The 50607-nt window shown below is 70.7% G+C and carries 39 protein-coding genes and 8 tRNA genes (1 of these 47 only partly in view); 25 read left to right on the plus strand and 22 right to left on the minus strand.

Going from position 1 to position 50607, the window contains the following annotated elements:
- Positions 1–537, minus strand: partial view of a class F sortase gene (locus ACFXJ5_RS04475; protein ID WP_384626734.1) — the 5' portion only. Its footprint begins 111 nt before the window's first position; the window shows 537 of its 648 coding nt (coding positions 1–537); it begins with the start codon at positions 535–537; its stop codon lies beyond the left edge, outside the window.
- A gap of 740 nt (positions 538–1277) precedes the next feature.
- On the opposite strand from ACFXJ5_RS04475, the gene ACFXJ5_RS04480 reads away from it, so the two are divergent.
- Positions 1278–4289 (plus strand): protease pro-enzyme activation domain-containing protein, encoded by a 3012-nt coding sequence (locus ACFXJ5_RS04480; RefSeq protein ID WP_384626736.1) that lies wholly within the window; start codon positions 1278–1280, stop codon positions 4287–4289.
- A gap of 93 nt (positions 4290–4382) precedes the next feature.
- On the opposite strand, the gene ACFXJ5_RS04485 is transcribed toward ACFXJ5_RS04480, so the two are convergent.
- Positions 4383–4455, minus strand: a tRNA-Lys gene (locus ACFXJ5_RS04485).
- A gap of 83 nt (positions 4456–4538) precedes the next feature.
- The gene (locus tag ACFXJ5_RS04490) at positions 4539–4994 is read right to left on the minus strand and encodes a MarR family winged helix-turn-helix transcriptional regulator (RefSeq protein ID WP_384626739.1); all 456 of its coding nucleotides are present in this window, start codon (positions 4992–4994) and stop codon (positions 4539–4541) included.
- A 110-nt stretch (positions 4995–5104) separates the two neighbouring features.
- Between ACFXJ5_RS04490 and ACFXJ5_RS04495 the strand changes: the two genes are divergently transcribed.
- Together ACFXJ5_RS04495 and ACFXJ5_RS04500 are read left to right on the plus strand one after the other, a co-directional pair.
- A complete protein-coding gene (locus ACFXJ5_RS04495; RefSeq protein WP_384626740.1) occupies positions 5105–5626 on the plus strand; it encodes a phenolic acid decarboxylase in 522 nt (173 codons plus the stop codon).
- Positions 5627–5655: 29 nt separating this feature from the next.
- Complete coding sequence (locus ACFXJ5_RS04500) at positions 5656–6393, plus strand: SDR family NAD(P)-dependent oxidoreductase (protein WP_384626743.1); 738 nt, start codon at positions 5656–5658, stop codon at positions 6391–6393.
- On the opposite strand, the gene ACFXJ5_RS04505 is transcribed toward ACFXJ5_RS04500, so the two are convergent.
- The 5 genes from ACFXJ5_RS04505 to ACFXJ5_RS04525 all read right to left on the minus strand — a co-directional run bounded on the left by ACFXJ5_RS04505 (position 6380) and on the right by ACFXJ5_RS04525 (position 15929).
- Positions 6380–7900, minus strand: coding sequence for an amino acid permease (locus ACFXJ5_RS04505; RefSeq protein ID WP_384626745.1), 1521 nt, complete (start codon positions 7898–7900; stop codon positions 6380–6382). The genes ACFXJ5_RS04500 and ACFXJ5_RS04505 overlap by 14 nt on opposite strands.
- A gap of 60 nt (positions 7901–7960) precedes the next feature.
- Positions 7961–9877: a hypothetical protein gene (locus ACFXJ5_RS04510; RefSeq protein WP_384626748.1), complete on the minus strand. Its 1917-nt coding sequence runs from the start codon at positions 9875–9877 to the stop codon at positions 7961–7963.
- A gap of 52 nt (positions 9878–9929) precedes the next feature.
- Positions 9930–13025, minus strand: coding sequence for an FG-GAP-like repeat-containing protein (locus ACFXJ5_RS04515; protein WP_384626750.1), 3096 nt, complete (start codon positions 13023–13025; stop codon positions 9930–9932).
- 149 nt (positions 13026–13174) lie between these two features.
- Positions 13175–15238, minus strand: coding sequence for a DEAD/DEAH box helicase (locus ACFXJ5_RS04520; RefSeq protein WP_384626754.1), 2064 nt, complete (start codon positions 15236–15238; stop codon positions 13175–13177).
- A 202-nt stretch (positions 15239–15440) separates the two neighbouring features.
- The gene (locus tag ACFXJ5_RS04525; protein ID WP_384626756.1) at positions 15441–15929 is read right to left on the minus strand and encodes a hypothetical protein; all 489 of its coding nucleotides are present in this window, start codon (positions 15927–15929) and stop codon (positions 15441–15443) included.
- Between the two features lie 95 nt (positions 15930–16024).
- Here ACFXJ5_RS04525 and crcB (ACFXJ5_RS04530) point away from each other — a divergent pair, with 95 nt between their 5' ends.
- The 8 genes from crcB (ACFXJ5_RS04530) (at position 16025) to ACFXJ5_RS04565 (ending at position 20794) form a co-directional block, all read left to right on the plus strand.
- The gene (gene crcB, locus ACFXJ5_RS04530) at positions 16025–16498 is read left to right on the plus strand and encodes a fluoride efflux transporter CrcB (protein WP_384626759.1); all 474 of its coding nucleotides are present in this window, start codon (positions 16025–16027) and stop codon (positions 16496–16498) included.
- Positions 16495–16839 (plus strand): DUF190 domain-containing protein, encoded by a 345-nt coding sequence (locus tag ACFXJ5_RS04535; protein WP_384626761.1) that lies wholly within the window; start codon positions 16495–16497, stop codon positions 16837–16839. The genes crcB (ACFXJ5_RS04530) and ACFXJ5_RS04535 overlap by 4 nt, the downstream gene beginning before the upstream one ends.
- Entirely contained in the window at positions 16836–17195 is a 360-nt protein-coding gene (gene crcB / locus ACFXJ5_RS04540) for a fluoride efflux transporter CrcB (protein WP_384626764.1), read from the plus strand. Before ACFXJ5_RS04535 ends, crcB (ACFXJ5_RS04540) begins: the two co-directional genes overlap by 4 nt.
- 46 nt (positions 17196–17241) lie before the next feature.
- Positions 17242–17601, plus strand: a complete 360-nt coding sequence (locus tag ACFXJ5_RS04545; RefSeq protein ID WP_384626766.1) for a metallopeptidase family protein — start codon at positions 17242–17244, stop codon at positions 17599–17601.
- Positions 17602–17742: 141 nt separating this feature from the next.
- Positions 17743–19284 (plus strand): metallophosphoesterase, encoded by a 1542-nt coding sequence (locus ACFXJ5_RS04550; protein WP_384626769.1) that lies wholly within the window; start codon positions 17743–17745, stop codon positions 19282–19284.
- Between the two features lie 49 nt (positions 19285–19333).
- Positions 19334–19409 (plus strand) — tRNA-Glu (locus ACFXJ5_RS04555).
- A 49-nt stretch (positions 19410–19458) separates the two neighbouring features.
- On the plus strand, positions 19459–20223 hold the full coding sequence (locus ACFXJ5_RS04560) for a hypothetical protein (protein ID WP_384626772.1): 765 nt from the start codon (positions 19459–19461) through the stop codon (positions 20221–20223).
- On the plus strand, positions 20195–20794 hold the full coding sequence (locus ACFXJ5_RS04565) for a DNA-3-methyladenine glycosylase I (RefSeq protein ID WP_384626774.1): 600 nt from the start codon (positions 20195–20197) through the stop codon (positions 20792–20794). Before ACFXJ5_RS04560 ends, ACFXJ5_RS04565 begins: the two co-directional genes overlap by 29 nt.
- A gap of 316 nt (positions 20795–21110) precedes the next feature.
- On the opposite strand, the gene ACFXJ5_RS04570 is transcribed toward ACFXJ5_RS04565, so the two are convergent.
- A complete protein-coding gene (locus ACFXJ5_RS04570) occupies positions 21111–23165 on the minus strand; it encodes an ArnT family glycosyltransferase (protein WP_384626777.1) in 2055 nt (684 codons plus the stop codon).
- Between the two features lie 285 nt (positions 23166–23450).
- Between ACFXJ5_RS04570 and ACFXJ5_RS04575 the strand changes: the two genes are divergently transcribed.
- The 3 genes from ACFXJ5_RS04575 (at position 23451) to ACFXJ5_RS04585 (ending at position 27560) form a co-directional block, all read left to right on the plus strand.
- Positions 23451–25910, plus strand: a complete 2460-nt coding sequence (locus tag ACFXJ5_RS04575; protein ID WP_384626780.1) for a SpoIIE family protein phosphatase — start codon at positions 23451–23453, stop codon at positions 25908–25910.
- Between the two features lie 121 nt (positions 25911–26031).
- On the plus strand, positions 26032–26727 hold the full coding sequence (locus ACFXJ5_RS04580; RefSeq protein ID WP_384626783.1) for an MFS transporter: 696 nt from the start codon (positions 26032–26034) through the stop codon (positions 26725–26727).
- Positions 26724–27560 carry an SDR family oxidoreductase gene (locus tag ACFXJ5_RS04585; protein WP_384626786.1) on the plus strand — a complete coding sequence of 279 codons (837 nt, stop codon included), beginning with the start codon at positions 26724–26726 and terminating at the stop codon, positions 27558–27560. Before ACFXJ5_RS04580 ends, ACFXJ5_RS04585 begins: the two co-directional genes overlap by 4 nt.
- Before the next feature lie 10 nt (positions 27561–27570).
- Here ACFXJ5_RS04585 and ACFXJ5_RS04590 read toward each other — a convergent pair whose 3' ends face one another.
- The gene (locus tag ACFXJ5_RS04590) at positions 27571–28746 is read right to left on the minus strand and encodes an ROK family protein (protein WP_384626789.1); all 1176 of its coding nucleotides are present in this window, start codon (positions 28744–28746) and stop codon (positions 27571–27573) included.
- A gap of 374 nt (positions 28747–29120) precedes the next feature.
- On the opposite strand from ACFXJ5_RS04590, the gene ACFXJ5_RS04595 reads away from it, so the two are divergent.
- The 4 genes from ACFXJ5_RS04595 (at position 29121) to ACFXJ5_RS04610 (ending at position 33480) form a co-directional block, all read left to right on the plus strand.
- Positions 29121–29195, plus strand: a tRNA-Asp gene (locus ACFXJ5_RS04595).
- Between the two features lie 4 nt (positions 29196–29199).
- Positions 29200–29273 (plus strand) — tRNA-Phe (locus ACFXJ5_RS04600).
- 103 nt (positions 29274–29376) lie between these two features.
- Positions 29377–33321 carry an ATP-dependent RNA helicase HrpA gene (hrpA, locus tag ACFXJ5_RS04605; protein ID WP_384626791.1) on the plus strand — a complete coding sequence of 1315 codons (3945 nt, stop codon included), beginning with the start codon at positions 29377–29379 and terminating at the stop codon, positions 33319–33321.
- An 84-nt stretch (positions 33322–33405) separates the two neighbouring features.
- Positions 33406–33480 (plus strand) — tRNA-Asp (locus ACFXJ5_RS04610).
- 473 nt (positions 33481–33953) lie between these two features.
- On the opposite strand, the gene bldC is transcribed toward ACFXJ5_RS04610, so the two are convergent.
- Both bldC and ACFXJ5_RS04620 read right to left on the minus strand, forming a co-directional pair.
- On the minus strand, positions 33954–34160 hold the full coding sequence (bldC, locus tag ACFXJ5_RS04615; RefSeq protein WP_027749187.1) for a developmental transcriptional regulator BldC: 207 nt from the start codon (positions 34158–34160) through the stop codon (positions 33954–33956).
- 453 nt (positions 34161–34613) lie between these two features.
- The gene (locus tag ACFXJ5_RS04620; protein WP_384626793.1) at positions 34614–35459 is read right to left on the minus strand and encodes a hypothetical protein; all 846 of its coding nucleotides are present in this window, start codon (positions 35457–35459) and stop codon (positions 34614–34616) included.
- A 183-nt stretch (positions 35460–35642) separates the two neighbouring features.
- On the opposite strand from ACFXJ5_RS04620, the gene ACFXJ5_RS04625 reads away from it, so the two are divergent.
- Together ACFXJ5_RS04625 and ACFXJ5_RS04630 are read left to right on the plus strand one after the other, a co-directional pair.
- The gene (locus ACFXJ5_RS04625; protein WP_384626796.1) at positions 35643–36773 is read left to right on the plus strand and encodes a Leu/Phe/Val dehydrogenase; all 1131 of its coding nucleotides are present in this window, start codon (positions 35643–35645) and stop codon (positions 36771–36773) included.
- Positions 36774–37196: 423 nt separating this feature from the next.
- A complete protein-coding gene (locus tag ACFXJ5_RS04630) occupies positions 37197–37457 on the plus strand; it encodes a DUF3073 domain-containing protein (protein WP_127357892.1) in 261 nt (86 codons plus the stop codon).
- A 78-nt stretch (positions 37458–37535) separates the two neighbouring features.
- On the opposite strand, the gene purM is transcribed toward ACFXJ5_RS04630, so the two are convergent.
- From purM to ACFXJ5_RS04655, 5 genes are all read right to left on the minus strand, one after another.
- Complete coding sequence (purM, locus tag ACFXJ5_RS04635) at positions 37536–38603, minus strand: phosphoribosylformylglycinamidine cyclo-ligase (RefSeq protein ID WP_384626798.1); 1068 nt, start codon at positions 38601–38603, stop codon at positions 37536–37538.
- A 29-nt stretch (positions 38604–38632) separates the two neighbouring features.
- Positions 38633–40150, minus strand: a complete 1518-nt coding sequence (gene purF, locus ACFXJ5_RS04640; protein ID WP_384626801.1) for an amidophosphoribosyltransferase — start codon at positions 40148–40150, stop codon at positions 38633–38635.
- 110 nt (positions 40151–40260) lie between these two features.
- Positions 40261–41979, minus strand: a complete 1719-nt coding sequence (locus tag ACFXJ5_RS04645; RefSeq protein WP_384626803.1) for a hypothetical protein — start codon at positions 41977–41979, stop codon at positions 40261–40263.
- Positions 41980–42015: 36 nt separating this feature from the next.
- Entirely contained in the window at positions 42016–42813 is a 798-nt protein-coding gene (locus ACFXJ5_RS04650) for a sterol carrier family protein (protein ID WP_384626806.1), read from the minus strand.
- Between the two features lie 593 nt (positions 42814–43406).
- Positions 43407–43613, minus strand: coding sequence for a DUF4177 domain-containing protein (locus ACFXJ5_RS04655; protein WP_127357887.1), 207 nt, complete (start codon positions 43611–43613; stop codon positions 43407–43409).
- A gap of 231 nt (positions 43614–43844) precedes the next feature.
- On the opposite strand from ACFXJ5_RS04655, the gene ACFXJ5_RS04660 reads away from it, so the two are divergent.
- Complete coding sequence (locus ACFXJ5_RS04660; RefSeq protein ID WP_384626809.1) at positions 43845–44249, plus strand: hypothetical protein; 405 nt, start codon at positions 43845–43847, stop codon at positions 44247–44249.
- Here the strand turns inward: ACFXJ5_RS04660 and ACFXJ5_RS04665 are convergent.
- The 4 genes from ACFXJ5_RS04665 to purS form a co-directional block, all read right to left on the minus strand.
- A complete protein-coding gene (locus tag ACFXJ5_RS04665; RefSeq protein ID WP_384626811.1) occupies positions 44178–45032 on the minus strand; it encodes a hypothetical protein in 855 nt (284 codons plus the stop codon). The two genes, ACFXJ5_RS04660 and ACFXJ5_RS04665, sit on opposite strands and share 72 nt — an antisense overlap.
- Positions 45033–45283: 251 nt before the next feature.
- A complete protein-coding gene (gene purL / locus ACFXJ5_RS04670; protein WP_384626814.1) occupies positions 45284–47533 on the minus strand; it encodes a phosphoribosylformylglycinamidine synthase subunit PurL in 2250 nt (749 codons plus the stop codon).
- The gene (purQ, locus tag ACFXJ5_RS04675) at positions 47530–48213 is read right to left on the minus strand and encodes a phosphoribosylformylglycinamidine synthase subunit PurQ (RefSeq protein WP_384626816.1); all 684 of its coding nucleotides are present in this window, start codon (positions 48211–48213) and stop codon (positions 47530–47532) included. Before purQ ends, purL begins: the two co-directional genes overlap by 4 nt.
- Positions 48210–48455, minus strand: coding sequence for a phosphoribosylformylglycinamidine synthase subunit PurS (gene purS, locus ACFXJ5_RS04680; protein WP_384626819.1), 246 nt, complete (start codon positions 48453–48455; stop codon positions 48210–48212). The genes purQ and purS overlap by 4 nt, the downstream gene beginning before the upstream one ends.
- Before the next feature lie 266 nt (positions 48456–48721).
- On the opposite strand from purS, the gene ACFXJ5_RS04685 reads away from it, so the two are divergent.
- The 4 genes from ACFXJ5_RS04685 to ACFXJ5_RS04700 all read left to right on the plus strand — a co-directional run bounded on the left by ACFXJ5_RS04685 (position 48722) and on the right by ACFXJ5_RS04700 (position 49538).
- On the plus strand, positions 48722–49039 hold the full coding sequence (locus ACFXJ5_RS04685) for a histone-like nucleoid-structuring protein Lsr2 (protein ID WP_127356946.1): 318 nt from the start codon (positions 48722–48724) through the stop codon (positions 49037–49039).
- 86 nt (positions 49040–49125) lie between these two features.
- A tRNA-Gly gene (locus ACFXJ5_RS04690) sits at positions 49126–49197 on the plus strand.
- Between the two features lie 46 nt (positions 49198–49243).
- A tRNA-Gly gene (locus ACFXJ5_RS04695) sits at positions 49244–49316 on the plus strand.
- A 149-nt stretch (positions 49317–49465) separates the two neighbouring features.
- Positions 49466–49538 (plus strand) — tRNA-Gly (locus ACFXJ5_RS04700).
- A gap of 60 nt (positions 49539–49598) precedes the next feature.
- Here ACFXJ5_RS04700 and ACFXJ5_RS04705 read toward each other — a convergent pair.
- Positions 49599–50498: a phosphoribosylaminoimidazolesuccinocarboxamide synthase gene (locus tag ACFXJ5_RS04705; protein ID WP_384626822.1), complete on the minus strand. Its 900-nt coding sequence runs from the start codon at positions 50496–50498 to the stop codon at positions 49599–49601.
- Positions 50499–50607 lie beyond the last annotated feature (109 nt).

Consider the following 50607-nt stretch of genomic DNA (forward strand, 5'->3'; position numbering starts at 1 on the left):
CGGGTGGCTGACGTTCCCGTACACGGCGTCGGTCGGGAAGTTCGACTTGGCAACCGTCTGCACCCGGTCCACGGTGAACTCCGCCGACGCCCCGTCCTGGAGCCGCGCGACGATCCGGTCCCCCGGCTTCAGCCGCCCGAGGTGCAGGAACACCCCGTCCCCGTACTGACCGACGGTCACATGCGCCAGGATCACCGACGGGCCGACCTGGCCCGGCGTCGGCGAGCCCTGGTACCAGCCCGCCGGCGCGTTCTTCTCGATCGGCGGCACCTCCACGGTGCCGTCCGCCGCCAGGCCGAGCCGTATGACGGGCGTGTCGACCCCGATGCCCGGAATCTCCAGCCGCACCGGTACCGACCGCGCGAGCGCACGGGGCGTGGCCGTTCCGCCGCTCGTCGACGGCCCGGACGGCCCGGACGCGCCGGCCGGGGCCGGTCCGTTCTCGACCCGGACTCCGCCCCCCGAGGCGCACCCGGCCAGCACGACTGCGGCCACCAGTACGGTCAGCAGCCGCCCGGCGCCCTCGCTTCCCCGCAAGAGTCAGCCCCGGACCTTGGACCTACGGCGCATCACAACCACCCCGGCCCACCCCAGAACCGCGGCCCCCGCCGCCAACTCACCCGCGACCACTGCCCCGTTGCTCCCGCCGGCCGTCAGCGGCACACCCGTGTCCGGCGCCCCCGCCGGCACCGAGCTCACCTGCCGCCCGGGCCTCGTCGCCGTCGGAGCCGGAGACGGCCGACCGGACTGGCTCGGCCGTGACGTACTCGTGGCACTCGGCACAGCCGAGGGCGCCGCACTGGCTCGCGTGGCAGTCGGCGTCGGCGACGACCCGTCAGCTAGCGCGGGTCCCGCGCCGAGTACCAAAGCGGCACAGGCCAGGCCAAACGGAAGCAAGGGATTCTTGCGCATGTACGGCTTCTCTCTCGCCTGCCCGCCGCCACAGCTGACGGCGGGCTCTGTTGTGATCGTGCGGAGAGACGAACCGCCCCCGGCCCGGGTTGTAAAGGAATGGCAAACTCCAACTGGCCGTCGGCCACGGGCCGGAACGTGCCGCGGCCCCACCGGATCACCGCGTGGCGTAAAGATCACCCCACGGTTCCGACGGACCGACGACAACATCTGTCTGTTCCTGATAAGAAATGCGCACACTTCTGGTTAAGGGGGATAGCTCCTGCCTGCGCACACGCTTGCGCAGACGCGCCCGCCGCCAGAGTGAGGCTTCGACCACCGATCCACCCATGGATGACGGTGCGTCAGTTTCTAGGAGATTCTGCATGGCCAAGAAGGTCCACGCCGCGCCGGGACGTCCCGGACCCGCGGTGGGCAAGACCGGCACGCGCGCCAGAGTTGTCGCGGCGGCAACCACCGCCGCCGTCGCTCTCACCGTCGTCGCCGCCACCACCGCCGGCGCCGCGGCCACCGAGGGGGGCGAGACCGGATCGCACGCGCCCAAGCGAATAGGCACGGCCCCCCGCGTGCCGGCCGGCGCGACCGCGGCCGGCACGACCGCTTCGGGCACCGCGCTGCACCTCAGCGTGAACCTCGCCCCGCGTGACCCGCAGGCGCTGGCCGACTTCATCACCGCGGTGTCCACCCCGGGCAACTCCCAGTACCACCACTACCTGGCCAAAGGGCAGTTCGCGTCGGTCTTCGGCCCGACCCCGGCCACCGTCGCCGAGGTCTCCCAGGCGCTGAAGGCGGCCGGCCTCACCCCCGGCAACGCCAGCACGGACGGCCTGTCCATCCCGGTCACCGCCACCGTCGCGAAGGCGTCCCACGCCTTCGGCACCGGCTTCCGGAACGTCCGGCTCAAGGACGGCACCACCGACTACCTGAACACCTCGGCTCCCTCACTGCCCGCGAACATAGCGGCGTCGGTGACCGGGATCGTCGGCCTGAGCGACATCAACACCATCACCAGCCACCACTCCGCCGTCCGTCACGCGAGCAAGGCCGGCTCGGTCGCCGGACGCGCCTCGCGCGCTGTGACCCCCAACGCGTACAGCCCGGGGCTCTGCACCGACTTCACCAGCAGCGGCTACACCGACGGCACCGACTACTACAGCCCCGGCAAACTGGCCGGCGCCTACGGGATGACCAGCTCCGCCACGGTCGGTGCGGGGCAGACCGTGGCCGTGTTCGAGCTGGAGAACGTCGACGCCAGCAGCATCGCCGCGTACCAGTCCTGCGTCGGCACCAGCACCTCGGTCTCCCACGTGTACGTCGATACGACGGAGGGGGCCGGCGCCCCGGCAAACGACGGAAGTGTCGGCGTGGAGTCGGCGCTCGACATCGAGGACCTGATCGGTCTGGTGCCGGGGGCGAACATCGTCGACTACCAGGGCGTGGACGCCACGTCCGCGACCGACCAGAACGTGCTCGACGTCTACCAGCAGATGGTCACCGACGACCAGGCGCAGGTGATCTCCAGCAGTTGGGGCGAGTGCGAGACGGTCGAGAGCAGCGCGACCGCGAACGCCGAGAACACCATCTTCGCGGAGGCCGCCACGCAGGGCCAGAGCGTGGTCGCCGCCTCGGGTGACGACGGCTCCAGCGACTGCTACCGCGCGACCGGCTCCACGGCGAAGGCCGTCGACGACCCCGCGAGCCAGCCCTACGTCACGGGCGTCGGCGGTACGACGATGACCACCTCGGGCAGCACCACGACCCAGAAGACGTGGAACAACGCAAGCGTCGGCGGTGGCGGCACCGGTGGCGGCGCCTCCTCGCGCTGGGCTCCCGTCATCTACCAGGGCGGTATCGCCACCACGACCAAGCGTGCCGTCCCGGACGTCTCCGCCCTGGCGGACCCGTACACCGGCTACCCGATCTACTACCTGGACGAGGCCTATTCCACCAGCCCCGTCCCCGGCATCATCGGCGGCACCAGCGGCGCGGCCCCGACCTGGGCCGCCGCCATCGTCCAGGCCAACGCCGGCACGGCCTGCCAGGCCAACGGCCAGGTCGGCTTCCTCAACAACGCCCTCTACAAGGCCGCACGGAGCAGCTACCCGACGAACTTCTGGGACGTCACCAGCGGCAACAACTCCGTGTACGCCACCGGCTTCACAGCGGCGGCCGGCTACGACGAGGTCACCGGCCTGGGCTCGCCCAAGGAGGCCGGCCTGACCACCGCGCTCTGCGCGGCCAAGGGCACGGCGGCCACCGGCGCCTCCACCTTCCACCCGCTCAGCAGCCCCAAGCGCCTGCTGGACACCCGCAACGGCACCGGCTGGGGCCTCAGCTCCATCCCGTCCACCAAACCCCTGGTCGCGGGCGGCACCGCCCCGGTCAAGGTCGAGGGCGTCGGGGGGATCCCCAGCAGCGGCGTGACCGGTGTCGTGCTCAACCTCACGGCCACCGGCACCACCGGCGCGGGTTCGGTGATCGCCTGGGCCGACGGCACCAGTAAGCCGTCGACCAGCAACCTCAACTGGACCGGCGCGAGCCAGACCATCGCCGCCTCGGCGACCGTCAAGGTGGCCGGCGACGGCGTGGTGGACCTCTACACGAGCAGCACCACCAACCTGATCGCCGATGTCCAGGGCTACTACACCAGCGATACCACCGGGTCCAAGTACACGGCGCTGACCCCGGCCCGCCTGCTGGACACCCGCTCCAAGGTCGGCATCCCCACCAACACCAAGATCTCCAACGCGGCGATCAGCCTCAAGGTCCGCGGCCACGGCGGCGTGCCGAGCGGCGCCACCTCCGTGGTGCTCAACCTGACGGCGACCCAGACCGTCGGCGGGGGCTACCTGGAGGCCTACCCCGAGGGCGCCACCCGCCCGACCGCCTCCAACGTCAACTGGTCGGCCACCGGGACCACCATCCCCAACCTGGTGGTCGTGCCGATCGGCAGCGACGGCAACGTCAGCATCTTCGTGCGCAGCACCAGCCACGTGATCGCCGACGTCTCCGGCTACTTCTCCACCAGTGGCTCGTCCTTCCAGACGGTCACCCCGCTGCGCCTGCTGGACACCCGTAAGACGACGGCGCTGGGCTCGGGCAAGACGCTGGCCCTGCAGATCGCCGGTGCCGACGCCATCCCGACCGGCGTCAAGGCCGTCGTGCTCACCGTCACCGTCACCGGCACCACCGGCACCGGCTACCTCACCGCCTGGGCCGACGGACATAGCCGTCCGACGGCCTCCAACCTGAACTGGGTGAAGGGCAAGACGATCGCCAACCAGGTGATCGTGCCGGTCGGCTCCGACGGCAAGGTGGACTTCTACACCAACAGCACCACCAACGTGCTCGCGGACGTGGCCGGCTACATCAGCTGACCACCGACGCCACTACAGCCGCGGCCCCACCGGAGTTAACCGGTGGGGCCGCGTTCACGCAGGACAGCGGTGGCGAGACCAGCCGCCTGCGGGTAGGCCGTGTGGGACTCGAACCCACAACCAATGGATTAAAAGTCCACTGCTCTGCCAATTGAGCTAACGGCCCGCACACCGCAGCATAGCCGGACGCCGGCGCCGGCTCCGAGCGCATTGGTGGTCGGCGGGGATCAAGGGTGGGTCAAGGTGGGGTCAGGGGTGGTGTTCGAGCTCGGCGACGAGGCGGGCGAGGACGGGGAGGGTGGCGTGGAGTCGGTCGCGGTCGGGGGCGGGGAGGCGATCGAGGGCGGCGGTGAGGGTGGCGGCGCCTGCGTGGTCGTAGCGGGAGAGGAGGTCGAGGGCGCGGGGGGAGGGGGCCAGGAGGACGGTGCGGTTGTTGCCGGGGACGGGGTGGCGTTCGACGAGGCCGGAGGCGGTCATGGCGCGGACGAGGTTGCTGACGGTGGAGGGGGCGACCTTGAGGCGGGTGGCGGCGGCACGGGGGCTGATGCCGTCGCCGTTGGAGGCTGAGGCCAGGACGCGGAGGAGTTCGATCTGGGCCTCGGGGAGGTCGGGCAGGTCTTCGGCGCTGCGTACGGAGCGGAGTACGGCGCGTCGCAGGGGGCCGAGGAGGTGGTTGAGCTCGGCGGCGGTGTCCATGGACCTCATGGGGACAGTTTGCGGCATGGCGTGAGGATGATCAGTTTTGTAGCAAAATAATTTTGTGGCACGCTTGAACCACGGCGGGGGTGACCACACACGCAAGGAGCCGCACAAACATGACCACCAGCGTCCAGAACCCGGTCCCGGAGCAGGACCTGTCCGAATTCGTCGGCGCCCACCTCATCTACACGTACGCCAATGGCTGGCAGTACGAGATGTACGTCAAGAACGCGACGACCATGGACTACCGGATCCACTCCGGCATGGTCGGCGGCCGCTGGGTCAAGGACCAGGCCATCGACCTGGTCCGGCTGGACGCGGACAGCTACAAGGTGTCGTGGACCGAGCCGACCGGCACGTCCGTCGCGGTGAACGTCATGCCGGGAAAGCGGCGGCTGCACGGCGTGATCTTCTTCCCGCACTGGGTGGAGGAGCACCCGCAGCGGACCGTGTGCTTCCAGAACGAGCACCTGGACGAGATGCGCCGGTTCAGGGACGAGGGGCCGACCTACCCCGTCTATGTGGTGCCGGAGTTCGCGTACATCACCTTCTTCGAGCAGTGCGCGCCCGACGACGAGAGCGTCGTCGACCGCGCGCCCGGCGAGCTGCCCGGGGGTTACGCGTCCCGGACGAACTGACCGACGGGCGCCGTGGCAGGATCGCGGACATGGCGAAAGATCAGCACCCCGTGGCCCTGGTGACGGGATCGACGTCGGGGATCGGCGAGGCGGTCGTGCGGCGGCTGGCGGCGGACGGGATGCGGGTGGTCGTGCACTCGGGCCGCAGCCGGGAGCGGGGTGAGCGGATCGCGGCGGAGGTGGGCGGGAGCTACGTGCAGGCGGATCTGGCCGACGAGGGAGAGGCGCGGGCGCTGGTGGAGACCGTGCTCGCCCGGCACGGGGGACGGCTCGATGTGCTGGTGAACAACGCCGGGATCAGCCGGCCGATCCCGCACGCGGATCTGGCCGCCGCGCCGCCCGAGGTCTGGCGCGAGCTGCTGGAGGTCAATCTCATCGCGCCCTGGGTGTTGTGCACGGCGGCGTTGCCGGCGTTGCGCGAGGCGCCCGGCGGTGGGGCGATCGTCAACATCACGAGCCATGCGGGGGTTCGGCCGAAGGGGTCGTCGATCCCCTACGCGGCGGGGAAGGCCGCGCTGAACCACGTCACCCGGCTGCTCGCCGCCGCGCTGGGTCCGGCCGTTCGGGTGAACGCGATCGCGCCGGGGCTGGTGGACACGCCGATGACGCGGGACTGGGCCGACGCCCACGAGCTGTGGAACGAGCGGTCGCCGATGCGCCGCCCGGCGCAGCCCGAGGACGTGGCGGACCTGGTCGCGTCCGTGATCGGGAGTACGTATCTGACCGGCGAGGTGATCGTCCTCGACGGCGGCCTCAATCTTCGGTAGACGAAACGGGCGCGGCCTTCATGAACCAGTGGCGGGCCGAGACGAACCACCACATCGCCGCGAAGCCCAGCACCACCGCCACCGCGACCGGGGCGTAGTTGAAGCTGTTGACGGTGACCGGGCTGAGCTGCGGCAGCATGAACAGCACGGTGATCAGGACGACCCAGATCACCGCCAGCACGCCGATGGGGCGGGACCAGCGGCCGAGGTGCCAGGGGCCGCGTTCGAAGGCGTCGCCCTTGCCGAGGCGCAGCAGGGTCGGTATGACGTACGCGATGTACAGACCGATGACGGCGATCGAGGTCACGGCGGCGTAGGCGGTCGCGTTGATCAGATACGGCAGGCCGAGGACGAGGGCGCCCAGGGCGGCCAGCCAGACGGCGTTCGTCGGGGTCTTCGTACGCGGGTTGATGTGCCGCCAGACGCGGGAGAAGGGCAGCGCGCCGTCCCGCGAGAAGGCGTAGATCATGCGGGAGTTGGCGGTTACGGACGCCATGCCGCAGAAGAGCTGCGCCCCGATCACGACGAGCAGGAGCAGCTTGCCCGCGGTCGCGCCCAGCCCGTCGATGAGGATCTGCGCCGGGGGCACGCCGGTCGGGCTCTTGAGGGTTTCGTCGTAGCCCTGGATCGCGTACGTGAAGCCGAGCAGCAGCACGAAACCGGCGATCCAGGAGATCCAGATGGACCGTACGATGCCGCGCGGCCCGGCGGTGGCGGCGTCGTGGGTCTCCTCGGTCATGTGGGCGGAGGCGTCGTAGCCGGTGAAGGTGTACTGGGCCATCAGCAGGCCGAGCAGGACGACGTAGAAGCTGCTGCCCCACCCGGTGTTGTTGACGAAGTGGGTGAAGACGAAGGACGTCGACTGGTGCTTGCCGGGCACGAAGGTGAGCGCGCCGACGATGAGCACGACGCCGATGACGTGCCACCACACACTGATGTCGTTCAGTACGGCGACGATCCGCACCCCGAAGGTGTTCAGGCCGCCGTGCAGGACGAGGATCGCGGCGAAGAGCAGGATCGTGTGCCCGGGGGTCGCCGTGAGGCCGAACTGCAGGTCCAGGTAGGCGTTGAGGAAGAAGGCCGCCCCGAAGTCGATGCCGGCGGTGACCGCCACCTGCCCGAGCACGTTGAACCAGCCCGCGAACCACGCCCACGCCGCCGCGCTGCGCGGGGGCGCCAGCTTGTGCGCCCAGTAGTAGAGGCCGGCGGAGGTCGGGTAGGCCGAACAGATCTCGGCCATCGCCAGGCCGACGATGAGCGTCATCAGGCCGACGCCGACCCAGCCCCAGGTGATGACGGCGGGGCCGCCGGTGTTCATGCCGAAGAGGTAGAGCGTCAGGCAGCCGGAGAGCACCGAGATGATGGTGAACGAGACGGCGAAGTTGGAGAACGCGGACATGCGGCGGGCCAGCACCTGGGTGTAGCCGAGCTGGCGGAGGCGCTCCTCGTCGGAGAGGGGCTGGGGCGCTTCGGACGCGGGTGAGGCATCGGATTTGGGTGCTGTCATGCCCCCAGCAATTCCCTTGCCGGGGGCGTGACATGCGTCACGTTTCGGTACAGCCGCCGACTACCCCTTCGGCGTGACCGACTTGCTGGTCGCCTTGCCGCTGGCGTAGCCGGTGCGCTTCGCCGTGACCGTCACCGTGATCTTCTTGCCCTTGTCGGCCTTCACCAGCTTGTACGTGGACTTGGTGGCCCCGCTGATGGCCTTGCCGGCGCGCTTCCAGACGTAGCTGTACGACGTCGCCGCCGGGCTCCAGGTGCCGGGCTTCGCCGTCAGCTTCTGCCCGACCTTCGCGGTGCCCTTGATCGACGGCTTGGTGGTCGCCGTCAGCTCCGGCCCGACCGCGACCGTCTTCGCGGCCGAGGTCGCCGTGGCCGTGCCGCCCTCGTTGGCGGCGGAGGCCCGGCAGGCGATCTTGTGGCTGTAGTCGGAGCCGGTCAGCTTGCGCTTGGCGGCGGTGGCCCCGGCGATGGCCTTGCCGTCGCGCAGCCAGGCGTACGAGGTCGGGGACGTGGCCCCGCTCCAGCTCACCTTGCAGGTGAGGGTGGAGGCGGTGCGGGCGGTGCCGGAGAGGGTCGGGCCGGTCGCCACGGGGAGCGTGGTGGCGACGGAGAGCTGCCAGTTGGTGTCGATGCCGTCGTCGTCCACCGTGGTGTCGAGGACGGCCGTCGCCCGGCCGTCGGGCGCGACGGCGACCTGGCCGTAGACGGACTCCGCCGAAGCCGCGCTGACCGTCGTCAGCCCGCCCCACGTCCCGTCGGCGGCCCGGGTGGCCGAGACGAGCACGCGCTCGGCCTCGTCCGCGTCGCTGACGTTCTGCGTCCACACCGCGCGCACCGTGCCGTCGGCGGCGATCGCCGCGTCGAACTGCTCGGGCACGTAATGCGTCGACAGCGTCCTGACGGCGGACCACGTGCCGGTGGCGGCCGACCGGGTGGCGGTACGGGTGCCGAAGGAGCCGGTGTAGTCGACCCACACGAGCGTGACGTCACCGTTCGGGCCGGTCAGCGGGACCGGGGTCTCGGACAGGTCGGCGGTGGCGGTCACCGTCCCGACGGCACCCCAGGCCGCGCTCCCGGCCGGCCGGGTGGCCGACACCAGCGTCGCGTCCTCGGTGGACAGGTCACGGGCCACCCACACCACGGTGACGGCACCGTCCGCGCCGGCGGCGATCCTCGGCGAGTTGGACGAGGTGCCGGCGTCGGACACCAGGACCGGGTCGCCCCACGCGGTGGCGGACGCCGCCCTGGTGACCGTATGCACCGTCGAGCCGGCCTCGGTCTCCACGCCGTACGCGACCGTCGCCGTACCGTCGGCGGCCACCGCCAGCTGCGGTTCCCCCAGGTACTCCCCGGTGCCCGTGGCCGACGCCAGCTGTACCGGAGCCGTCCAGGCCGCGCCCGGTTCCGCGCGGTCCGCCGACTCCACGGCGGACTTGGTGGAGCCGTTCATCCACACAGCCGTCACCACGCCGGCCGCGTCCTCGCCCAGGTGGACGAACGCCAGCGTGCTCGCCGACGTCACCTCCACCGGGTCCGACCACGAGGAGCCGTCCTTCGCCAGTACGGCCGTCAGCAGCCGGTCCTCGGAGCCGTTCTCCACCCAGGCCGCCGTCACCGTGCCGTCCGCCGACGCCAGCAGCGTCCCGTAACCGCTCTCGGTCGAGATGTCGGCCAGCGTGTGAGCCGCTCCCCAACTGCTGCTGCCCGCCGCCCGCCGGGCCACCTGCAGCTCGTACACGGACCCCGCGACCGGCCTGCGGGACCACATCCCGACGGCCGAGCCGTCCGCCGCGACCACGACATCCGTCAGGCTGATCGCGTCCGCCGTACCCGTCAGCTGCGTCGGCTTGCCCCACGCCGCCGCTGTGGTGGCCGCCGCGGCGACCGTCGGAACAGTCACGGCCGTCACGCCCGACCCGATGACCGCCGCAGCGACCAGGGCGGCCGATATGCGGGCTCGTCTGTGAGCCTTTGTCACGCTTCTCCCCAGGGAAAGTGTTGGTGATGGAGGAACCCGAAGGACACACGGCCTAGAACAGGCCCTTGTAGCCCTTCCAGCCCGTCGCGATCTTCTTACGGGCCCCGAAGGACCCCTTGCCGTCGCCGGCGTAGCGGTACAGATTCCCGGACGTGTCGCGGGCCACCAGATCCGCCCTGCCGTCCCCGGTGATGTCGCCGACCCCGACCACGGCGTTGTACGACGACCCCCAGCCGGAGGCGATCTTCACCCGGCCCTTGAAGCCGCCCTTGCCGTTGCCGCTGTAGCGCCACAGCCGGTTGGACTTGTCCTGGGCCAGCAGATCGCCGTACCCGTCGCCGTTCAGGTCACCGACACCGACGACCTTCTTGTAGCCCGACCAGTCGGAGGCGACCTTCACCCGGCTCTTGAGCTTGCCACCGCTTGTCGCCGCGTAGAGGTAGACCGCGCCGTTCGAGGACTTCCGCGCGATCAGGTCTGCGCGGCCGTCACCGGTGATGTCCCCCGGCGAGGTCAGGACGTTGTACTGATTGAAGCCGGTGCCGAGCTTCACGCGCCCGCTTTCGACGATGTCGTACTTCCCGCAAGTGCCCGCGTAGCGCCAGAGGTTGCCGGAGGAACGGCGAACCAGCAGGTCGTTGCAGCCGTCCTTGGTCAGGTCTCCCACCGGGACGACCTTCGCCGAACCCTCCCAGACAGGGCCGACGTTCCCGGCCTTGGAGAGGGTGCCGGTGCCGGTGCCCTTGGCAGTCTTGAGCCGGCCGCTGGAGGTGACGGCGAAGAGGTCGCCGAAGCCGTCGTCGCCGTCGTCGGAGAAGTCCCGCCAGACGGCTTCGCCGCCGATGACATGGACGGTGCCGCTGTCGGTGATGGCCGAGTTGTCGCCGTCGGCGGATCGTACGGTCAGGGACCAGGTGTAGGCGCCGTTCGGGAGAGGGTTCTCCTCGGCGGTCCAGCCCTCCCAGGCGACCTCCAGCCGGCCGCGCGTCGCACTGCCGGTCAGCGTATCGACGGTCTTCCCGGTCGCCTTGCGCTTGATGACGGCGGTCCAGGAGGCGGCGGGCTTTGACAGCACGTACGAGGAGATGACCGACCAGGTGCCGGCGTCCACGGTCGTGCCGGTCTTGTCCGTGTGCAGGGACGTGATGGCCTGCGCCGGAATGCCCGTGTCCACCACGTGCACCTGCTCGGAGGAGTCCGCGTACGCCACCCGCGACCCGAACTTGTCGACGTCCCAGCGCAGATGGCGCTGGTCCGTGCCGTCGTCCGGGAGGTCACCGAGCGTGCTGGTCACCGCTGTGCCCGAGTGGACGTCGGTGAGGACGAGTTCGCCGGCCGACTTGTCGTGGCTGACCACGTAACCGTCGCCCAGCAGCGCCTGGCCGGACGGCACGCTCACGGAACTCTTCGTCGTACGGTCGTAGACCCCGGCGGTGCCGGACGAGCCGGTGCAGGACCAGTAGATCCAACGGCCGAGCGCCTGCAGTTCGGACGGCACGCAGCCGGAGCCGGTGTCGACGGTCTCCTTGGTCTCCGTCGTCTCGAGGTCGAGCGCGGTGACCGTTCCGGCGGTGGTGCCGGGCGTCCAGAGCGTGCCCGCCCAGAGGGCAGCAGAGGTGGCGGTGAGCTGCAACGGAGTGGCGCTGCCTACACGGACTACGTACTGCGTGTGCGTATCGGCCAGGGTGTAGACGATGTAGTCGAGGTTGGCGTCCGTGATCTTCCCGCCCAGGGGGACGGAGTTCTCGGCCCAGTCGTACGCACCGGGGCCGTCGCTGTAGATGGTGTTCGTGTTGCCCGACTTCCCGACCACCCGGGCGAAGCGCCCGTCGCCGAGTCCGTGGAGCGCCCGGCAGCCCTCGTCGCCCTCGTCACAGTCGAACACCGGGTACTCGAAGTCGGTCAGCCGGGTGCGGGCCCCGTAGGTGAGCGGGCCCTGGGCGCTCAGGGTGCGTACGTAGTCCCAGCGGCTGCCGGCGGCGGAGTCGGTGGTGACCAGCGCGCCCTGGGCCACGGCCAACCCCTGCACCGTCGCGGGGACGGGCGGCAGCTTCTTCGCCGTGGTGACCACCGGCGTCCCGTCGGCGCCCTCGACGATGCGGCGGATACCCCAGTCGGTCACGCCGGTGCCGCCGATGGCGACGGCTGTGCCGTCGGAGGCTGCCGAGACCTGGTAGGTGCTCTGGGCCAGCAGGGTGACAGCGGTTCCGCCGGTCAACGGCACGGCCTTGATCGCGGAGCCGGATGCCGTCTGATAGACCAGCGAGTCCCCGACGATCGCCAGGTCGTAGCCCCCTTCCCGGGAAGCCGCTGTGGACCCGGCGACCTCCGTCGGCTGCGCGCCCGGGTCGGATCGCGGAACGACGGTCACCGAACCGCTGCTCGTGTACCAGCCCAGGTAGTCCGGGGTCAGCAGGACGTACCGGTCCGTGCTCGCCACTGCGATCGGGGCGGTGTACGAGGTCACCGCCGCCGTGGCGGGGTCCACCAGGAGGTACCGGCGCTGCCCGTCCGCGGTGACCGCCGTGAAGACGACCGACGTCTCGTCACCGCCGACCGATGCGCCGAGCCTGGAGCCGTCGGGCGGGCCGGTGACGATCTGATCCCGCGTGCCGCCGTCTCCGGCGGGAGTGAGGAGGTGCCAGACGTAGGAGATCGTGCCGTCCTCGGCCGTCACCCTCACATATGCGGTGACGGTTGAGCCGAACGTACGGTAAAAGGTGAGCCCGTCCGGGATGGTCACCGTGCTCGCGGTGTCCGTGGCCATGTCACGCAGCTCGACCTGCCGCGACGCGGCGCTGTAGTAGGCGAGCGCGTCGGTACCGGTACCGGTGGTCGACGTGACGTCGGCGAGGCCGGACGCGGTGACCGGAAAGCTCTGCCCGTCCGAATAGCGCGTCCACTGCGCGCCGTCGAGCCCCTCCTCGGTGTGGAAGACCCCGGCGGCACCCGCACCGTCGCTCTGGTAGCCGTTGTTCCCCGCGTACAGCAGCTTGGCGCCCCGGACCGTGCTCCGGTCCGTTGCCGGAATGACCACTTCGGACGTGGTGCCCGCGACGGCGTTCGTACTGAACGAGACTGCCCCGACGGCGAGTCCCATGGATATGAGCGCGGCGATGCTCCCGCGCACGAGGGCATGACGAGCCACTCGATCCCTCCCCCTGGAGGGCCCCGCCCCCCGTACACGTGAGCGGATCTTAGCAGGGGCAAAGGAAAGGCAAAGAGCGGGCCGGGACGATTCACAGAATCGTCCCGGCCCGCTCTTTTGCCTTCGCGGTGTCAGCCGTTCAGCCGAGGTCAGCCGTTGCGCTTCCAGCGCGGCTTGTCGTCACGGCGGCCGAAGGAGCCGGTGGCGGTACCGGAGCCCGAGCCGGTGCCGGTGCTGGGGCGGTGGTCGTCACGACGGCCGTAGGGACGGCGGTCGTTGGTGTCGCGGTCGCGGTTGAAGGACGAGGGGCGGTCGTCGCGGCGGTCGCGGTTGAAGGGGCGGTCGTAGGAACGGCCGGCGGGACGCTCGGCGGGACGGTCGTCCCGGCGGTCACGGGTGTTGTAGGCCGGGCGGTCGTCGCGGCGGCCGTACGAGGGGCGCTCGTCGCGGCGGTCGAAGGAACGGCCCGCGGGACGCTCGGTCGGACGGTCGTCACGGCGGTCGAAGGAACGGCCGGCGGGACGCTCGTCGCGGCGGTTGTCCCGGTTGTACGCGGGGCGCTCGTCACGACGGTTGTCCCGGTTGTACGCGGGACGCTCGTCACGGCGGCCGTACGAGGGACGCTCGTCGCGGCGGCGGTCGTAGTTGCCCCGGTCGTCGCGGCGCTGGAAGGAACGCTCCTGGCGCTCCTCGCGGGGCTCCTCGACGCGCTTGGGCTGCTCGGGGATGGCGGCGAGGGCTGCGGCGGCCTCGGCCTGGGCGGTGGCGACGGCCTCGTCCGGGTCGTCGCCCCGATCGCGGGCGGCGCGGGCGGTGAGGCGGTCGGCCTCCTCGCGGAGCTCCGTGGCGCGGCGCTGGAGGCGCTCGAGCTCACGGGTGAGCTCGACGACCTCGCGCTCGGCCTGCTGGGCGGCGTTGCCGGCCGCGTCGGCCTGGACGTCGGTGAGGGAACGGGCGCCGGTGATCTTGGCGACGTCCTCGTCGAAGGCACCGCCGCCGCCGATGATGTGGCGCGAGGCGTCGACGCCCGCGTCCTCCATCAGGCGGAAGATCTGCTTGCGCTGGTGCGGCAGGGCCAGGGAGACGACCGTGCCGGACTCACCGGCGCGGGCGGTACGGCCCGAGCGGTGCAGGTAGTCCTTGTGGTCGGCGGCCGGGTCGACGTTCAGGACCAGGCCGATGCCGTCGACGTGGATGCCGCGGGCGGCGACGTCGGTGGCGACGAGCACGTTGACGTAACCCGACTTGAAGTCCTCAAGGGTGCGGGTGCGCGCGCCCTGGGTCATGCCGCCGTGCAGGGCGTCCGACTTCACGCCGGCCTCGCGCAGCTGCTCGGCGACGCGGTCGGCGCCCATCTGGGTGCGGACGAAGATGATGGTGCGGCCCTTGCGGGCGGCGATGGCGGCGGTGACCGGCGCCTTGTCCTTGGGCTTCACGACCAGGACGTGGTGGGACATCGTGGTGACGGCGCCCTGGGCGGCGTCGACCTCGTGCACGACCGGGTCCTTGAGGTAGCGCTTGACCAGGGTGTCGATCTCGTTCTCCAGCGTGGCGGAGAACAGCAGACGCTGGCCGCCCTGCGGGATCTGGTCGAGGATCTCGGTGACCTCGGGCAGGAAGCCCATGTCGGCCATCTGGTCGGCCTCGTCGAGGACGGCGATCTGGATCTGGTCGAGCTTGCAGGCGCCACGGTCGATCAGGTCGCGCAGGCGGCCCGGGGTGGCGACGAGGATGTCGACGCCGCGCTCGAGGGCGTAGATCTGGTTCGACATCGAGGTGCCGCCGCAGACGACCTTCATCTTCAGGCCGAGCACGTCACCGTACGGCTGGAGCGCGTCCGCGACCTGCATCGCGAGCTCGCGGGTCGGGGTGAGGATGACGCCGCGCGGGCGCTTCTTGTCGGTGTGGCCGCCGGAGAGCTGCGTGAGCAGCGGCAGACCGAAGGAGAGGGTCTTGCCGGAGCCGGTGCGGCCGCGGCCGAGGATGTCCTTGCCGGCCAGGGCGTCCGGGATGGTCGCGGCCTGGATCGGGAAGGGGGTGGTGACACCGTTCTGCGCCAGCTTGCGCACGATCGCGTCGGCGAGGCCGAGGTCGGCGAAGGTGACGGTGGGGGTGGTGTCGGTCGCGGCGTCGGCCGTGGTGTCGGCGGCGGCCGCGGTGTCGATCGACTCGTCGATGGGCATGACGGAACGGTCGGCAGTGTCAATAGACATGCTGAAGCTAAACCTCTCGGAGACTCGGCACGCGCCAGCTCCGCAGGTTGCTTACAACCGCCTCGATGCGGTCAGCCACAGGAGAAAAGGAACGCGCCAACGTGGCGCGTTTCCTCTCTTGCTGATCAAGAGAGTGCAGTGGCGCCGGGCAATGGGATCAAACGATCTACCAGCATACGCATGATGGGTCGCTTTGGCCAATTCAGTCGATCGGCCCCACCGGGGGCTGCTCCTCCGCCCCCGCCACGGACGGCGCGCTGGAGGGCGACGGGGTCGCGGAGTCCCCCGGCGAGGTCGGCGACGGGTCCGGGTGGCTCGGCGAGGCGGACGGCGGCTCGGCCGACTCCGACGGCTTCGCCGAGGACGAAGGGGCCGACGGCTTGGCCGACGGCTTCCCGGACTCCCCCGGCCCCTGCGTGGGCCCCGGCACCGACTCCTGCGCGCTCGCCGACGGCGACCCGGACGCCGAGCCCGAGCCCGAGGCCGAGGGCGTCCCGGCCGCCGCCGCATGCCGGCCGCCCGGCAGCCGCAGCCCGCCGTCCGACTGCCCGCCGCCGGTGCCGCCCGCCTCGGCCGCCCCGGCGGTGGAGCCGTGCGGCTTGGGGTCGTCGCCGGAGCCGCCCACACTCATGCAACCGGTCACGGCCAGTACGGGCAGGAGCAGGGCGGCGGCGTTACGGAGGGGGGTCACGGGGGCACCTCGTTGGGCTGGAGTCGGCGGCTTCGCGCTGCCCAACGGGCTCCGGGCCCCTCCGGTAACGTTGGCCACGGCGGCAGGAGAGGTGGATGAGCGGCGCTGATTCGCAGGTGGTGGTGAGCCCCACGGCCTCCGCGCGCCCACCCTCGCCCCTCCACGGCCAGGGCCCGGCCGTCGCCGTCGTCGCCCTCGGCGGCGCCATCGGCGCGTGCGCCCGCTACGGCGCCGGGCTGCTGTGGCCGACGGCCACCGGGACCTTCCCCTGGACGACCTTCGGCGTCAACGCGCTGGGCTGCGCCGTCATCGGCGTGTTCATGGTCGTCATCACCGAGATCCGCCCCGCCCACCGCCTCGTGCGGCCCTTCTTCGGCACCGGGGTGCTCGGCGGCTTCACCACCTTCTCGACGTACGCGGTCGACATCCACCGGCTCGTCGACCACGGTCGGGCGCCTCTCGCCCTCGCCTACCTCGCGGCGACCCCGGTGGCCGCACTGCTGGCCGTATGGGCCGCGGCGGCCCTCACCCGCCGCACCGTGAACCTGCGTGGTCGGAGGACCCGATGAGACTCAGCGGCCCCGCTCTGCGGGTCACGATCTTCACCGGCGAGAACGACACCTGGCACCACCGCCCGCTCTACAGCGAGATCGTCCACCGCGCCCACGCCGCCGGGCTGGCCGGCGCCTCCGTCTTCCGGGGCGTCGAAGGCTTCGGCGCGTCCTCGATCGTCCACACCTCGCGGCTGCTGTCCCTCAGCGAGGACCTGCCGGTCGCCGTGGTCATCGTCGACAGCGAGGACCGCGTCCGCGCCTTCCTCCCCCAGCTCGACGAGCTGGTCACCGAGGGCCTGGTCATCGTCGACGAGGTCGAGGTCATCACGTACGCCGGAAGGAAGCCCGGCGCGTGAACTGGCTCCTCGTCATCACCGGCGCCGTGATCGGCGCCCCGCTCCGCTATCTGACGGACCGTACGGTGCAGTCCCGGCACGACACCCTCTTCCCCTGGGGCACCTTCACCGTCAACGTCGTCGGCTGCCTGCTCCTCGGCCTGCTCACCGGCACGGTCTCCCCGCACCTCCAGCTCCTGCTCGGCACCGGCCTGTGCGGCGCCCTGACCACGTACTCGACCTTCTCGTACGAGACCCTGCGGCTCGCCGAGCAGGGCGCCCGGCTCTTCTCCGCGCTGAACGTCGTCGCGAGCCTCGTGGCGGGCGTCGGCGCGGCCTTCGCGGGCGCGGCGGTGGCGACGGCGGTGTGGGGTTAGGCGTGGGGCAGGGGTCCGGAGGGGCGGCAGGGCGGACAATGGCCGTGTGCTGGAGATGTCGCGCGATGCGTTCGAGGAACTGGTAAGCGATGCACTGGACCGGATCCCGCCGGAACTGACCCGGGTGATGGACAACGTGGCGGTGTTCGTCGAGGAGGAACCCGACCCGTCCGGCTCCCATGGGGCGGGGTTGCTCGGGCTGTACGAGGGCACGCCGTTGACCGAGCGCGGCGAGTGGTACGCGGGCGTGCTGCCGGACCGGATCACCATCTACAAGGGCCCGATCCTGCGGATGTGCGGCTCGCCGGAACAGGTCGTGGAGGAGGTCGCCACGACCGTGGTCCACGAGGTGGCCCACCACTTCGGCATCGAGGACGAGCGGCTGCACGAGCTGGGCTGGGGCTGACGCCCGACGCCCGACGCGAACACCCCAAGGCCGACCCCCCCCAAGGCCGAACACCCCGACGCAGAACGCCCCAAGGCGAACCGCCGAAGGCGAACGGATGCGCCGGGCATACCGCGGCAGCCTTACGGGCATACGTGGGCAATGGTCGGCGATCTGCCCAAGAGCTTCCAGCGCATCCGTTCACTGCCCGCCACGATCAAGGCCCGCTACCGGGCCCGGCACTCCGAGCCCACGCTCTCCCTCACCCGACCAGCCCACCCTTATACCCGCGCGCTCGCCCTGGTCGCCGTCACGCTGATCGGCGGCTGGCTCGGCCTGGTCGTGCTCGGCGGCATCAACGAGCCGGTCGGCCCGATGAACACCCGGATGTCGCTCCACCCCTCCTGGACCGGCGACACGAAGGTGAACGTCTCGCCGCTCGGCGCCCTGGTGTTGGACAGCCACGACGGCCCGCTGCGCCTCCAGGTGGACGTGAACACCCTCGACCCGGTGCGCGCCCAGACCCTGGTGAAACACCCCGAGCGGCTCAGCGGCCTGGAGGGCGAGGTCACCCAGGACGTCCGGCGCAGCTTCATCCAGCTCGGCGCCACCTCCGCCGGCGCGGTCCTGGTCGGCGCGACCGTCCTGGGCCTGGCGGTGTACCGCAGGCCGCGCCGGGCCCTGGCCGCCGGCGGGCTGGCCTTCGTCCTGCTGCTGGCCAGCGGCGGGGTCGCGTACGCGACATGGAACCCGAAGTCCGTCCTGGAGCCGAGGTTCTCCGGGCTGCTGAGCAGCGCACCCTCGGTGGTGGGCAACGCCCGCAGCATCGTCAGCGACTTCGACGTCTACCAGCAGGAACTGGCCCGGCTGGTGACCAATATGACCAAGCTGTACGACGCGGCCTCGACCCTGCCCGCGTACAACCCGGACCCGAGCACGCTGCGGGTGCTGCACGTCTCGGACATCCACCTCAATCCGGCGGCCTGGGAGATCATCCGCTCGATAGTGTCCGAGTACAAGATCGACGTCATCGTCGACACCGGCGACCTGATGGACCACGGCACCGCCGCCGAGAACGGCTTCACCTCCAGCATCCCGGACCTCGGCGCTCCTTACGTCTACGTACGCGGCAACCACGACTCGATCAGCAGCCAGAACTCGGTCGCGAGCCGCAAGAACGCGTACGTCGTCGACACCGGCGAGTCCGTGAGCGTCAAGGGACTGCGCATCGCCGGCATCGGCGACCCGCAGTTCACCCCCGACCGCTCCGTGGCCGCCGCCGGTGACCCGGCCGAGCAGGCCGCCGGGCAGCAACTGGCCACCGCGATCAGGAAGCAGAACGCCACCGGCGACAAGGTCGACATCGCCATCGCCCACAACCCCGTGGCCGCCCAACAGGCCGACGGCACGGTCCCGTTGATCCTCAGCGGCCACCTCCACCACCGCGACGTCACCACCCTGGACAAGGGCAGTCGGCTGATGATCGAGGGCTCGACGGGCGGCGGCGGCCTCCGCGCGGTCGAGGGCACCACCCCGCAGAAGATCATGGCCTCCGTGCTCTACCTGGACCGCGACACGAAGAAACTGCAGGCCTGGGACGAGATCACGCTCGGCGGCCTCGGCCTGACCACGGCGGAGGTGAGCCGGCACCTGCCGGCGGAGGTGAAGCCGGGCGCCTCCCCATCGACCGGCGGCACTCCGTAATCCGTTTTGGCGCTACCCAGGGGCATCCCATATGCTTCCGGTGCCATGAGCCCTCATCGTCTAGTGGCCCAGGACGCCGCCCTTTCAAGGCGGTAGCACGGGTTCGAATCCCGTTGGGGGCACCACGCTACTTTGCGTTACCGCAGGTCGGACCGTATTTTTTACGCCATCGTAATGTTCGGCGTCACCGATGCCGACCTCGGCCTGGCCCTCCGAAACCAGCTTCCACCTGGGCATTCGGAGACTCTGGCGCTCGCACGGGTGCGAATCCCTCCCCCTGAACTTCCGCAAGCACGTGATTACTTTCCGTCGCGGATGCTCTGTGCGGCATCCCCTTGGGCACCGCGCGCCGACCACTCGCCCGACCGGCTGTTCAGCCCGCGTCGCGTGGCCCGCGCCGCCGCCGTGGCCGAGAACGCCGGGTTCACCCTGATCACCCTGGACGACAGCGTGCTGCCGCCCGCAGCCTCGCCGGATCCGGTGGGCCGGATCGGCGCGGTGGAACGGGCGGCCTTCGTCGCCGCGTCCACGAGCGCCATCGGGATCGCTCCGGTCGTGCCGGTCAGATCGGCTGATCCCCGGGGCGAGGCTCCGAAGGTGAGGACCGGTACCAGAAGGGTGGCACCATGCAGGACCTGCTCGCTCGGGCGGTCCGGACCCGGATTCCACACCACATGGGAACCGCAGCGCCACACGATCGAGCAGGACGACGGTGCCCGGGTGGCCGAGCGACTCCATCCCCGGGCCCGGTTCTACTCCCCCCGGCAGACACCGATCGACATCGAAGACGCGCAGTTCACCTGGCAGGCGGAGCCGGAGAGAACCAGGTATGAACGAACCGAAGGGCCCTTCGAGGCAAAGGTAAAGGGACAGATTCGGGGCTGGACGGAGCGGGACGCTGGAGGCACGGATGAGCAGCGATGTGATCATCGGGAATGACGGGAAGCCACGCTGTGCCTGGGCCGGCGCCGGCGACACCGCCTTCGGCCGCTACCACGACGAGGTCTGGGGTTCCCGCGCCTACGACGAGTCCGCGATGTTCGAGGCGCTGACCCTGGGCGTGTTCGAGGTCGGGCTGAGCTGGTCGGTGGTTTTCGGGAAGCGGGACGCGTTCCGCAAGGCGTTCCGGGGCTTCGACGTCGCCAAGGTCGCGGCGATGACCGAGCGGGACGTCGACCGGCTGGTACAGGACGCCTCGATCATCCGCAACCGTGGCAAGATCCAGGCCACCGTGGACAATGCCCGCGCGATGATGTCCGCGTCGCCGAGCCTCGTGGCGCTCGCGAAGTCCTACGAGATCACCCGCAAGCGGGCCCCGCGCTCCGTCGCCGACCTACCCACGTCGACCCAGCAGGCGGAGGCGTTCGCGAAGCAGTTGAAGTCGCAGGGGTACCGCTTCGTGGGACCTACGAGTGTGTACGCGTTCATGCAGAACGTCGGCGTGGTCAACGACCACGTCCATGGGTGCTTCCGAGCGACCGACTACCCCGCTGCGGTCCGGAACCGTTGAAGCCGGCAGTCGGTCAAGGGGGGTGGCTGCTGGAGTACGTCCAGGTCAAGGACGATGCGATGGGCACGGTTCGGTGGGCAGCCGGTAGAAGTCGTGTTCGACTCCTACCGAGCTGACCGGGTCTCGTTTCTGATGCCGGCCGACTGAGTTCGAAGCGCCTCGTCGTTCGTCTCGACCTACCGCCATCGGCGGACAAACACCCGCGCCGAGCATCTCCGACACGGGGAGGACTCTTCGGCCCGCCAGACTGGTCATGCCGGAGGCGTCGGCGATGTCGGGGTGCGAGCGCTCCACAGCCGCTTCGAACTCGTCGCGTTCACTTCTGCGCGGCGGATGAGGGCAGGCAGAGGTAGAGCCGCTCGGGCTGGTAGTCGGTCCGGGTGCAGTGGGCCCGGACCCAGGCAGCGATCGAGCGGCCCGGAATGGTGGCGGCGCCGCCGAGTACGACGTAGCGCACCTGGCCGGTGGCCACCAGGTGCCGGAACTCGGTACGGGTCGGGGTGGGCACGGCGCCGGTGAAGCCGCCCATCGGGAGCACCTTGGCGCCCTCGTACAGGATGTACGCCGAGGCGGACCGCCAGCTCGTGGTGGCGAACAGATAGCGGGCGCCGTTCTGGTGGACACGGGTGAAGGCGAGCAGCCGCTGTTGCTCGGGGTTGAGCCCGCTGTGGCTGCCGGAGCCGGCGGACGGCTTGCCGGAAGCGGGCGCCGGGTGGGCGGCCCCTTGGCCCCCGGCCTGCCCGATGTGTGCCTCGAGCGGGTCCGAGGCGCCTCCCGCCAGGGCCGGAGCGGGCTTCTTCGTGGTGGTCCGGATGGTCACCGGGCCGGCCGCGCCCATGCCGGAGTGGCCGTACTTGGGGTTCAGCACCGAGGACGCCCACGCGGCGGACGGCAGCAGCATCGCGGCGAGCCCCACACCGAGGCCCAGCACGGCCATCCGCCGCCGCGCAGCCCGGGAATCGGTACGGGACACGGCCAGCAGCACCAGTGACGCGCCGCCGAGGACGACGGCGGCCGGGACCAGCCATGGCAGGAAGGTGGGGAATTGCCGCGCGACGAACGCCGACCAGGCCACCGTGCTCACCACAGCCGTCGGCAGCGCCCACGCCCGGCCGCGGCTGCCGCGGCGCCAGGCGCGCCAGAACTGCACCATCCCGGCCCCGAACAGCGCTGCGATGGGTACGCCGACGACACCCATGTAGTACGTATGTCTGCCGACCGCCCCGGCGCTGAACACCAGGAAGTACGTCCCCAGCCACACCCCCCACAGCAGGAAACCCGCCCGCAACGGGTCCTCCCGGGGCCTGCCGCGCCGCCACGCCAGCCCGCACACCGCCGCGAGCGCTGCCGCCGGGTACAGCCAGCCGATCTGCGTGGCCAGCGACTTGCCGAACATCTTCCCCCAGTCCGCGAGAGTCTGGCCGGAGCTGGGCGCCGGTGTGGCGCCGGCCATGACCGACGCCGAAACGCTGCCGGTGTCCTTCGCGCTGACGCCCAGCGAGGAGAAGCGGTTGAGGAAGTTGTAGCCGGCGGCCATGCTGACCGCCGAGTTGTTGGTCGTGCCGTCCATGTACGGGCGGTCCTTGGCCGGGGTCACCGTCACCAACAGCACCCAGGACGCCGACACCGCCACGCACACGGCACCCGCCACCGCCAGGTGCGCCAGCCGCCGGCGCAGCGCGGTCGGGGCCGACACGGCGTAGAGCAGCCCGAGCGCGGGAAGTACCGCCCAGGCCTCCAGCATCTTGGCCTGGAAGCTCAGCCCCACCCACATCCCGGCCGCCAGCAGCGGGCGCAGCCGGGCCTCGCGTGCCGCCCGCAGCGTGGCGTCGGCGGCCAGCAGCAGGAGCAGGGTGAACGCCGGGTCCTCGACCTGGGTACGGAACAGCCCGGCGATCGCCGGGGTGAGGGTGAAGGCGCCCGCCGCGAGCAGAGCCGCGTTGACGCCCGCCCAGCGGCGTACCGCCCGATACAGCACCGCCACGCTCAGCACACCCTCGACGACCTGCGGCAGGGTCAGCGCCCAGGGATGGAAGCCGAGGATCCGCGCGGACAGCGCCTGCGGCCACAGGAAGCCCGGCAGCTTGTCGATGGTGATCGAGTTGCCGGGGTCGAACGATCCGAACAGGAAGCCCTTCCAGCTCGCGGTCATGCTGCGCGCGGTCTCGGCGTAGAACGCGTGGTACGCGCTGTGCTGGATGTCCCAGGTGAACAGCACGGCCGCCACCGCGAGGATCACCAGCAGCGCGGGCCGGGCGTGCGCGGGCTGATCCCTTGGCGACCGCCATCGGATCCCTGCGCGGGCGACGATACGGGGGCGTGCCCGCCGGGGGGAGCCGGCGGGCACATGGGACACGGTGGTGCTGAGCATGAACGGACCTTCCGGGCGGCGACGTGGCTCGCGTCAGCCCGGAAGACGGTCAAGGCGCCCGGTGAGATCCGTTCGGGCGGTAAGAATTGGGCAAGTAGCGGCTGACCTGCGACAAGCGCGCCGTGAATCACCCGGACGGCGTACCAGGCGCCCATGCCTCCGCCGGCTCCCCGGCGGGCTGCCGCTCCGCCTCGGCGGCGGGCGGGACAGGCCTCGCAGGAGTTGCCGCGGCACGGCACAGTGACATCCTGAGAGCAGGGGCGAAGGCCGTGGCGAGGGTGAGACATGCCGATCGACGAAGAGGCCACGGACCCCCCGGACGCCGGGGATGCCGAGAGCCCCGCCGCCACGGTCGACTCCCGGGGGCGGATCACGGCGTGCAGCGCCGGTGCCCGCCTGCTGCTCGGCTACACGCCCGCCGAAGTCGTCGGGCGCCCCGCGACCGGCCTGCTCGCCGGCGCCCTCTCCAAGGAAGCCCAGCGTCGCTTCGCGGAGGGGGAGGGATGGAGCGGCGAGATCGTGGTTCGGCACCGGGACGGGCACCCCCTGACGGTGGGGCTCCGCGCACAACCGCTGCTGGACGCGCACGGGAACACCCAGTGGTTCCTCGCCTTCACCAGGCCTGCCGGGGCGGCGGCACACCTCAGGGAGTGGGCACTGAACCAGCTGCCGTTCCCCGTGGCGTTCTTCAACAGCGACAACCGCCTCGTGGGGGTGAACGAGGCGATGACCGTGATGATGGTGCATACCGAGGACCAGATGCGCGGCCGTCGCCTGCCCGAGCTGGACCCCTCGGCTCATGTCCCGGGATGGGAGGTGGACGCTTCCGCCGATCTCGAGGAGGTCAGCGCCCTCCAGGAGCACGTGCTGCGTACGGGGGAGGCGGTGCGCCACGAGGTGGTGGGCCGGGCGCCGGGCTACACCCGCCCACGGGCCTGGTCGCTGTTCCTCTACCCGCTCAAGGACCAGGCCGGCGAGGTGCGGGGCGTGTCCTGCGCCGTCTTCGACAACACCGACCAGTACTGGGCCCGCCGCCGGCTGGCCGCCCTGGACGAGGCCGGCGCCACGATCGGCAGCACCCTGGACGTCACGCGCACCGCCGAGGAGCTGGCGGAGGTCGCGGTCGGCCGCTTCACCGACTTCGTCAGCGTCGACCTTCTCGAAGGCATCGACCGCGGCGAGGAGCCGGTCCTCGTCACGCCGACCGGTCGAGTGGTCTTCCGCCGCGTCGCGCAGCGGTCCGTCCTGGAGGGCCGCCCCGAGTCGGTGGTCGGCACCGGAGAGCTGGACAGCTTCTCCGAGGACTCGCCGCTGGGCCAGATCCTCGCGACGGGACGGGGCTCGCGGTATTCCATGGGGGACCCCGAGATGCAGCGGTGGATGGATTCGTCCCCGGCCCGTGCCCGGAGCGCCCGCGACAACAGAATCCACTCGCTGATGCTGGTGCCGCTGCGCGCCCGCGGTATCACCATGGGGCTCGCCCTGTTCCTCCGCCACCGGACCCAGGAACCGTTCAGCGAGGACGACCTCCTGCTGGCCGAGGAGATCGTGGCCCGAGCGGCGGTGTGCGTGGACAACGCGCGCCGCTACACCCGCGAGCGCGGTACCGCGGTCACCCTGCAGCGCAGTCTGCTTCCGCAGCGGATGCCCCGGCAGGGGGCCGTGGACGTGGCCTCGCGCTACCTGCCCGCCGACTCCCGCGTCGGCGTGGGCGGCGACTGGTTCGACGTCATCCCCCTGTCGGGCGCCCGGGTCGCCCTGGTCGTCGGCGACGTCGTCGGCCACGGCCTCCGTGCCTCCGCGACCATGGGACGGCTGCGCGCGGCGGTCCGTACCCTCGCCGACGTCGATCTGGCCCCGGACGAGCTGCTCACCCAGCTCGACGACCTGGTCATCCGCCTGGACCGTGAGGAGGGGCCGACCACCGGGGAGTCGGACTCGGCCGAGCCGACCGCGGGGGAGGTCGGTGCCACCTGCCTGTACGCGGTCTACGACCCGGTCTCCCGCCGCTGCGCCCTCGCCCGGGCCGGCCACCCGGCCCCGGCCGTGGTCGCCCCGGACGGCACCGTCGAGTTGCTCGAACTGCCGGGTGGACCACCGCTGGGCCTGGGCGGGTTGCCGTTCGAGGCCACCGAACTGGACCTGCCCGAGGGCAGCTTGCTCGTCCTGTACACGGACGGCCTGGTGGAAGCCGCCGACCACGACATCGACGTGGGGCTCTCCCGGCTGCGGAGTGCGCTGAACCGTCCCGCCGGGTCGCTCGAGGAGGTGTGCGACACGGTGCTGGACGCCCTGCTCCCGACCCGGCCCACCGACGACATCGCCCTGCTGGTGGCCCGCACCCGCGCCCTCGACGCCGGCCAGGTGGCGACCTGGGACCTGCCCGCCGACCCCGCGGTCGTCTCCGAGGCCCGCAGGCTGGCCGCCCAACAGGTGGCGGCCTGGGGGCTGGAGGAGTCCGCGTTCGTCACCGAGCTGGTGGTCAGCGAACTGGTCACCAACGCCATCCGCCACGCCGCCCCGCCGATCCGGCTACGGCTGATCCAGGACGGCGCCCTCATCTGCGAGGTCTCCGACAGCAGCAGCAACTCCCCCCATCTGCACCGCGCCCGCGTCACCGACGAGGGCGGCCGGGGCCTCATGCTGGTCGCCCAGCTCACCGAACGCTGGGGGACCCGCCAGACCCCGACCGGCAAGACCATCTGGGCCGAACAGGCCCTCGTACGGGACCCGTTGTCCCTGTAGGGCACCTCCGGGCCTACCCGACAGGCGCACTCATCGCCTGGTCGAGAAGGGTCGGCAGGTCGGGGCTGCCGTCGGCGGCGTACCACGTGTCGACGGCCGCGTTCAGGCAGGCGAGTCCTATGTGGCGGTGTTCCTGGTCATGGCCGGCGCCTCCGGGGTCTTCCTCTTCCTCACCTACTACCTCCAGGTCACCCGGGGCTACTCCGCCGTCGCCACCGGACTGGCCTTCCTGCCCATGCTGGTCACCGCGCTGATCACCAGCCTGCTGTCGAACATCAAGCTGCTGCCGCGCACCGGCCCGCAGCCCCTGGTCGTCCTCGGCATGCTGATGGCCGCGACCGGCACGGCCTGGATGACCGGCATCGGACTGCACACCGGCTACGCCTCCGCCATCCTCGGCCCGCTGCTCGTCACGGGCGCCGGCATGGGCCTCGTGGTCTCCCCCGCCATGAACACCGCGACCTTCCAGGTGCCCGCCACCGACGCCGGCGTCGCCTCCGCCACGGCCAACACCCAGCAGCAGATCGGCACTTCCCTCGGCACCGCCCTGCTCAACACCCTCGCCGTCAGCGCCACCACCCACTACGCGACCTCACACGCCGCGCACCCCACCTCCGGCCTCGCCACCCGCGCCCTGCTGCACGGCTACACCACCGCCTTCTGGTACGCCGCCGGCATCCTCGTCGCCGGCGCCGTCATCTGCGGACTGCTCCTGCGCCGCGGACCCCTGGTGCCGAACGAGGCCCCGGGCGACGACGAGGGCACCCCGGCCGGGAGCAAGGACCAGCCACGTACAGCAGTCCAGGAGGCGTCATGAATCAGCGGATCGCCACGCACGATGTTGTGGTCGTCATCGGTACCGGGGGCATGGGGCTCGCTGTCGCGCGCCGCCTGTCCGCCGGGCGGCGGCTCCTGCTGGCCGACTGGTCGGCCGACGGGCTGGGCGCGGCCGTGAGCGCGCTGCGCGGCGAGGGCCACACCGTCGAAGGCCACACGGTGGACGTCTCGCAGCGGGATTCCGTCGAGAAGCTGGCCGCGGCCGCCGGCGCCGCCGGACGGGTCGACGCCGTCATCCACACCGCCGGCGTCTCGCCTGTGATGGCCACCGCCCGGCAGATCTACGAGGTGGACCTGCTCGGCACCGCCCACGTCATCGACGCCTTGCTGCCGGTCGCCTCCCCCGGCACCTCACTGGTCTGCGTCGCCAGCATGGCCGGGCACTTCGCCTCCCTGCCCGCCGACGTCGAGCGGCACCTCGCGACCGCGCCCACCGAAGAGCTCCTCCACCACAAGGGGATCGACCTCGAGGGCGAGCCCGCCCTGGCCTACGTCGTGGCCAAGCGCGGTAACCAACTCCGCGTACAGGCCGCCGCCCGCGCCTGGGGCAGCCGGGGCGCCCGGCTCAACACCGTCAGCCCCGGCGTGATCTCCACGCCGATGGGCGCCCAGGAACTCCAGGGAGCAGCCGGCGCCCACATCCGGGCCATGGTCGAGCTGTCCGGCGCCCGCCGGGTCGGCACCGCGGACGACATCGCGAGCGCCGCGGCGTTCCTGGCCGGACCGGAGTCCTCCTTCATCACCGGCAACGACCTGCTCGTCGACGGCGGGGCGGTCTCCGCCCAGCGCTGGAACACCACCCCCAGCGCCTGACAGGCAGGTCCTACGGCTTGTCGGGACCGATGAACATCTGGATGGCGGTGGCGGCGGCCCCGCGCGCCCACTCCTCGAAGGGGAGCGGGCGGGTGAGCAGTTCGCACTCCTTGGCGGCGCCGAAGGCGGCGGTGGCGAAGGCGGCGCGGATCTGTTCCTCGAACAGGTCGTACGCGGTGAGTCCTTCGCCGGAGATGACCACCCGCCCGGGCCCGAGGAGGTTGACCACGGCGGCGATGCCGGTCCCGATGGCGTACCCGGCCCGGGCGTACGCCTCCCGCGCGCCCGGGTGGCCCGAGCGGGCGAGGGCGAGCGCTTCCTCCGCCGTGGCGACGGGCTCCCCGGTCACCTCGCGGATCCGCCGGACGATCGCGGGGTCGGCGGCGATCGCCTCCACGCAGCCGGAGTTCCCGCAGTGGCAGCGCGGCCCCGCCGGGTCGATGGGCAGATGGCCGATCTCGCCGGCGACGCCGTGCGCCCCGGCCACCACCCGCCCGCCGACGACCAGACCGCAGCCGATTCCGGCGCCGACGGTGACCAGCGCGAAGGTGTCCGCGCCCACCCCGGCGCCGAACCACTGCTCGGCGACGGTCAGCGCCCGTACGTCGTTGTCGACGACGGTCGGCAATCCGGTCGCGCCACGCACCAGTTCGGCCAACGGTACGTCCCGCCAGCCCAGGAACGGCGAGTAGTGGACCATGCCCACCTCGCGGTCGACATCGCCGGACACGGCCACGCCCACCGACTGGACGGGCACGCCGTAATCCTCGGCGGCCGTACGGAGTTCGGCGGTGAGCGCGCTGATGACCTCCAGTACGGCGGCCGGTTCGCGCGTGGTGAGCGAGACGTGCCGGGCCTCGCGGATGCGGGCGGTCAGGTCCGCGAGGACGCCGATCGCCTCGTCGCCGGTCACCTTTATCCCGATGAAGAACGCCCGCCCCCCGTCGACCCGGAGGGGATTGGCCGGCCGCCCGAGCGCCGCGCCCTTGGCCCCCTCGGCCGCCTCGACCAGGTAGCCGGCGTCCAGCAGTGGACGTACCGCCTTGGTGATCGCGGCGGACGACAGTCCCGTACGGCGGCCCACCTCCACGCGGGAGACCGGGCCCTGCGTGAGGACCGTGGTGAACACGAGCGTCGCGGCCGGCGTGCTCACCGGGAACGGCTCGAGGGGAGGACGGGAAGCCATGGCGGGAAAGGTAGATCCTTTCTTTTCCTCTGTCAATAAAGGAAGCAAGGCTCTTTGCACTTCTTCCAGAAGGGTGAATGAACCTTGGATTCTTAGACACTACTGGCGGCTGACAAGCGTTTGACAGGTCAACGCAGTCCGGGCCGGGGCTGCATCCCCGCCCCGGACCGCGCCACCAGGCTAGGCGGGGTCCTTATGACCCGCCTGTGCGCCGCGGCGGGATGCCACACACGGCCGAAAATAAGGCGGACGGGGCATGACCTGGGGTCTGATACGCTGATCCAGCGACGTCAGGCCACCAGAGCGTGACGCCGCAGGGCCCCGCAGGGGGCACACAAAACGTGTGCGAGACTAGTGCTCGCAACGCACAGCAAGGTCCTGTGGAGCAGTTTGGAGTGCTCGCCACCCTGTCAAGGTGGAGGCCGCGGGTTCAAATCCCGTCAGGACCGCTGCGGCTGGGTAGCTCAGTTGGTACGAGCGACCGCCTGAAAAGCGGTAGGTCGCCGGTTCGACCCCGGCCCCAGCCACCGCACGACTTAGGGCCCGTCTTCGGACGGGCCCTAAGTCGTTCTCCTCCGGCAGAAAGCCGTTCGCCGCAAAGCCGCACCGGATGCGATCCTGGACGGCGGTATGTCTACGCACCCTCGCGGCGGAGCCGCGCCCACCTTCGCCGACCTCGGCGCCCGCCTCTCCGACCTGACCCTGCGCGACGCGCAGCGGCTCGGCCGCCGCCTCGAAGGCGCCCGCCGCATCCGCAAGCCGGAGGCGCGGGCCACCGTGCTCGCGGAGCTGGGCGGCGAGATCGACACGGCCGAGGCCCGGGTCGGGCAGCGGCAGGCGGCCATACCCCGGATCAGCTATCCCGAGCAGCTTCCGGTCAGCCAGAAGAAGGACGACATCCTCGCCGCCATCCGCGACCACCAGGTCGTGATCGTCGCGGGCGAGACCGGCTCCGGCAAGACCACCCAGATCCCCAAGATCTGCCTGGAGCTGGGGCGCGGCGTCCGCGGTCTGATCGGCCACACCCAGCCCCGCCGCATCGCGGCCCGTACGGTGGCCGAGCGCGTCGCGGAGGAGCTGAACACCCCGCTGGGTGCGGCGGTCGGCTGGAAGGTCCGCTTCACCGACCAGGTCGGCGACAGCACCCTGGTCAAGGTCATGACCGACGGCATCATGCTCGCCGAGATCCAGACCGACCGTGAGCTGCGCCAGTACGACACGATCATCATCGACGAGGCCCACGAGCGCAGCCTCAACATCGACTTCATCCTCGGCTACCTCGCCCAGCTCCTCCCCCGCCGCCCCGACCTCAAGGTCGTCATCACCTCGGCGACCATCGACCCGGAGCGCTTCTCCCGCCACTTCGGCGACGCCCCGATCATCGAGGTCAGCGGCCGTACGTATCCCGTCGAGGTCCGCTACCGGCCGCTCCTCGCCGAGGAGAAGGAGGACGACGACCGCGACCAGATCACCGCGATCTGCGACGCCGTCGACGAGCTCCAGTCCGCCGGCCCCGGCGACATCCTGGTCTTCCTCTCCGGCGAGCGCGAGATCCGCGACACGGCGGACGCGCTCAACAAGAAGCAGCTGAGATTCACCGAGGTCCTCCCCCTCTACGCCCGCCTCTCCTCCGCCGAGCAGCACCGGGTCTTCCAGCAGCACACCGGCCGCCGCATCGTCCTGGCCACCAACGTCGCCGAGACCTCCCTCACCGTCCCCGGCATCCGGTACGTGATCGACCCGGGCACCGCCCGCATCTCCCGCTACAGCCACCGCACCAAGGTCCAGCGGCTGCCCATCGAGCCGGTCAGCCAGGCCAGCGCCAACCAGCGCAAGGGCCGCTGCGGCCGTACGTCCGACGGCATCTGCATCCGGCTCTACAGCGAAGAGGACTTCGAGTCCCGCCCGGAGTTCACCGACGCCGAGATCCTCCGTACGAACCTGGCCTCCGTCATCCTCCAGATGACCGCCGCCGGGCTGGGCGACATCGCCCGCTTCCCCTTCCTCGACCCGCCGGACAGCCGCCACATCAAGGACGGCGTCCAGCTCCTGGAGGAGCTCGGCGCGCTCGACCCCAAGCAGAAGGACCCGAAAAAGCGGCTCACCGAGACCGGCCGCAAGCTCTCCCAGCTGCCCGTCGACCCCCGCCTGGCCCGCATGGTCCTGGAGGCCGACCGCAACAACTGCGTACGCGAGGTCATGGTCATCGCCTCCGCGCTGTCCATCCAGGACCCGCGCGAGCGGCCCTCGGAGAAGCAGCAGGCGGCCGACGAGAAGCACCGCCGCTTCGCCGACGAGACCAGCGACTTCCTCGCGCTGCTCAATCTCTGGAACCACGTACGCGAGCAGCAGAAGACGCTGTCCTCCTCCGCCTTCCGCCGCATGTGCCGCACCGAGTTCCTGAACTACCTGCGGATCCGCGAGTGGCAGGACATCTACAGTCAGCTCCGCTCGGTCGCCAAGACCATGGGCATCCACATCGCCGAGAGCCGGGACGCCGCCAATCCACAGCATGTGCACACGTCACTGCTGGCCGGACTGCTCTCCCACATCGGCCTGAAGGACACCGACAAGAACAACGAGTTCCTGGGCGCCCGCAACGCCAAGTTCGCGGTCTTCCCCGGGTCGTCCCTCTTCAAGAAGCCGCCGCGCTGGATCATGTCGGCCGAGCTGGTGGAGACCTCCCGGCTCTGGGCCCGGGTCAACGCGAAGATCGAGCCCGAGTGGGTCGAGCCGCTGGCCGAGCACCTGGTGAAGCGCACGTACAGCGAGCCGCACTGGGAGCAGAAGATGGCCGCCGTGATGGCGTACGAGAAGGTGACGCTGTACGGCGTCCCGCTCGTCGCCCAGCGGAAGGTCAACTACGGGCGGATCGACGCGGAGACCAGCCGTGAGCTGTTCATCCGCCACGCCCTGGTCGAGGGCGACTGGCGTACGCACCACCAGTTCTTCCACGACAACCGCAAGCTGCTCGCGGAGGTCGAGGACCTGGAGCACCGGGCCCGGCGCCGCGACATCCTGGTCGACGACGAGACGCTCTTCGACTTCTACGACCGGCTGATCCCCGAACACGTCGTCTCCGGCGCGCACTTCGACTCCTGGTGGAAGCACAAACGCCACGAGGAGCCGGAGTTGCTCAACTTCGAGCACTCCATGCTGATCAACGAGAGCGCGGAGGCCGTCACCAAGGACGACTACCCGGACTCCTGGCGGCAGGGCGCGCTCAAGTTCCGTGTCACGTACCAGTTCGAGCCCGGCTCGGACGCGGACGGCGTCACCGTCCACATCCCGCTCCAGGTCCTCAACCAGATCACCGCCGACGGCTTCGACTGGCAGATCCCGGGCCTGCGGGCGGAGGTGGTGACGGAGCTGATCCGCTCGCTGCCCAAGCCGATCCGCCGGCACTACGTGCCCGCACCGAACTACGCGAAGGCCTTCCTGGACCGCGTCGTGCCGGTCCAGGAACCGCTGCCGGACACGCTGGCGCGGGAGCTGCAGCGGATGGTGGGCGTGCCGGTCACGCCCGAGGACTTCGACCTGGGGAAGATCCCGGACCACCTGAAGATCACCTTCCGGGTCACCGACGAGCGCAAGCGCAAGCTCGCCGAGGACAAGGACCTGGACGCCCTCAAGCTGCGCCTGCGGCCGAAGACCCAGGCCGCCATCTCCCAGGCCTTCGAGGCCGCCGCCGAGTCCCCCGTCGAGCAGCGCACGGGCCTGAGGCAGTGGACGATCGGCACCCTCTCCCGCACCTTCGAGACCCGGCGCGCGGGCCAGCCGATCAAGGCGTACCCGGCGCTGGTCGACGAGGGGGAGTCCGTCTCCGTACGGCTCTTCGACACCGCGGCCGAGCAGACCGAGGCCATGTGGCGCGGCACCCGGCGGCTCATCCTGCTCAACGTGCCGACCAACCCGGCGAAGTTCGCCACCGACCGGCTCACCAACCAGGACAAGCTCGCCCTGTCCCGCAACCCGCACGGCTCCGTCGCCGCCCTCTTCGACGACTGCGTCACCGCCGCCGCCGACCGGCTCATCGCCGACCACGGCGGCCCCGCCTGGGACGAGGAGTCCTTCCGCAAGCTCTTCGACTCCGTACGTGCCGACCTCGTCGAGCTCACCATCCAGACCATCGCCCGCGTCCGCCAGATCCTCGCCGCGTGGCAGGCCTGCGAACGCCGCCTGAAGGCCACCAAGAGCCTCGTCCTGGTGCCCAACCTCGCCGACGCCCGGGAACACCTCGCGAGCCTCGTGCACCCCGGTTTTGTGGCCGACACGGGTCTGCGCCGCCTGCCGGACCTCCTGCGCTACCTCGTCGCCGTCGACCGCCGCCTCCAGCAGATGCCGGCCGGAGCCCAACGCGACACCTCCCGCATGGAGAAGGTCCGCGAGATCCAGGCCGAATACGCCGACCTCCTCGCCGCGCAACGCCCCGGCCGCCCCGTCCCGCCCGCCGTCCGCGACATCCGCTGGATGATCGAAGAACTCCGCGTCAGCTACTTCGCCCACGCCCTCGGAACCGCCCACCCCGTCTCCGACAAGCGCATCTTCAAAGCCCTCGACGAAGCCTGGGGATGAGGCCCGGGCAACGGGTTCGCTTCCACCCCCTGACCTGCTGTACAGTCTCTCTCGCAGCCAAGGAAGTGCGGCTGCGGAACACCTGGTCCTGTGGAGCAGTTTGGAGTGCTCGCCACCCTGTCAAGGTGGAGGCCGCGGGTTCAAATCCCGTCAGGACCGCAGTAGCAGGCAAGACGAAGAGGCCCGGATCCCCTGGATCCGGGCCTCTTCGCGTGGTACGCCTGGCACATGGCGACGCGCCCGGCACAGAGGCGACGCAGAGGCCCGGCACAGGAAGTTGCACTACCGTACGAGCCTGAGCAGGGACAAGAGCCGGGGGTGTGACGGGTGTCACGCGATAAGTTTCGACTGTGGGGGAACCTGAGCCCTCCTGTGGAACCGTCAATTTAATATGTGCAATTGCACGTCTCCGACCGGAACACAGGGAACACACAGCAAAGGCCCGTGAAGGGCCGACGGGCCTTCCACGAGCCATCCCCCAGCAGTCCCCGGGCACAAAAAAGATCGCACCGGACCCGGCGGAGTCCGGTGCGATCAACGCAGCCGTTGGGCTTCCCTGATGGGGGCAGGGGACCCGGTAGAGCGGGCGGGCCATCGGGGTGGGGGCCCCGGGGAACGCCCGTTGTGGCAGGTCAGACCTCGCTGCGCTGCTGCGGAATGCCCGCCAGCAAGGCACGGACCTCCGCTTCGCGGTAGCGACGGTGACCGCCGAGCGTACGGATGGACGTGAGCTTGCCAGCCTTGGCCCAGCGCGTGACCGTCTTCGGGTCCACCCGGAACATGGTGGCAACCTCAGCGGGGGTCAGCAGCGGCTCGGCATCAGGGGTGCGAGCGGTCATGAGCGGCCTCCTCGAGAGAACCGAACCAACACGGTTCTTTCCTCTAAATTCTGCACCTTGACCCGCGTTGCCCGAAATGGCGGACGCGGGCCGAGTCGGTAATAGGACGAACGGCTTGTCCTCGGCACTACAACTACACCATCTGTCCAGCCGTGTCGGCCAAACCGATGGATTTGCCCTCTCAGGTGTCGAACCTCGGTAGACCCGCAAGGACCATGCCATAACGGACAGTCACTCCAGGGTGACGATCAGTCACAGCGGTCCCACGAGTCACAGCCGAACCCTCAAGGAGTGTGATGCCGGGCAAGCCGTACAAACATGGACACAGGGGACCTACTGGACCCCTTGTCCCATATTGTCATGAGGGGTGGGTGTCTCGGCAAGGGCGTCAAACGTGCTCTTCGTCACGCTTGGGCCAAAGCTCCGACTCGGGACCAAGGTCCCGACGCCCCATCAACTCGCGTACTGGAGTTCGCGAACCCCGCGCCAGCGCTCCGTGAGCCGCTCGTACGCCTCGCCGGCCGCGTCGGTGTTCCCGTCGCGCAGGGCGGCCAGTCCCTCGGCCACGTCGGCCGCCGAGTGGTCCTCGGCGAGGACGTCCTCGGGAATGGCGTGCACCAGCCCGCCGTAGTCGAGTTCGACCATCGAGCGCGGGTGGAACTCCTCGAGCCAGCGCCCGACATCGACGAGGCCGTCGATCAGGGGCCCCTCTTCGAGTGAATCCTTCAGCACCCGCAGGCCCCGCGCCGTCCGCCGCCGGGCCTGCACCATCGGGGTGCGGTAGCGCAGCACCGGCTGTTTGGACTCGCCGTCGCCGGACGGCTCGTACTCCCGCTCGGAGTCGGCGAACAGCGCGAACCAGCGCACCGGCACATGCCAGGTCGCCGAGCGGATCCACGGGCGGGCGTCGGGGTTGCGGGAGCGCCAGTCCTCGTAGTCCGCCTCGGCCTGGAGGCGTACGACGGGCGGCAGCAGCGCGTCCAGCACCGGGACCGGGTACTGCTCGGCGAGCTCCTCAAGGGCCAGCCAGCCGCGCAGCCGGGTCCGCCAGGGGCAGACGTGGGTCACGCCGTCCACGACGGCCACGAAGGCGTCCCTGCTCTCGTGCACGGGAACGGCGACCGGTGGCACCGGCAGGAGATCGGCCAGGGACTGCCGCAGTTCGTCCTGTGCGGTCCGTTCCGTGCCCGAGGCGGCATACCGGTACCAGTGGGTGCGCTCGGGCTCCGGAAAGGCCGCCAGAGGCTCGTACACCCGCAGATACGCGGTGTACGGGACGAGCACCGATGACAAGCCCACGCCCGCTCCCTGTAGACGGCACCTCTGTCTCGCGATGTCCTCGCATCGTCCCACGGCGCTTCCCCCGCCGGGAGTGATCCACGACACTGAGAGCATGTCCTTGAGCAGGTGGCTCTACTCTTCTGCCAACCGGCCCTCCCCACCCGCATGGAGGGCGACCTCTGGACTTCGGGAGTCACCACAGTGACCGACGTACGTCAGGCCGACAGCGTCCTTCCCAGGCAATCGTTCCTGGACCACCTCTGGCGATCGGAGCTGGGAGGACACGAGCAGGTCGTGCTGTGCCAGGACCGTGACAGCGGCCTCAGGGCCGTCATCGCGCTCCACTCGACCGCCCTGGGCCCCGGGCTCGGCGGCACCCGCTTCTTCCCGTACGCGACCGACGAGGAAGCCGTCGAGGACGCGCTCAACCTGTCGCGCGGAATGTCGTACAAGAACGCCCTCGCCGGGCTCGACCACGGCGGCGGCAAGGCCGTCATCATCGGCGACCCGGACCTGAACAAGTCCGAGGACCTGCTGCTCGCCTACGGCCGCTTCGTGGCCTCCCTCGGCGGCCGCTACGTCACCGCGTGCGATGTCGGCACCTACGTCGCGGACATGGACGTCGTCGCCCGTACGAACCACTGGACCACCGGCCGCTCCCCCGAGAACGGCGGCGCCGGCGACTCCTCCGTGCTCACCGCCTGGGGTGTCTTCCAGGGCATGCGCGCCGCCGCCCAGGTCCGCTGGGGCGACCCGACGCTGCACGGCCGCCGGGTCGGCATCGCCGGCGTCGGCAAGGTCGGCCACCACCTCGTCGAGCACCTGCTGAAGGACGGCGCCGAGGTCGTGGTCACGGACGTGCGCGCCGAGGCGGTGGAGCGGATCCGCTCCCGCCACCCCGAGGTCGACGCCGTCATCGACGCGGACGCCCTGATCCGGACCCCGCTGGACGTCTACGCCCCCTGCGCGCTCGGCGGCGCCCTCAACGACGACACCGTGCCCGTCCTGACCGCCGGCGTCGTCTGCGGGGCCGCCAACAACCAGCTCGCCCACCCGGGCGTCGAGAAGGACCTCGCCGACCGTGGCGTGCTCTACGCGCCGGACTACGTCGTCAACGCCGGCGGTGTGATCCAGGTCGCGGACGAGCTCCACGGCTTCGACTTCGAACGCGCCAAGGCCAAGGCCACGAAGATCTTCGACACGACGCTGGCCATCTTCGACCGCGCCGCCACCGACGGCATCCCCCCGGCCGCCGCCGCGGACCGCCTCGCCGAACAGCGCATCGCGGACCGCACACCGGCCGAGCGCTGGCTGCGCCCAACGGCGGGATAAGCCGAAGTGGTCTCCGCCACACCACTCCCTGCCGACGGACGGAGTCCGGCGCAGCCGCCCGAAGCCTGCGAAGCAGCGCGAGGGCGGCAGAAGAAGGAATCCGCCGTACGCCGGCCGAGAGTTGGCTGCGCCCGACGGCGGGGTAGACCCGTCGTGGGGCGCAGCCAAAAGTGGAATGTGGCCGTTACCACGCCCCAACGCCAAGACCGCGACAGAAGAAGGTAAAATCACGACTGACCAGCAAGGAAGGGGCCCTCAGGGCACCCGCTCCGACGCGCGTCGTGCGGGCGACGTACCGTGCGGCGTCGGAAGCAGGTACCGTTGAAGGCCACGGATCGGCGTCTCCCCCGAGAGGCCGTTCCCTATCGTGAACGCGTGTCAAGACTCGGGGCCGTCGAGCCCCGCCGTTAAGGGGGTCGAGCCATGGGGCGCGGCCGGGCCAAGGCCAAGCAGACAAAGGTCGCCCGCCAGCTGAAGTACAACAGCGGCGGAACGGACTTGTCACGTCTGGCCAACGAGCTGGGCGCATCGTCGACACAGCCGGTGAATGTCAATCCGGAGCCTGTCGAGGACGACGATGAGCATGACGACGACCCGTACGCTCAGTACGCGGCGCTCTACAACGATGACGAGGACGAAGAGGACGAGGAGTCCGAGCCGTCCGCACAGCGTCGTCGCGCTTGACACAGCTGACGCAGCAGTGTCCTCACTGACCCGGTCCGGGCTCCGCCCCGGACCGGGTTTCGTGCTGCCCCGCGCGGCTCACGCCGCGTAGTCACCGGTCAACTCGACCGCCTCGGCGTGGTCGCCGCGCTCGGTGACCTCACCGGCGACCCAGGCGTCCAGCCCGCGGTCGGCCAGCGTGGTGAGCGCCACATCCACCGCTTCCTGCGGGACGACGGCGATCATGCCGACGCCCATGTTCAGCGTCTTCTCCAGCTCCAGCCGCTCGACGCCGCCCAGCTCGCCGACCGTGCGGAACACCGCGCCCGGCGTCCAGGTCGAGCGGTCCACGGTGGCGTGCAGGTGGTCCGGGACGACCCGGGCCAGGTTGGCGGCCAGGCCGCCGCCCGTGACGTGCGAGAAGGCGTGTACCGGGGCCGTACGGGTCAGGGCGAGGCAGTCCAGCGAGTAGATGCGGGTGGGCTCCAGCAGCTCCTCGCCGAGGGTGCGGCCGAACTCCGGGACCTCGCGGTCCAGGGCCCAGCCGGCCCGGTCGAAGAGGACGTGCCGGACCAGCGAGTACCCGTTGGAGTGAAGTCCGGAGGACGCCATGGCGATCACCGCGTCACCCGTACGGATACGATCCGCGCCGAGCACCGCGTCGGCCTCGACCACGCCCGTACCGGCGCCCGCGACGTCGAACTCGTCGGCGCCCAGCAGCCCCGGGTGCTCGGCCGTCTCGCCGCCGACCAGGGCGCAGCCGGCGAGCACACAGCCCTCGGCGATGCCCTTGACGATGGCGGCGACCCGCTCGGGGTAGACCTTGCCGACGCAGATGTAGTCGGTCATGAAGAGCGGTTCGGCGCCGCAGACCACGAGGTCGTCGACGACCATGCCGACCAGGTCGTGGCCGATGGTGTCGTACACGCCCATCTTCCGGGCGATGTCGACCTTCGTACCGACCCCGTCCGTCGCGGAGGCGAGCAGCGGCCGCTCGTAGCGCTTGAGGGCGGAGGCGTCGAAGAGGCCGGCGAAGCCGCCGAGGCCGCCGACGACCTCGGGGCGGGTGGCCTTCTTCACCCACTCCTTCATCAGCTCGACGGCGCGGTCGCCCGCTTCGATGTCGACGCCGGCAGCTGCGTAGCTGGCACCGGTGGTTTCAGACATGAGTCTGTCGCGTCCTTGAGATCGGGGAATTACGGGCGACGGAGCGCGTCAGCGGCGTCCGGGCCGCCGGCGAGCTCGGTCTCCAGGAGGTGCTTGCCCAGCAGCTCAGGGTCCGGCAGCTCCATCGGGTACTCACCGTCGAAGCAGGCGCGGCACAGGTCCGGCTTGGCGATCGTGGTCGCCTCGACCATCGCGTCGATGGAGATGTACGCGAGCGAGTCCGCGCCCAGCGACTTGCCGATCTCGTCGACCGTGAGGCCGTTGGCGATCAGCTCGGCGCGGGTGGCGAAGTCTATGCCGAAGAAGCAGGGCCACTTGATGGGCGGCGACGAGATCCGGATGTGGACCTCGAGGGCCCCCGCCTCGCGCAGCATCCGGACCAGCGCGCGCTGGGTGTTGCCCCGGACGATCGAGTCGTCCACGACCACCAGGCGCTTGCCCCGGATGACTTCCTTCAGCGGGTTCAGCTTCAGCCGGATGCCGAGCTGCCGGATCGTCTGCGACGGCTGGATGAAGGTCCGGCCGACGTACGAGTTCTTCACCAGGCCGGATCCGTAAGGGATCCCGCTGGCCTCGGCGTAGCCCACGGCGGCGGGCGTTCCGGACTCCGGAGTCGGTATCACCAGATCGGCGTCGACCGGGGCTTCCTTGGCGAGCCGGCGGCCCATCTCCACGCGGGAGAGGTACACGTTGCGGCCGGCGATGTCGGTGTCGGGGCGCGCGAGGTAGACGTACTCGAAGACACAGCCCTTGGGCCGGGCCTCGGCGAAACGGGAGGCGCGCAGGCCGTTCTCGTCGACGGCGATCATCTCGCCGGGCTCGATCTCCCGGATGAAGCTCGCACCGCAGATGTCGAGGGCTGCCGTCTCCGACGCCACCACCCAGCCGCGCTCCAGGCGGCCGAGGACCAGCGGGCGGATGCCCTGCGGGTCGCGGGCCGCGTAGAGGGTGTGCTCGTCCATGAAGACCAGGCTGAACGCGCCCTTGACCTGCGGCAGGATCTGCGTGGCGGCGTGCTCGACGCTCAGCGGCTTGCCGTCCTCGTCCACCTGGCCGGCGAGCAGCGCGGTGACCAGGTCGGTGTCGTTGGTCGCCGCGACCTTCGTCGCCCGGCCGTTGCCCTGCGGGAGGGCGGCCACCAGCTCGGCGAGCTCGGCGGTGTTGACGAGGTTGCCGTTGTGGCCCAGCGCGATCGAGCCGTTGGCGGTGGCCCGGAAGGTGGGCTGGGCGTTCTCCCAGACCGACGCGCCGGTCGTCGAATAGCGGGCATGACCGACGGCGATATGGCCCTGGAGAGAGCCGAGGGATGTCTCGTCGAAGACCTGTGAGACCAGGCCCATGTCCTTGAAAACCAGGATCTGCGAGCCGTTGCTCACTGCGATGCCCGCGGACTCCTGTCCGCGGTGCTGCAGCGCATACAGCCCGAAATAGGTGAGCTTGGCGACCTCTTCGCCGGGGGCCCAGACACCGAAGACGCCACAAGCGTCCTGGGGGCCCTTCTCGCCGGGGAGTAGGTCGTGGTTGAGGAGTCCGTCACCACGTGGCACGGCACCGAGTCTAGGGCAGGTTCCGCCATCGTCCGAACGAGGGACGCGCGAAGGGCCTGGTTCTATGCGCGTAACCCCTTGGGGCGCCTGGCCATGTGACGTACGCCTGGTCAGCCCCGGACCGGCGGCCGCAGGGCGGAATCGCGCACCATGGCCGCCAGTTCGGCGGCGGCGCGTCCGGCCCGGTTGTGCAGGCCGAACTGACGCTCGGCCCAGGGCCAGCCGACCGTGCCGACCACCGCGTCGGGGGTGCCGGTGAGGGTGCGTACGACCAGGAGGCCGTCGCGGGTGTAGACGACCGCGCGAATCGTGTCCCATGGCACGTGCCGGGTGCGCCAGCGGGCGCGGACGCGCAGCCCCGTGCCATCGGCGGTGATCCGCCAGGCCACCAGGGCCCAGGCGTTGGCGGCCATCCAGATGCTGCCCAGGAACCAGGTCACGTAGCGCCAGACGCTGCCCTGCTCGCCCTCGGCCAGCAGCCCGATCCACATGCCGGTGACCACGCACACCAGCAGCACACCGAGGAGCCGGGCCACCGGGCCGCCCTGCCAGCGGACCGGCCCGGCAGGCGGCTTCAGGGTGGCGAGCGCGACCCGGAGCCGGTCCTGCTCGTCCCGCCGGTGCGCGGCCAGCGCTTTGCCGGTGCGGTCGCCGCGCGGCCTCCGGGCGACGGCGAGGTCGACCTCCGCGCTCGCCGGCCGTACCGGTCCCGCGCCCGCCTGAGCCGTCGGGCTGTTGTTGTGCGCGCCGGTGAGCAGGACCTCGCCGCCCTCGTACGGGGCCCCGTAGAGGACCCCGTCCCGCAGCCCCGGCCACGAGGGGCCGAACGACGTATAGCTGAGCGCGGGCCGGTCGCCCTCTCCGTCACCCGCCGCGAAGATCTCCATCCGCCCGCCACGCCGCCGGGCCGTCACGCGCAGCACCGGGACCGGCCTGCGGCGCAGGGCGGCCGCGCGCAGGCCCGCGAGGAGACCGCCGGCGACGAGCGAGACCCCGAGTCCGGCGCCGAGGAGCCCGAGGGCCTGCCGGCCGGTGCGGTCCTCGTACGGTTCGGCGGCGGGGCGGATCCAGTCGCCTTTGGCGAGGACGGGGATGGTGTCACCGACGGTGTAGTCCCCCGCGACCTCGATGCGGTGCTTCTGGCCCCGCAGGGCGACGGTCACCACACCGTCCGCGTCGTCGTACCCGGTGACCTGGGCCTTGAGCGGAGTGGCCGTGCGCGCCATCAGCTCGTCGTGGCGATCACCCATGACCGCTGTCGTGAGGAGGAAGGCGGCCGCCGCGCACACCACCGCGCCGGTGACACCGAGCGCCACGCCCCGGCGGACCCGCGCCACGGTGTGCGGCACGGCGGCCGTCACCCCGCCGGCCGCGTCGAGCGCGTACCTCCGCTGCCGGCGTCGCGCCCGCAACCGCAGCACGACCCCCGCCCAGCCCCAGCAGAGCGCGGCGACCACGGCCCCCGAGGCGATCCGCTCCCCCCAGGCACCCTGCCAGTTGCCCGGGTCCGCCATCCACAGGAGCAGCAGCGGCGCCGACACCACGGCCAGCTCCGGCAGCACGAAGAGCCAGACCAAGTGGGGCAGAAAAAGCATCGTCCCGGCGGCATCGAACCATTCGGGCCCGCAGGGCGCAGAGACCGTGCACACCTCGCCGGACGAGAAGGCCAGCGCCACGACCACACTCAGCGCCAGCGCCGCCGCAGGCCACGCCGGCCGCGCCCACCTCGGCAGCCGCACGGCCGCCCAGCGGGCAGAGTCAGCGGTCGTCCACGGGCGGCAGCCACCCGGTATGTGGTCGTCGGCCGGCGGCAGCGCAGATGTGCTCACCGGCGCATTATGCGGGTCCTTCTTATGAGGAAACCATCAGCCCAGGACCGGCAGGTACGGCCCGAGGTCGGCCCGCTCGCCGCTCGCCGACACAGCTGCGGACTCGAGCGCGTCGGCCCAGGTCGTACGTCCCGTGGCCAGCCGGATCCAGGTCAACGGGTCGGTCTCGACGACGTTGGGCGGGGTGCCGCGGGTGTGGCGGGGGCCCGGTACGCACTGAACCGCGGCGTAGGGCGGGACACGGACCTCGACCGAGTTGCCGGGCGCCTTGCCGGCGAGGGCGTCCGCGAGAAGCCGTACGACCGCGGCGACGGCCTGCCGGTCGAGGGGAACGGCGACCCCTGTTGCGGTGGCCAGGTCGTCGCTGTGGACGACAAGCTCCACGAGCCGGGTGACGAGGAAATCTGTGCTGCGCATGCCGCCCAGCGTGATCGCGATCAACCGGTCGGGTTCGACGGCCTGATCCAGAACCGCGTCCAGCCGCCCAGCAGCCTCCTCCAACCGGGCAACGGCCCGCTCGGTGGTGGCGGCCGCCTCCCGGGTGTCCTCATCCAACCGACCGGCGATGGTGACCGTGGACCCCGCCCACCCGACCAGGTCGAGGTCGGCCTTCCCGGGCGCCGGCCGCTCCAGGACATCCGGCACCGCTTCGATCTGCCGGGCGATGTGCACCAGCAACTCGTGCACGTCCCACCCCGGCAGCCCGGAAGGACCAGCCAGCGCCTTCGCGTCCAGGCCACGTGCCGCGTCCACGACATGTCGAACCTGCGCGACAAGCGCGACGCCGGTCTTCTCCGGATCGTAACGGCGGGCTCGGCGAGCGGCTGGCGGCATGCCCCGCAGCCTACGCGGCCCTCGCCGGCGCGTGCCTTGCTTCGGGACGCCTGCGCCTTCGCAGGGTGGGTGGCTGAGGTTGTCGCGCGGCGTACGCCGAGTGGCCGGGTTGGGCCAGCCCGTCCGCCTCAGGCGGACGGCCTACCCCCAACCCGGGGGAGCAGAAGGTGGACGCCGCGAGGGACCGGGGTCGCAGCCACCCACCCCACCCGGGGAAGCAGAAGTGAACGGCGGGAAGGCCGGGGCCGGAGACACCCACCCGGGGGGAGCAGAAGGTGGGCGACGGGAGGGCCGGGGCGGCACCCACCCACCCGGGGAGCAGAAGTGGACGACGGGAAGGCCGGGGCCGGAGACACCCACCCGGGGGGAGCAGAAGGTGGGCGACGGGAGGGCCGGGGCGGCACCCACCCACCCGGGGAGCAGAAGGTGGACGACGTGAGGGGCCGGGGTCGGAGGGGTGGGGGTTCTGGACGCTCCGCATATTTGTGTGCGGCATGCCGGGTGAGGCAACGGACGGACCCGTCACGCACGTAAATATGTCGGTCCAGGACCCCCAGCCCCGGAGGCCCCGGACCCGACCGCAACAGCCGACCTCAGCCGGCGACGACCCGCTCGAACGTCAGCAGCAGACCCTCGACCGCGCCGGGCCCGATGCGGCCCTTGACATCGGCGGCGGTGATGGCCTTGAGCTGCCAGCCGTCCTCCGCCTGCTTGTTGAGGGTCTTCTCCAGCTTGTCGCCGTCAAGGGCGTCGCCGATCAGCGATTCGCGGAAGCTGACGACCTTGTACTCGTAACTCATGGGTCCGGGGCCTTTCAGGTAGGAAGGGCCCTAGCCAATCACCGTACGGCGTATCCGCCTAGCCCGTTCTCGACGAGCTCAAAAGCACGCTCGGCCCGCTCAACGGCCCCCCTGAGCGAAGACCCGTACGAGCAAGGCCGGAGTATCTGTGACGAGTTGACGAACCGTCAGAATCAACGGGCTGTCATTGAGCCCGACGGAAGGATCCCGGGCGGCCAGCGCCTCCAGGAAGTGGCGGCGCACGGCGGCGACGACCGTCTCGCCGGGGGCCCGGTCGCGTACGACACGGGCGGCGTCCTGGTGCAGGAAACGGCACCGCGTGAGCAGCTCGGCGTGGCCACGACGAGCATCCGCTTCTTCCAGACCCTGGGCAACGCGCTCGGCGCGGCCCTCTTCGGCTCCCTGCTCAGCCGGGTCTACGCGTCGAAGGTGCCCGGCGGGTCGACCAGCGACATGGGCCCGGGCGCGGTGGCCGACTTCGTCAGCTCGATCGACGTCGTCTTCCTGGCGGCGTCCGGGGTCATGCTGCTGGCGCTGCTGCTGGCAACCCGGCTGCGGGTGCCGTCAGGCGGGTCGTACGGGCCCTGCAGCCCGGTCGACCAACGGGCCGTCGTCCCGGTCGGCGCGGAGCAGTAGCAACTCCGCGCGCTCGTAAGGGGCCCCGAACAGCACCGCCCGCCGCAGCCTGGTGCCGTCGGCGCCATCGGGCTCAGGGCCGGGCTCAAGCTCCGGCTCCGGCTCCGGCGACACGGGGCAGGAGAACAGCGGCCGACGGCCGGCCGTGTCGTCCGCCGCGTACACCCAGAGGCGGCCGTCCTCGTCCTCCTGGGCCAGCGCCCTCAGCACCGGCACGGGTGCCCGGCGCAGGCGCGCGGCACGGTAGAGGGCGGCCGTCCCCTCCGCCGCGAGCGTCAACGCCAGTGCGCCCAGCGGCGGGTACCAGATCGCCGGCACCGCGAGCGCGACCCCCGCCCCGATCCGTACCGCCCCCCGGCGCAACGGCGGCACCGGCTCCGGCAGCGCCAGGCGTACCCCCTGCGCCGCGTTCGCCGCGAGCAGCCGCTGGCGGCGCCGTACGCCGATCCGGTGCCGGGCCGCCGCCCAGCCGTACGCCAGCGCGGCCACCGCTGCCGCGTACGCCGCCGGGGGCTCCGTCCAGATCAGCCACGCCATGATCGCGGGAGCCGAGATCAGCGTCAGCTCCGGCAACCGCACCAGCCAGTACAACTGGGCCGCCGCCAGGGCCGCATGCCCCGCCCCCCACTCCTGCGGCTCCACGACCACCGCCACCGCGACCGCCACCAGCCACGCTCCGGCCGCCGCCCCCACCGCCCGCGCCCACCCCGCCGGCCGACACGCCGCCCACCGTCCCGCATCCCGCGTCCACCACCCCGGCAACGCACCCTCGCCATCACTCACGCGAGGAGTATGGGCCCCTGCCCTGCGCCCCGTGGTTCCGGCGGTGTTAACGCGGGCGTGGCGGGGGAAAGCAACCCCACCACGAGCCCGCAGCCACCAACCGACCGCAACCACCCACCCAGCAGAGGCGCGGCGGGAGAGAGGGCGAGAAAAACCCGCCCCACCGGCCCGCACTCGACCGACGACCGGGGCCGGGGTCGAGACGGGCAGGGGGCGGGCAGGGGGCGGGCGGGCGACGAGCGGGGTGCCGCCTACGCGAGGAGCGCCGGGATCGTGCCCTCGTGGGCCTCGCGGAGTTCGGCCAGGGGAAGCGTGAACTGGCCCTGGACCTCGATGGAGTCACCGTCGACGACACCGATCCGCGTGGCCGGAAGGCCACGCGCACCGCACATGTCGGTGAAGCGGAGCTCCTCGCTGCGCGGGACGGCCACGACGGCCCGCCCCGCGGACTCGCTGAAGAGGAAGACGAACGGGTCCAGTTCCTCCGGCACCACGAGCCGTGCGCCGAGGCCGCCGCGGAGGCAGGACTCGGTGACGGCCTGGATGAGGCCGCCGTCCGACAGGTCGTGGGCGGCGTCGACCATGCCGTCGCGGGAGGCCGAGATGAGGATCTCGGCGAGCAGCTTCTCCCGCTCCAGGTCGACGGCGGGCGGCAGCCCGCCGAGGTGCCCGTGCGCGACCTGCGACCACGCGGATCCGCCCAGCTCGACCTTCGTGTCGCCGAGGAGATACAGCAGGTGGCCCTCGTCCGCGAAGGCCATCGGCGTACGGCGGGTGACGTCGTCGATGACGCCGAGCACGGCGACCACCGGTGTCGGGTGGATCGCGATGTCACCGGTCTGGTTGTAGAGGGAGACGTTGCCGCCGGTCACCGGCGTGCCCAGCACCAGACAGCCGTCGGCCAGTCCACGGCAGGCCTCCGCGAACTGCCACATCGCCGCGGGGTCCTCCGGCGAACCGAAGTTCAGGCAGTCGGAGACGGCCAGCGGCTTGGCACCGGTCGTCGCGACGTTCCGGTACGCCTCCGCCAGCGCGAGCTGCGCGCCGGTGTACGGATCGAGCTTGGCGTAGCGCCCGTTGCCGTCGGTGGCGACGGCCACGCCCAGGTTCGTATCGGGGTCGATGCGGACGACGCCCGAGTCCTCGGGCTGCGCCAGCACCGTGTTGCCCTGTACGAAGCGGTCGTACTGGTCGGTGATCCACGCCTTGGAGGCCTGGTTCGGGGAGGAGACGAGGGCCAGCACGGAGGCCCGCAGCTCGTCGCCGCCCACCGGGCGCGGGAGGGCGTTGGCGTCGTCGGCCTGGAGGGCGTCCTGCCAGGCGGGACGCGCGTACGGGCGCTCGTAGACCGGGCCTTCGTGGGCGACGGTCCGGGGCGGGACGTCGACGATCTGCTCGCCGTGCCAGAAGATCTCGAGGCGCTCGCCGTCGGTCACCTCACCGATGACGGTGGCGATGACGTCCCACTTCTCGCAGATCTCCAGGAACCGCGCGACCTTCTCCGGCTCCACGATCGCGCACATGCGCTCCTGCGACTCGCTCATGAGGATCTCCTCGGGCGAGAGCGTCGCGTCACGCAGCGGCACGGTGTCCAGCTCGACCCGCATGCCACCCGAACCGGCCGACGCCAGCTCGCTCGTGGCACACGACAGACCGGCGCCGCCGAGGTCCTGGATTCCCGCGACGAGGTCCTCGCGGAAGATCTCCAGGGTGCACTCGATGAGCAGCTTCTCCTGGAAGGGGTCGCCGACCTGGACGGCCGGCCGCTTGGTCGGGCCGGTGTCGGAGAAGGTCTCGGACGCGAGCACGGACACGCCGCCGATTCCGTCGCCACCCGTACGGGCGCCGTAGAGGATGACCTTGTTGCCGGGGCCCGAGGCCTGGGCGAGGTGGATGTCCTCGTGCTTCATGACGCCGACGCACAGGGCGTTGACCAGCGGGTTGCCCTGGTAGCAGGCGTCGAAGACGACCTCGCCGCCGATGTTCGGCAGGCCCAGGCAGTTGCCGTAGCCGCCGACGCCCGCCACGACACCCGGGAGGACCCGCTTGGTGTCGGGGTGGTCGGCGGCGCCGAAGCGCAGCGGGTCCATGACGGCGACCGGGCGGGCGCCCATCGCGAGGATGTCGCGGACGATGCCGCCGACGCCGGTCGCCGCACCCTGGTAGGGCTCGATGTACGAGGGGTGGTTGTGCGACTCGACCTTGAAGGTGACCGCGTAGCCCTGGCCGACGTCCACGACGCCGGCGTTCTCGCCGATGCCGACGAGCATGGCGTCGTTCTCGGGGGCCTTCTCGCCGAACTGCTTGAGGTGGATCTTGCTGCTCTTGTACGAGCAGTGCTCGGACCACATGACGGAGTACATCGCCAGTTCGGCACCGGTCGGGCGGCGGTCGAGAATGGCGCGGATGCGCTCGTACTCGTCCTTCTTGAGGCCGAGTTCGGACCACGGCTGCTCGGTGTCAGGGGTCTGCTCGGCGTGCTTGACGGTATCAAGGGTCATGACGAAGAGACCAGCTTCCTCAGGATCGAGGTGAAGAAACCGAGGCCGTCGGTGCGACCGGTGCCGATCAGCGACTCGACGGCATGTTCGGGGTGCGGCATGAGGCCGACGACATTGCCGGCCGCATTGGTGATTCCGGCGATGTCACGGAGGGAACCGTTGGGGTTCCAGTCCGCGTAGCGGAAGACGACCCGGCCCTCCGCCTCGAGTTCGTCGAGGGTGTGTTCATCGGCGACGTAACGGCCGTCGATGTTCTTGAGCGGGATGGAGATCTCCTGGCCCGCTTCGTAATCGGCCGTCCAAGAGGTCGCCGCGTTCTCGACACGGAGCTTCTGGTCACGGCAGATGAAGTGCAGGTGATTGTTGCGCAGCATCGCACCGGGCAGCAGGTGCGACTCGGTCAGCACCTGGAAGCCGTTGCAGATACCGAGGACCGGAAGACCGTCCTTCGCGCCCGCGATGACGGACTCCATGACGGGCGAGAAGCGCGAAATGGCCCCGGCCCGCAGATAGTCGCCGTAACTGAAACCGCCCGGCAGGACGACTGCGTCAACCTGCTGGAGGTCCTTGTCGCGATGCCAGAGCGACACCGGCTCGGCACCGGCGAGGCGGACCGCCCGCTGGGTGTCGCGGTCGTCGAGAGTGCCGGGAAATGTGACGACACCAATGCGTGCGGTCACGAGTCGACCCTTACGGTGAAATCTTCGATCACTGTGTTGGCGAGGAAGGTCTCTGCCATCTCGCGGATACGGCCGAGGGCGGCATCGTCGACCGGCCCCTCGACTTCGAGTTCAAAGCGCTTGCCCTGCCGTACATCGGCGATTCCCGCGAACCCGAGACGCGGCAGCGCACGCTGCACAGCCTGGCCCTGGGGGTCGAGGATCTCCGGCTTGAGCATGACGTCGACTACGACGCGTGCCACGGTCACTCCCGGTGGTGGTGTTGCGTGAGACGTGCCTCAGCGTACCCCGTTCGAGAATCTACGCGAGTAGATATGGACCGAAATGGGAGCGGAAATCAGGCGGCCACGATTGCTCGCATGACACGCGAAGGAAATTTCCCGAGGCTTCCCGTCACAATGTTTCCCGATGTACAAATGAAAAGTATTGACCCCGACCGGTCGGATTCGATAGAACTTCGCACGTCACCACAGGTGCGAGCCTGTTCCGCACGAAAGGACCGATATCCATGGCGCAGCGCGTAGTGGTCACCCTCTCCGACGACCTCGACGGCGGCGAAGCGGAGGAAACGATCACTTTCGGCATCGACGGGAAGTCCTACGAGATCGACCTCTCGTCGAGCAATGCGGACAAGCTGCGCGACGCGCTCTCGCCGTACGTCGAGGCGGGGCGCAAGCACGCCCGTTCCGGCAAGACCTACAAGCGCACCTCGGTCGCGCCCGATCCGGCGGCGGTCCGCGCCTGGGCCCGTTCGAACGGCTTTGACGTCCCGCCGCGCGGCCGCATCCCGAAGAAGGTCTACGAGGCGTTCACCGAGGCCAGTTGAGTCGATTGGACAGCCACCCCGGGTGATCCGCTAGAGTTTGCAGCGCGCCGAGGGCAGGGCCGGAAGGCCAGGTCAGCGGAGGTCACGCGGGTGTAGCTCAGTAGTAGAGCGCCCCCCTTCCAGGGGGGAGGCGCAGTGTGCAATTCCTGTCACCCGCTCTGACTGTTCTGACTGGTCGAAACGATCAGGTAGAGTAGTCGCCGTGCGGACGTGGCTCAGTTGGTAGAGCATCACCTTGCCAAGGTGAGGGTCGCGAGTTCGAATCTCGTCGTCCGCTCTTGAATGAAGGCCCTTGACCGGAATCCGGTCAAGGGCCTTCGTCATGTCCGCACCTGTGTCTGTGGCCGTGACTGTGTCCGTGCCTGCGAGAATCCAGGTTTGTCGCACGTGCGGGGCTCGGTTACAGTAGGCCTCGCAACACCGCAAGCGGACGTAGCTCAGTTGGTAGAGCGCAACCTTGCCAAGGTTGAGGTCGCGAGTTCGAGCCTCGTCGTCCGCTCTGTAGCCCGAGGGCCCCGCCCGGATCATCCGAACCTGATCCGGGCGGGGCCTTCGGCGTTCACCAGGCGTTGCCCGTGAGCCGCTCGTACGCCTCGATGTACTTGGCCCGGGTCTGCTCGACCACCTCGGGCGGCAGCGGCGGCGGAGGCTGCTCGCTCTTCCGGTCCCAGCCGGACGCCGGCGAGGTCAGCCAGTCCCGTACGAACTGCTTGTCGTACGACGGCTGCGGGTGCCCCGGCTCCCACAGCTCGGCCGGCCAGAAGCGCGACGAGTCAGGCGTGAGCACCTCGTCCCCGATCGTCAGCCGTTCCTCGGCATCGAAGCCGAACTCGAACTTCGTGTCGGCCAGGATGATCCCCCGGTCGCGCGCGATGTCGCGGGCCAGGCCGTATACGGCCAGCGTGGTCTGCCGCAGCTGCGCCGCCGTGTCCGCGCCCACCTGACGGGCGACCTCTTCGTACGACACGTTCTCGTCGTGCTCGCCCACCTCGGCCTTCGTGGCCGGCGTGAAGATCGGCGCGGGCAGCTCGGACCCGTCCACCAGGCCCTCGGGGAGCGTGACCCCGCAGACCGTACGGTCCTGCTGGTACTCGGCGAGCCCGGAGCCGGTCAGATAGCCCCGCGCGACGCACTCCACCGGGATCATCCGCAGTGACGTGCAGACCATCGTCCGGCCCTCCCAGTCGGCGGGAGCGCCCTCGGGGACGTCGGTGGAGATGACGTGATGCGGCACGATGTCGGCCAGCTTGTCGAACCACCACAGGGACAACTGGGTGAGCACCCGCCCCTTGTCGGGGATCTCCGTTGGCAGCACCCAGTCGAAGGCCGACATCCGGTCGCTCGCGACCATCACCAGCTCTCCGGCCTGGTTCTGGTACAGGTCGCGCACCTTGCCGGTGTGCAGATGCAGCAGCCCGGGCACTTGGGCGGGCTCCGGCTTTTCGACGAATCCGGACATGGGTCCTCCCCGGTCGGCGGTTCAGCTCCTGATTCTCTCGTATGCGGGGGCTGTCGGCGCGGGGGGGGGGGGGGGGGGGGGGGGGGGGGGGCGGCGGGGGGGGGGGTTT

This window comes from Streptomyces sp. NPDC059373 (assembly GCF_042751495.1).
Classification (GTDB): Bacteria; Actinomycetota; Actinomycetes; order Streptomycetales; family Streptomycetaceae; genus Actinacidiphila.

What these genes read in the sequence shown, in the direction of transcription:
- ACFXJ5_RS04480 (WP_384626736.1), top strand. Translation starts at nt 1,278, where the DNA reads ATGGCCAAGAAGGTCCACGCCGCGCCGGGACGTCCCGGACCCGCGGTG.
- ACFXJ5_RS04490 (WP_384626739.1), bottom strand. Translation starts at nt 4,994, where the DNA reads ATGAGGTCCATGGACACCGCCGCCGAGCTCAACCACCTCCTCGGCCCC.
- ACFXJ5_RS04495 (WP_384626740.1), top strand. Translation starts at nt 5,105, where the DNA reads ATGACCACCAGCGTCCAGAACCCGGTCCCGGAGCAGGACCTGTCCGAA.
- ACFXJ5_RS04500 (WP_384626743.1), top strand. Translation starts at nt 5,656, where the DNA reads ATGGCGAAAGATCAGCACCCCGTGGCCCTGGTGACGGGATCGACGTCG.
- ACFXJ5_RS04505 (WP_384626745.1), bottom strand. Translation starts at nt 7,900, where the DNA reads ATGACAGCACCCAAATCCGATGCCTCACCCGCGTCCGAAGCGCCCCAG.
- ACFXJ5_RS04520 (WP_384626754.1), bottom strand. Translation starts at nt 15,238, where the DNA reads ATGTCTATTGACACTGCCGACCGTTCCGTCATGCCCATCGACGAGTCG.
- crcB (WP_384626759.1), top strand. Translation starts at nt 16,025, where the DNA reads ATGAGCGGCGCTGATTCGCAGGTGGTGGTGAGCCCCACGGCCTCCGCG.
- ACFXJ5_RS04535 (WP_384626761.1), top strand. Translation starts at nt 16,495, where the DNA reads ATGAGACTCAGCGGCCCCGCTCTGCGGGTCACGATCTTCACCGGCGAG.
- ACFXJ5_RS04550 (WP_384626769.1), top strand. Translation starts at nt 17,743, where the DNA reads ATGGTCGGCGATCTGCCCAAGAGCTTCCAGCGCATCCGTTCACTGCCC.
- ACFXJ5_RS04560 (WP_384626772.1), top strand. Translation starts at nt 19,459, where the DNA reads ATGTTCGGCGTCACCGATGCCGACCTCGGCCTGGCCCTCCGAAACCAG.
- ACFXJ5_RS04565 (WP_384626774.1), top strand. Translation starts at nt 20,195, where the DNA reads ATGAGCAGCGATGTGATCATCGGGAATGACGGGAAGCCACGCTGTGCC.
- ACFXJ5_RS04570 (WP_384626777.1), bottom strand. Translation starts at nt 23,165, where the DNA reads ATGCTCAGCACCACCGTGTCCCATGTGCCCGCCGGCTCCCCCCGGCGG.
- ACFXJ5_RS04575 (WP_384626780.1), top strand. Translation starts at nt 23,451, where the DNA reads ATGCCGATCGACGAAGAGGCCACGGACCCCCCGGACGCCGGGGATGCC.
- ACFXJ5_RS04585 (WP_384626786.1), top strand. Translation starts at nt 26,724, where the DNA reads ATGAATCAGCGGATCGCCACGCACGATGTTGTGGTCGTCATCGGTACC.
- ACFXJ5_RS04590 (WP_384626789.1), bottom strand. Translation starts at nt 28,746, where the DNA reads ATGGCTTCCCGTCCTCCCCTCGAGCCGTTCCCGGTGAGCACGCCGGCC.
- hrpA (WP_384626791.1), top strand. Translation starts at nt 29,377, where the DNA reads ATGTCTACGCACCCTCGCGGCGGAGCCGCGCCCACCTTCGCCGACCTC.
- bldC (WP_027749187.1), bottom strand. Translation starts at nt 34,160, where the DNA reads ATGACCGCTCGCACCCCTGATGCCGAGCCGCTGCTGACCCCCGCTGAG.
- ACFXJ5_RS04630 (WP_127357892.1), top strand. Translation starts at nt 37,197, where the DNA reads ATGGGGCGCGGCCGGGCCAAGGCCAAGCAGACAAAGGTCGCCCGCCAG.
- purM (WP_384626798.1), bottom strand. Translation starts at nt 38,603, where the DNA reads ATGTCTGAAACCACCGGTGCCAGCTACGCAGCTGCCGGCGTCGACATC.
- ACFXJ5_RS04650 (WP_384626806.1), bottom strand. Translation starts at nt 42,813, where the DNA reads ATGCCGCCAGCCGCTCGCCGAGCCCGCCGTTACGATCCGGAGAAGACC.
- ACFXJ5_RS04655 (WP_127357887.1), bottom strand. Translation starts at nt 43,613, where the DNA reads ATGAGTTACGAGTACAAGGTCGTCAGCTTCCGCGAATCGCTGATCGGC.
- purL (WP_384626814.1), bottom strand. Translation starts at nt 47,533, where the DNA reads ATGACCCTTGATACCGTCAAGCACGCCGAGCAGACCCCTGACACCGAG.
- ACFXJ5_RS04685 (WP_127356946.1), top strand. Translation starts at nt 48,722, where the DNA reads ATGGCGCAGCGCGTAGTGGTCACCCTCTCCGACGACCTCGACGGCGGC.
- ACFXJ5_RS04705 (WP_384626822.1), bottom strand. Translation starts at nt 50,498, where the DNA reads ATGTCCGGATTCGTCGAAAAGCCGGAGCCCGCCCAAGTGCCCGGGCTG.